The 52217-nt window shown below is 72.1% G+C and carries 51 protein-coding genes, 1 tRNA gene and 3 pseudogenes (1 of these 55 running past the window's edge); 30 read left to right on the forward strand and 25 right to left on the reverse strand.

Annotated elements, in window-relative coordinates; translation table 11 throughout:
• A protein-coding gene (locus ACZ404_RS26880; RefSeq protein ID WP_468444143.1) for an MFS transporter crosses the window boundary here: on the reverse strand, positions 1–540 show its beginning. 996 nt of this gene lie to the left of the window's left edge; 540 of the gene's 1536 nt are visible here — the first part of the coding sequence; its start codon is at positions 538–540; its stop codon lies off the left edge, out of view.
• Positions 541–602: 62 nt separating this feature from the next.
• Between ACZ404_RS26880 and ACZ404_RS26885 the strand changes: the two genes are divergently transcribed.
• The gene (locus tag ACZ404_RS26885) at positions 603–1592 is read left to right on the forward strand and encodes a helix-turn-helix transcriptional regulator (protein ID WP_468444145.1); all 990 of its coding nucleotides are present in this window, start codon (positions 603–605) and stop codon (positions 1590–1592) included.
• Here ACZ404_RS26885 and ACZ404_RS26890 read toward each other — a convergent pair whose 3' ends face one another.
• On the reverse strand, positions 1593–2051 hold the full coding sequence (locus ACZ404_RS26890; RefSeq protein ID WP_468444147.1) for a GNAT family N-acetyltransferase: 459 nt from the start codon (positions 2049–2051) through the stop codon (positions 1593–1595).
• Between the two features lie 80 nt (positions 2052–2131).
• On the opposite strand from ACZ404_RS26890, the gene ACZ404_RS26895 reads away from it, so the two are divergent.
• A complete protein-coding gene (locus tag ACZ404_RS26895; protein WP_468444149.1) occupies positions 2132–3457 on the forward strand; it encodes a lanthionine synthetase LanC family protein in 1326 nt (441 codons plus the stop codon).
• A 55-nt stretch (positions 3458–3512) separates the two neighbouring features.
• Here ACZ404_RS26895 and ACZ404_RS26900 read toward each other — a convergent pair whose 3' ends face one another.
• On the reverse strand, positions 3513–4145 hold the full coding sequence (locus ACZ404_RS26900; RefSeq protein ID WP_468444257.1) for a TetR/AcrR family transcriptional regulator: 633 nt from the start codon (positions 4143–4145) through the stop codon (positions 3513–3515).
• 544 nt (positions 4146–4689) lie between these two features.
• Positions 4690–5688 (reverse strand): sigma-70 family RNA polymerase sigma factor, encoded by a 999-nt coding sequence (locus ACZ404_RS26905; RefSeq protein ID WP_468444151.1) that lies wholly within the window; start codon positions 5686–5688, stop codon positions 4690–4692.
• 205 nt (positions 5689–5893) lie between these two features.
• Between ACZ404_RS26905 and ACZ404_RS26910 the strand changes: the two genes are divergently transcribed.
• Positions 5894–6415: a GNAT family N-acetyltransferase gene (locus ACZ404_RS26910; RefSeq protein ID WP_468444153.1), complete on the forward strand. Its 522-nt coding sequence runs from the start codon at positions 5894–5896 to the stop codon at positions 6413–6415.
• Positions 6416–6456: 41 nt separating this feature from the next.
• Here ACZ404_RS26910 and ACZ404_RS26915 read toward each other — a convergent pair whose 3' ends face one another.
• Positions 6457–7269 carry a dioxygenase family protein gene (locus ACZ404_RS26915; RefSeq protein ID WP_468444155.1) on the reverse strand — a complete coding sequence of 271 codons (813 nt, stop codon included), beginning with the start codon at positions 7267–7269 and terminating at the stop codon, positions 6457–6459.
• A gap of 118 nt (positions 7270–7387) precedes the next feature.
• Between ACZ404_RS26915 and ACZ404_RS26920 the strand changes: the two genes are divergently transcribed.
• A complete protein-coding gene (locus tag ACZ404_RS26920) occupies positions 7388–7897 on the forward strand; it encodes a MarR family winged helix-turn-helix transcriptional regulator (protein ID WP_468444157.1) in 510 nt (169 codons plus the stop codon).
• Between the two features lie 18 nt (positions 7898–7915).
• Here the strand turns inward: ACZ404_RS26920 and ACZ404_RS26925 are convergent, their stop codons facing one another.
• Both ACZ404_RS26925 and ACZ404_RS26930 read right to left on the reverse strand, forming a co-directional pair.
• Positions 7916–9454 (reverse strand): MFS transporter, encoded by a 1539-nt coding sequence (locus tag ACZ404_RS26925; protein WP_468444159.1) that lies wholly within the window; start codon positions 9452–9454, stop codon positions 7916–7918.
• A 172-nt stretch (positions 9455–9626) separates the two neighbouring features.
• Positions 9627–10268, reverse strand: coding sequence for a TetR/AcrR family transcriptional regulator (locus tag ACZ404_RS26930; RefSeq protein WP_468444161.1), 642 nt, complete (start codon positions 10266–10268; stop codon positions 9627–9629).
• Positions 10269–10553: 285 nt separating this feature from the next.
• Here ACZ404_RS26930 and ACZ404_RS26935 point away from each other — a divergent pair, with 285 nt between their 5' ends.
• The 3 genes from ACZ404_RS26935 to ACZ404_RS26945 all read left to right on the forward strand — a co-directional run bounded on the left by ACZ404_RS26935 (position 10554) and on the right by ACZ404_RS26945 (position 14501).
• Positions 10554–11861, forward strand: coding sequence for a M6 family metalloprotease domain-containing protein (locus tag ACZ404_RS26935; protein ID WP_468444163.1), 1308 nt, complete (start codon positions 10554–10556; stop codon positions 11859–11861).
• Between the two features lie 580 nt (positions 11862–12441).
• Entirely contained in the window at positions 12442–14064 is a 1623-nt protein-coding gene (locus tag ACZ404_RS26940; protein WP_468444164.1) for an IclR family transcriptional regulator domain-containing protein, read from the forward strand.
• A 68-nt stretch (positions 14065–14132) separates the two neighbouring features.
• A complete protein-coding gene (locus ACZ404_RS26945; RefSeq protein WP_468444166.1) occupies positions 14133–14501 on the forward strand; it encodes a DUF488 domain-containing protein in 369 nt (122 codons plus the stop codon).
• A 50-nt stretch (positions 14502–14551) separates the two neighbouring features.
• On the opposite strand, the gene ACZ404_RS26950 is transcribed toward ACZ404_RS26945, so the two are convergent.
• The gene (locus tag ACZ404_RS26950; RefSeq protein ID WP_468444168.1) at positions 14552–15862 is read right to left on the reverse strand and encodes a PP2C family protein-serine/threonine phosphatase; all 1311 of its coding nucleotides are present in this window, start codon (positions 15860–15862) and stop codon (positions 14552–14554) included.
• Between the two features lie 457 nt (positions 15863–16319).
• Here ACZ404_RS26950 and ACZ404_RS26955 point away from each other — a divergent pair, with 457 nt between their 5' ends.
• Positions 16320–16652, forward strand: a complete 333-nt coding sequence (locus tag ACZ404_RS26955) for a cupin domain-containing protein (protein ID WP_468444170.1) — start codon at positions 16320–16322, stop codon at positions 16650–16652.
• Positions 16653–16872: 220 nt separating this feature from the next.
• Positions 16873–16948: transfer RNA gene (locus tag ACZ404_RS26960), tRNA-Arg, on the forward strand.
• 159 nt (positions 16949–17107) lie between these two features.
• Here ACZ404_RS26960 and ACZ404_RS26965 read toward each other — a convergent pair.
• The 3 genes and pseudogenes from ACZ404_RS26965 to ACZ404_RS26975 form a co-directional block, all read right to left on the reverse strand.
• Positions 17108–17280 (reverse strand): annotated as a pseudogene (locus tag ACZ404_RS26965) (tyrosine-type recombinase/integrase); the annotation flags it as partial.
• A gap of 328 nt (positions 17281–17608) precedes the next feature.
• Positions 17609–17830 carry a hypothetical protein gene (locus tag ACZ404_RS26970; RefSeq protein WP_468444172.1) on the reverse strand — a complete coding sequence of 74 codons (222 nt, stop codon included), beginning with the start codon at positions 17828–17830 and terminating at the stop codon, positions 17609–17611.
• 270 nt (positions 17831–18100) lie between these two features.
• Positions 18101–18586: a hypothetical protein gene (locus ACZ404_RS26975; protein WP_468444174.1), complete on the reverse strand. Its 486-nt coding sequence runs from the start codon at positions 18584–18586 to the stop codon at positions 18101–18103.
• A 951-nt stretch (positions 18587–19537) separates the two neighbouring features.
• Between ACZ404_RS26975 and ACZ404_RS26980 the strand changes: the two genes are divergently transcribed.
• Complete coding sequence (locus ACZ404_RS26980; protein WP_468444175.1) at positions 19538–20002, forward strand: hypothetical protein; 465 nt, start codon at positions 19538–19540, stop codon at positions 20000–20002.
• Between the two features lie 243 nt (positions 20003–20245).
• On the opposite strand, the gene ACZ404_RS26985 is transcribed toward ACZ404_RS26980, so the two are convergent.
• On the reverse strand, positions 20246–20611 hold the full coding sequence (locus tag ACZ404_RS26985) for a hypothetical protein (RefSeq protein ID WP_468444176.1): 366 nt from the start codon (positions 20609–20611) through the stop codon (positions 20246–20248).
• Between the two features lie 443 nt (positions 20612–21054).
• Here ACZ404_RS26985 and ACZ404_RS26990 point away from each other — a divergent pair, with 443 nt between their 5' ends.
• From ACZ404_RS26990 to ACZ404_RS27005, 4 genes are all read left to right on the forward strand, one after another.
• Positions 21055–22176, forward strand: a complete 1122-nt coding sequence (locus ACZ404_RS26990; protein ID WP_468444178.1) for an ArsR/SmtB family transcription factor — start codon at positions 21055–21057, stop codon at positions 22174–22176.
• Between the two features lie 56 nt (positions 22177–22232).
• The gene (locus ACZ404_RS26995; RefSeq protein ID WP_468444180.1) at positions 22233–23501 is read left to right on the forward strand and encodes an MFS transporter; all 1269 of its coding nucleotides are present in this window, start codon (positions 22233–22235) and stop codon (positions 23499–23501) included.
• Between the two features lie 203 nt (positions 23502–23704).
• The gene (locus ACZ404_RS27000; RefSeq protein WP_468444182.1) at positions 23705–24964 is read left to right on the forward strand and encodes a PP2C family protein-serine/threonine phosphatase; all 1260 of its coding nucleotides are present in this window, start codon (positions 23705–23707) and stop codon (positions 24962–24964) included.
• Between the two features lie 140 nt (positions 24965–25104).
• On the forward strand, positions 25105–25905 hold the full coding sequence (locus ACZ404_RS27005; RefSeq protein WP_468444184.1) for a hypothetical protein: 801 nt from the start codon (positions 25105–25107) through the stop codon (positions 25903–25905).
• A 143-nt stretch (positions 25906–26048) separates the two neighbouring features.
• Here the strand turns inward: ACZ404_RS27005 and ACZ404_RS27010 are convergent, their stop codons facing one another.
• On the reverse strand, positions 26049–28574 hold the full coding sequence (locus ACZ404_RS27010; protein ID WP_468444186.1) for a GH32 C-terminal domain-containing protein: 2526 nt from the start codon (positions 28572–28574) through the stop codon (positions 26049–26051).
• Between the two features lie 177 nt (positions 28575–28751).
• On the opposite strand from ACZ404_RS27010, the gene ACZ404_RS27015 reads away from it, so the two are divergent.
• Both ACZ404_RS27015 and ACZ404_RS27020 read left to right on the forward strand, forming a co-directional pair.
• On the forward strand, positions 28752–29855 hold the full coding sequence (locus tag ACZ404_RS27015; protein ID WP_468444188.1) for a LacI family DNA-binding transcriptional regulator: 1104 nt from the start codon (positions 28752–28754) through the stop codon (positions 29853–29855).
• A gap of 131 nt (positions 29856–29986) precedes the next feature.
• Positions 29987–30391 (forward strand): DUF6234 family protein, encoded by a 405-nt coding sequence (locus ACZ404_RS27020; protein ID WP_468444190.1) that lies wholly within the window; start codon positions 29987–29989, stop codon positions 30389–30391.
• Positions 30392–30470: 79 nt separating this feature from the next.
• On the opposite strand, the gene ACZ404_RS27025 is transcribed toward ACZ404_RS27020, so the two are convergent.
• The 3 genes from ACZ404_RS27025 to ACZ404_RS27035 form a co-directional block, all read right to left on the reverse strand.
• Positions 30471–31124: a LuxR C-terminal-related transcriptional regulator gene (locus tag ACZ404_RS27025; RefSeq protein ID WP_468444192.1), complete on the reverse strand. Its 654-nt coding sequence runs from the start codon at positions 31122–31124 to the stop codon at positions 30471–30473.
• Positions 31125–31134: 10 nt separating this feature from the next.
• Positions 31135–32403 (reverse strand): sensor histidine kinase, encoded by a 1269-nt coding sequence (locus ACZ404_RS27030; RefSeq protein WP_468444194.1) that lies wholly within the window; start codon positions 32401–32403, stop codon positions 31135–31137.
• Between the two features lie 243 nt (positions 32404–32646).
• Positions 32647–33141: a hypothetical protein gene (locus ACZ404_RS27035; RefSeq protein WP_468444196.1), complete on the reverse strand. Its 495-nt coding sequence runs from the start codon at positions 33139–33141 to the stop codon at positions 32647–32649.
• A 392-nt stretch (positions 33142–33533) separates the two neighbouring features.
• On the opposite strand from ACZ404_RS27035, the gene ACZ404_RS27040 reads away from it, so the two are divergent.
• From ACZ404_RS27040 to ACZ404_RS27050, 3 genes are read left to right on the forward strand one after another with little or no spacing between them, the layout of a single operon-like run.
• Entirely contained in the window at positions 33534–34739 is a 1206-nt protein-coding gene (locus tag ACZ404_RS27040; protein WP_468444198.1) for an argininosuccinate synthase-related protein, read from the forward strand.
• Positions 34740–34796: 57 nt separating this feature from the next.
• On the forward strand, positions 34797–35528 hold the full coding sequence (locus ACZ404_RS27045) for a 2OG-Fe dioxygenase family protein (RefSeq protein ID WP_468444200.1): 732 nt from the start codon (positions 34797–34799) through the stop codon (positions 35526–35528).
• A gap of 43 nt (positions 35529–35571) precedes the next feature.
• On the forward strand, positions 35572–36540 hold the full coding sequence (locus tag ACZ404_RS27050; RefSeq protein WP_468444202.1) for a DMT family transporter: 969 nt from the start codon (positions 35572–35574) through the stop codon (positions 36538–36540).
• On the opposite strand, the gene ACZ404_RS27055 is transcribed toward ACZ404_RS27050, so the two are convergent.
• A complete protein-coding gene (locus tag ACZ404_RS27055; protein ID WP_468444204.1) occupies positions 36475–37476 on the reverse strand; it encodes a helix-turn-helix transcriptional regulator in 1002 nt (333 codons plus the stop codon). The genes ACZ404_RS27050 and ACZ404_RS27055 overlap by 66 nt on opposite strands.
• Before the next feature lie 281 nt (positions 37477–37757).
• On the opposite strand from ACZ404_RS27055, the gene ACZ404_RS27060 reads away from it, so the two are divergent.
• Positions 37758–37910 (forward strand): hypothetical protein, encoded by a 153-nt coding sequence (locus ACZ404_RS27060; RefSeq protein ID WP_468444206.1) that lies wholly within the window; start codon positions 37758–37760, stop codon positions 37908–37910.
• A 4-nt stretch (positions 37911–37914) separates the two neighbouring features.
• On the forward strand, positions 37915–38727 hold the full coding sequence (locus ACZ404_RS27065) for a hypothetical protein (protein WP_468444208.1): 813 nt from the start codon (positions 37915–37917) through the stop codon (positions 38725–38727).
• A 90-nt stretch (positions 38728–38817) separates the two neighbouring features.
• Here the strand turns inward: ACZ404_RS27065 and ACZ404_RS27070 are convergent.
• Positions 38818–39021: pseudogene (locus ACZ404_RS27070) on the reverse strand (DUF4097 family beta strand repeat-containing protein); the annotation flags it as partial.
• On the opposite strand from ACZ404_RS27070, the pseudogene ACZ404_RS27075 reads away from it, so the two are divergent.
• The 5 genes and pseudogenes from ACZ404_RS27075 to ACZ404_RS27095 all read left to right on the forward strand — a co-directional run.
• Positions 39014–39232: pseudogene (locus tag ACZ404_RS27075) on the forward strand (MarR family transcriptional regulator); the annotation flags it as partial. The pseudogenes ACZ404_RS27070 and ACZ404_RS27075 overlap by 8 nt on opposite strands.
• A 46-nt stretch (positions 39233–39278) precedes the next feature.
• Positions 39279–39803, forward strand: coding sequence for an RNA polymerase sigma factor (locus ACZ404_RS27080; protein WP_468444210.1), 525 nt, complete (start codon positions 39279–39281; stop codon positions 39801–39803).
• Positions 39800–40465 (forward strand): hypothetical protein, encoded by a 666-nt coding sequence (locus tag ACZ404_RS27085; RefSeq protein ID WP_468444212.1) that lies wholly within the window; start codon positions 39800–39802, stop codon positions 40463–40465. The genes ACZ404_RS27080 and ACZ404_RS27085 overlap by 4 nt, the downstream gene beginning before the upstream one ends.
• A gap of 117 nt (positions 40466–40582) precedes the next feature.
• Positions 40583–43000, forward strand: coding sequence for a SpoIIE family protein phosphatase (locus ACZ404_RS27090; RefSeq protein ID WP_468444259.1), 2418 nt, complete (start codon positions 40583–40585; stop codon positions 42998–43000).
• A 127-nt stretch (positions 43001–43127) separates the two neighbouring features.
• Positions 43128–43679, forward strand: a complete 552-nt coding sequence (locus ACZ404_RS27095; RefSeq protein WP_468444261.1) for a suppressor of fused domain protein — start codon at positions 43128–43130, stop codon at positions 43677–43679.
• A gap of 140 nt (positions 43680–43819) precedes the next feature.
• Here the strand turns inward: ACZ404_RS27095 and ACZ404_RS27100 are convergent, their stop codons facing one another.
• The gene (locus ACZ404_RS27100; RefSeq protein WP_468444214.1) at positions 43820–44071 is read right to left on the reverse strand and encodes a hypothetical protein; all 252 of its coding nucleotides are present in this window, start codon (positions 44069–44071) and stop codon (positions 43820–43822) included.
• Between the two features lie 270 nt (positions 44072–44341).
• Here ACZ404_RS27100 and ACZ404_RS27105 point away from each other — a divergent pair, with 270 nt between their 5' ends.
• Both ACZ404_RS27105 and ACZ404_RS27110 read left to right on the forward strand, forming a co-directional pair.
• Positions 44342–44593: a hypothetical protein gene (locus tag ACZ404_RS27105; RefSeq protein WP_468444216.1), complete on the forward strand. Its 252-nt coding sequence runs from the start codon at positions 44342–44344 to the stop codon at positions 44591–44593.
• 11 nt (positions 44594–44604) lie between these two features.
• On the forward strand, positions 44605–45789 hold the full coding sequence (locus tag ACZ404_RS27110) for a flotillin family protein (protein WP_468444218.1): 1185 nt from the start codon (positions 44605–44607) through the stop codon (positions 45787–45789).
• A gap of 13 nt (positions 45790–45802) precedes the next feature.
• On the opposite strand, the gene ACZ404_RS27115 is transcribed toward ACZ404_RS27110, so the two are convergent.
• The 4 genes from ACZ404_RS27115 to ACZ404_RS27130 form a co-directional block, all read right to left on the reverse strand.
• Complete coding sequence (locus ACZ404_RS27115) at positions 45803–46249, reverse strand: hypothetical protein (protein WP_468444220.1); 447 nt, start codon at positions 46247–46249, stop codon at positions 45803–45805.
• Between the two features lie 101 nt (positions 46250–46350).
• A complete protein-coding gene (locus ACZ404_RS27120) occupies positions 46351–46929 on the reverse strand; it encodes a DUF2231 domain-containing protein (protein ID WP_468444222.1) in 579 nt (192 codons plus the stop codon).
• Between the two features lie 81 nt (positions 46930–47010).
• On the reverse strand, positions 47011–47715 hold the full coding sequence (locus ACZ404_RS27125; RefSeq protein ID WP_468444223.1) for a helix-turn-helix transcriptional regulator: 705 nt from the start codon (positions 47713–47715) through the stop codon (positions 47011–47013).
• Between the two features lie 36 nt (positions 47716–47751).
• The gene (locus ACZ404_RS27130; RefSeq protein WP_468444225.1) at positions 47752–48936 is read right to left on the reverse strand and encodes a M23 family metallopeptidase; all 1185 of its coding nucleotides are present in this window, start codon (positions 48934–48936) and stop codon (positions 47752–47754) included.
• 210 nt (positions 48937–49146) lie between these two features.
• Between ACZ404_RS27130 and ACZ404_RS27135 the strand changes: the two genes are divergently transcribed.
• Positions 49147–50049 carry a slipin family protein gene (locus ACZ404_RS27135; protein ID WP_468444227.1) on the forward strand — a complete coding sequence of 301 codons (903 nt, stop codon included), beginning with the start codon at positions 49147–49149 and terminating at the stop codon, positions 50047–50049.
• 9 nt (positions 50050–50058) lie between these two features.
• Positions 50059–50565, forward strand: a complete 507-nt coding sequence (locus ACZ404_RS27140; RefSeq protein WP_468444229.1) for a glutathione peroxidase — start codon at positions 50059–50061, stop codon at positions 50563–50565.
• Positions 50566–50693: 128 nt separating this feature from the next.
• On the opposite strand, the gene ACZ404_RS27145 is transcribed toward ACZ404_RS27140, so the two are convergent.
• Both ACZ404_RS27145 and ACZ404_RS27150 read right to left on the reverse strand, forming a co-directional pair.
• Entirely contained in the window at positions 50694–50885 is a 192-nt protein-coding gene (locus ACZ404_RS27145; RefSeq protein WP_468444231.1) for a DUF397 domain-containing protein, read from the reverse strand.
• Between the two features lie 189 nt (positions 50886–51074).
• The gene (locus ACZ404_RS27150) at positions 51075–51932 is read right to left on the reverse strand and encodes a helix-turn-helix domain-containing protein (protein WP_468444233.1); all 858 of its coding nucleotides are present in this window, start codon (positions 51930–51932) and stop codon (positions 51075–51077) included.
• Between the last annotated feature and the right edge of the window lie 285 nt (positions 51933–52217).

The following is a 52217-nucleotide window of genomic DNA, read 5'->3' on the forward strand; positions in this document are numbered from 1 at the left end:
CCCGAACAGGTTCCACTCCGTCAGCAGCGCGCCGAGCAGCGGCCCGGAGACCGCGCCGAGGCCGACGATCGCTCCGAACAGGCCGAAGACCTTGCCGCGTTCGTGTGCCGGGAAGGTGGCGTGCACGATCGACAGGACCTGCGGAACCATCATGGCCGCCATACCGCCCTGCAGGATGCGGGCGGCGACCAGCATCTCCGGGTTCGCGGCGAAGCCGCACAGCGCGGAGGCCAGCGTGAAGCCGCCGATGCCGACGAGGAACAGCCGCCTGCGGCCGTGGATGTCGCCGAGCCGACCGCCGGTGATCAGGCCGGCGGCGAAGGCCAGCGCGTAGCCCGCGGTGATCCACTGGATCTGGCTGACGGAGGCGCCCGCGTCCCGCTGGATGGAGGGGATCGCGATGTTGACGATCGTGACGTCGACGAGGTCCATGAAGGCCGCGGTCATCACGATCGCGAGCGCGAGCCAGCGCCGGCGGTCGCCCGGCGCTGCCGGGGCCTGCTCCGGCTCGAGGGTCTGGTGCTGTTCCGTGGAGGTCATGCGTCCACGCTAGGGGCCCATTAGGTCAGATCATGTCCTAGTAGTACGGCATCCTGGGATTCATGACGACGGACACTCCGGCCCGGCTCCTTCACCTGCTCTCGCTGCTGCAGACCCCGCGCGAGTGGCCCGGCGGCGAGCTGGCCGACCGGCTCGGGGTGTCGCGCCGTACCGTGCGGCGGGACATCGACCGGCTGCGCGAGCTGGGCTATCCGGTGCAGGCCACGAAGGGCGCCGACGGCGGGTACCGGCTGGTGGCGGGCAAGGCGATGCCGCCGCTGGTGCTGGACGACGAGGAGGCGGTGGCGATCGCGGTCGGGCTGCGGGCCGGCGCCGGGCATGCGGTGGAGGGGGTGGACGAGGCGTCGGTGCGGGCGCTGGCGAAGCTGGAGCAGGTCCTTCCGGCCCGGCTGCGCCACCGGGTGTCCACCCTGCAGGCCGCGACCACCGCGCTCACCAGCGGGGACGGGCCGAGCATCGCGCCGGAGACCCTGACCGTGATGGCCTCGACGGTGGCCGGGCGCGAGCGGCTGCGGTTCGCCTACCGCGCCAAGGACGGCAGCGAGTCCCGCCGCCTGACCGAGCCGCACCGCCTGGTGTCCACGGGGCGGCGCTGGTACCTCGTCGCCTACGATCTCGACCGCGCCGACTGGCGCACCTTCCGCGTCGACCGGGTGACCAGCCCGTTCGCCACCGGAGTCCGTTTCACCCCGCGGGAGTTGCCGACCGGGGACGCCGCCGAGTACCTGCGCCGCTCGATCAAGGGCCACCAGGAGTACGCGTACGAGGTCCGCTTCGCGGCCCCGGCGGAAGCGGTGTCCCCCCATGTCCCGGCCTGGGCCGGCGTCCTCGAACCGGCCGACGACCACACCTGCGTCCTGAGCGGCACCGGCGGCGGCCCGCTGGAGTGGTTCGCGCTGCGCCTTGCGATGGTGGGCCACGACTTCACGGTCGTGTCCCCACCCGAACTGGCCGCCTGCGTCCGCCGCCTGGGCTCCCGCCTGAGCCGGGCGGCGGGGGACGAGCGGGGGAACCCGGCCGAGTCCGGCTGATCAGGTGCCGCTGACGAGCCGCATCGGCTCCCGCACCATGAACACGTCCACCGGATCCGCGCTCTCCACGGCGAACCCGTGCCGTTCGTACAGCCGCCGGGCCGCACTTCCCTGCAGTACGTTCAGCCGGACCGCAGTGCCCTCGCGGTCGCACCGCTCCAGCAACCCGCGCAGCACGGCCGTGCCGATGCCGCTGCCCTGCAGGTGCGGGGCCAGGTAGAAGTGCTCCAGCCAGTGGGCGTCCTCGGCCGGCCGCAGCGACACGCAGCCGGCGAACGCTCCACCCACCTCGATCACCCAGGTGTGGGCGGGGGCGAACCCGTTCCGCAGGCGCTGCCGCACCCGCTCCTCGTCGTACCGCCCGAGCCGCTCCAGATCCGCGCGCAGCACCACGGCCCGCAACGCGGCCACCGCCTCGACGTCCGCCACCGAGGCCGGCCGCATCTCCCAGTCCGCCATGATCGTCAGACTATCGACAGGCCCGGGCTCTGCCGACGGACACCGCACCGGGTGGTCAAGTCGGCTGTAGCGTGGGGCGGATGGTGACGAGCGAGGTGTACCGCGAGCTGGGCGAGGCCGCGTGGGCCTGGGTACTGGACCAGGTGCGGGAGGACGAGGGCCCGTGGCTGCCGGAGACGGTGTCGCCGGACGACCGGGAGCCGGTCCCCGCGAAGGACCGCGATTCGCTGTACGCCGGGATCGCGGGGTTGGCCCCGGTGCTGGCCGAGATCGCGCAGTACCGGGAACTGAGCGAGCGCGAACGGACCCTGGCCACGGGGATCGTGACCAGACTGTCGGCAGGGGCCGGGAGCAGGACGGAGCCGTCGCTGTACGACGGTCTGGCCGGCGACGCCATGGCGCTGAGGCTTCTCGCCCCGGGGGCGGAACTGACCGCGCTGCACCGGCTGGCCGATCTGGCGACCGACGAGGGCTGGAGGACCACGCTCGACGTCGAACCGGGTTCCGACGCCCCTCTGCCCGACATCATCGTCGGCGCCGCGGGCGTGGTGCTGACGGCGGTGTGGGCGCGGAGCGAGTTCTCCGAGCGGATCGCGACGACGGGCGGCGAGGCGCTGCTGCGCAGGGCGGACCGTACGCAGGCGGGCCTGGACTGGGCGATGGCGCCGAGCATGCCCGCGAGGATGCCGAACTACTCGCACGGCACGGCCGGCATCGCGGCCGCGCTGGCGGTGGCGGGTGCGGCGCTGGACCGGGAGGACTTCCTCGGGGCCGCGGTGGAGGGTGCCCGGCATCTGCTGGCGGTGGGGTCGCTGGAGAACGGGGGTTTCGTCGTCCCGCACACGATTCCTCCCTCGACCCGTGACGTGGAACCGGTGACGTACACCTGGTGTCATGGACCGACGGGCACCTCGCTGCTGTTCGCGGCACTGTCGCGCGCGGGGGTCGCGCAGGTGGGAGGCTTCGACGTCGACGACCTGCGGCACCGCTGCCTGACCTCGGTCCTCACCTCGGGCCTGCCGGAACGCCTGCGGCCCGGCTTCTGGGACAACGACGGCCGCTGCTGCGGAACGGCGGGGGTCGGGGACGTGCTGCTGGACGCGGCCCAGGACTGCCGGACGCCCGCGAGGGCCGAGACCCTGGTGCGGGCGGCGCGCCGGATGGGCGACGCCCTGGTGGAGCGGGCGATCAGGGACGCGGCAGGCGCCCGCTGGCGCTTCCTGGAACACCGCAAGGACCCTCCTGTGCTGCCCCCGGGCACGTCCTGGATGCAGGGCGCGGCAGGCATCGCGGCCTACCTCCTGCGTCTCGGCCGTTTCCTCGACACCGGCCCGGAGGCCGCGGTGGTGGACCGCCCTGACCAGTGGTGGGCGGTGCCGGGGCAGTTGCGCACCACGACGTCCTGAGCCTGTTCGCTTGGTGCCTGTCCTCAGGAGCGCCTCTCCTCAGGAACGCCTGTCCTCAGGAGCGGCCGGCGGCTCCGGGTGCCTGCCTCTCCCCCTCGCCCCACCCGAACCCCCGCAGCGCCTCCAGGTTGCGCAGGGCCAGGGCCGCCGGGCCGTCGGGACCGGTGGGTGCGGCCTCGGTGGTGGCCCAGGTCTCGACGGCCACACGGACGGCGGCGCCGGCCACGGCGGCGGCGAAACGCAGGTCCGGGCCGCCCGGCGCGGCAACGTTGTCGCCGGTGACGCCCCGCCCCAGCCGCTGCGCCAGCACCTCCGCCAGGGCGTCCTCCGTGGTCCGGCACACCTCGGCGAAGACCTTGCGCAGTGCCGGGCTCGTGCCGGAGAGGTGGAGCAGGGTGCGGACCCACTCCCAGGATGCGGAGGAGACGCCGGCGTCGGGCGTGAGCGTGTGACGGACCGCGTGGTCCAGGGCCTCCGGGACCGACAGGGTGGCCGGGGCCTCGCGGACCGCTGCGGTCCAGCGCTGGGCGCCCGCCGCGTACAGCGGGGCCACCGCCTCCTCCTTGGTGGCGAAGTAGCGGTAGAAGGTGCGCGGCGCGATGCCGGCCGCCTGGGCGATGTCCTCGGCGCGGGTGGCGCGCAGGCCCCGGCGGACGAAGAGGGCGGCCGCCGCGCGGGCGATCTCCATCCGCGTCTCGGCCTTGCGGCGTTCGGTGAGGGACACCGCGGGCGCCGGCGAGGAGGTGGCGGAAAGCGGCTGGTCGGGGTTGGTGCGGTTGGTGCCGGGGGTGCTCACCCCGGCAGGCTATGCCGGTGTGGCAGAATCTGCCATTCGGCGGGCCACCCCGGGGTTCAGGTACGGGGTGACCCGCCGTTTCCAGCGAAACGGCACGCGCGGTGCGAGAAGCCGGGCCCCGGCGCCTGGGGGGGGTAGGCGCCGGAGCCCGGCCGGGGGAAGGTCCCGGCGCCGGGGGGGGGTTGCGTCGGGACGTGGCTCACAGGTGCAGCGAACCGTGTGGGGGTGTGGGAGTGCGGTCCTTCAGGGCCCAACTCCTGGGCCCGCAGGGGTTTTTCCCTCGGGCCCCGGGGTTGAAGCGACGGTAGCGCGCCATGTTTGCGCCGTCTTTCGCCACCGGGCGTGCGCGGCACAGGGACGCCGTACGCCCGTCACGCCCGGCCGCCGTACACGCGGTACAGGCGGCACGCCCGTCGCACCGGACGCCGAACGCCCCCTACGCCGCCGCGTCGAAGCCGGTCTGGCGGGCCAGCTTCTTCAGCTCGAGCAGCGCGTGCTTCTCGATCTGCCGGATGCGTTCGCGGGTGAGACCGTGCTCCTTGCCGACCTCGGTCAGGGTGCGCTCGCGGCCGTCTTCGATGCCGTACCGCATCTTGATGATGGAGGCCGTGCGCTGGTCCAGGCGGCCGATCAGGTCGTCCAGCTCCTCGCTGCGCAGGAGGGTGAGGACCGACTGCTCGGGCGAGACCGCGGAGGTGTCCTCCAGCAGGTCGCCGAACTGGGTCTCGCCCTCGTCGTCCACCGACATGTTCAGCGAGACCGGGTCACGGGACCAGTCGAGGACGTCCGTCACGCGCTCCGGCGTCGAACCGAGCTCCGCGGCGATCTCCGCGGGCTCCGGCTCGCGTCCGTTCTCGCGGTTGAACTCGCGCTGGACGCGGCGGATGCGGCCCAGCTCCTCCACCAGGTGGACGGGGAGCCGGATCGTGCGGGACTGGTCGGCGATGGAGCGGGTGATGGCCTGGCGGATCCACCAGGTGGCGTACGTCGAGAACTTGAAGCCCTTGCGGTAGTCGAACTTCTCGACGGCACGCACCAGGCCGGCGTTGCCCTCCTGGATCAGGTCCAGCAGGGGCAGGCCGCTGCGCGGGTAGCGCCGGGCCACGGCGACGACCAGGCGGAGGTTGGAGCGGATGAAGATGTCCTTGGCCCGCTCACCGGCGGCGACCAGGGCCTCGAGCTCCTCGCGACTGGCGTCCGACGTGGACTCCTCCAGGCCGTCGAGGACCTGCCGCGCGAACACACCCGCCTCGATGGTCTGGGACAGCTCGACCTCCTTGGCGGCGTCGAGCAGCGGCGTACGCGCGATCTCGTCGAGGTACATGCCGACCAGGTCGCGGTCGGCGATCTCGCCGCCATGGGCGCGAACACTGCTTGCCGAGTCGACCGTCTCGCCGGTGGCGGACTGACGACGGGCGACGGCACGGGTTGCCATGCGTGCTCCCTTGCGATGGTGGGCTGGCGGGTGGTCCTGGTGGACGCTCGGCGCTCCGGGTCGGTATGGGACTCTCGTCTCAGGGACTCTCCTCGGGTGCCCTGCATCCGTGGGAAACAACGACTGGAATCCGGACAGAATTCCCAACCCGCCCCCCAATTTTTCTGATCATGCAGTACCCTGTTCCGCCACACGGGGAGGCGTGATGACGTCCGGACGTACAGAGGTGCAGGTCAGGCCGGGGGCCGAGGGAGATCTCGACGCCCTCACGGACATCTACAACCACTATGTACATGAGACGGCCATCACATTCGATACGGCGGTCTTCACGGCGGAAGAGCGCCGCCCTTGGCTGCTCTCCCACCCGGAAGACGGGCCGTACCGCCTGATGGTTGCCACGGACGCGGACTCACAGCGAGTTCTGGGGTACGCCACATCCAGTCCTTACCGGCCGAAGCCCGCGTACGCGACCTCCGTGGAGACCTCGGTGTACGTCGCCCCGGACGCCGGCCGGCGCGGCGTCGGCACGCTGCTCTACGAGGCCCTGTTCAAGGCCCTGGCCGAGGAGGACGTGCACCGCGCCTACGCCGGCATCGCCCAGCCCAACGAGGCCTCCGAGCGGCTGCACGCCCGCTTCGGCTTCCGGCACGTCGGCACGTACCGCGAGGTCGGCCGCAAGTTCGGCCGCTACTGGGACGTGGCCTGGTACGAGAAGGAACTCGGCTAGGGCCCGATCCGCCGGACCGGCCCCGAGCCGCGCCGGACGCCTCAGCCGAACTGCAGCGACCTCTTCGCCAGCCCCATCCAGAACCCGTCGATCACCGACTTCTCCACGTCCAGCTCGCCGCCCGCCTCGGCCGCGCCCATGGTGACGAAGAGCGGGGCGAAGTGCTCGGTGCGCGGATGGGCGTAGCGGCCGGCCGGGGCCTTGTTCAGGAAGTCCAGCAGGGTGTCCCAGTCGCGGGCCTCCAGGGTGCGCCGGCCCCAGTCGTCGAACTCGGCGGACCAGCTCGGCACGCCGCCGCCGGCGTGGCGCAGGGCGGCGAGGTTGTGGGTGAAGAACCCGGAGCCGATGATCAGCACACCCTCGTCGCGCAGCGGGGCGAGCTTGCGGCCGATGTCCATCAGGCGGACCGGGTCGAGGGTGGGCATGGAGATCTGCAGGACGGGGATGTCGGCGTCCGGGAACATCTCGACGAGCGGGACGTAGGCGCCGTGGTCGAGACCGCGGTCGGGGATGTCCTGGACCGGGATGCCCGGGGCACGCAGCAGCTTGCGCACGGACTCGGCGAGCTCCGGCGCGCCGGGGGCGGCGTACCGGACCCGGTAGTAGTGCTCGGGGAAGCCCCAGAAGTCGTAGACGAGGGGGACGGTCTCCACCGCGCCCAGCGCGAGCGGGGCCTCCTCCCAGTGGGCGGAGACCATCAGGACGGCCTTGGGGCGGGGCAGGCCGGCGGACCAGGCGGCGAGCTGGCCGGGCCAGATCGGGTCGTCGGCGAGGGGCGGGGCGCCATGGCTCAGGTACAGGGCGGGCATGCGCTCCCGCTCGACGGCGGGCGTCTCGTGCGGTGCGGCGGTCATGGTGGCGGCTCCCGGTCGTGCTCGGTCCACCCCTCAGGGTGCTTTAACTCTCAAGTTCTACTGTCAGGATACGCCCGACTTGTTCAAGTTTCAAGGACACGGCCCGTACAGTGGATGCATGAACACGGCAACGGAGTCCGCCGACCGGCACCGCTGGCTCACCGACGAAGAGCAAAGCGTCTGGCGCGCCTACCTGCACGCCACCACCCTGCTGGAGGACCACCTCGACCGGCAGCTGCAGCGCGACGCGGGCATGCCGCACATCTACTACGGCCTGCTCGTCGGCCTCGCCGAGGCCCCGCGCCGCCGACTGCGCATGACCGAGCTGGCCATGAGGTCGAAGATCACCCGCTCCCGCCTCTCGCACGCCGTCGCGCGCCTGGAGAAGAACGGCTGGGTGCGCCGCGAGGACTGCCCCTCCGACAAGCGCGGCCAGTTCGCGGTGCTCACCGACGCGGGCGCCGAGGTGCTGCGCCGCACCGCGCCCGGCCATGTGGCCGCCGTACGGCAGGCGCTGTTCGACCGGCTGACCCCGGAACAGCAGAAGACCCTCGGCGAGATCATGACGATCGTCGCCGAGGGCCTTCAGCCCGATGAAGCGGGTGCGGACCTGCCCTGGCTCCGCTGACCTCTCAGAGGCGGCCGGTCAGTGGGCCACCACCGGCACCGGCGCCTCCTCCTCGGCGCCCTCGCCGGAGGCCACCAGGGCGGACCCCGGCCGGCCGGCGTTGACGAAGGTGAAGGCGATCAGGGCGGCCAGGCCCAGGATGCCGACGGCGAACCAGATCGCCGTGCTGTAGCCGTGCACCATGCCCTGGAGCTTCACCAGCTCCTGCTGCGGCTCGGCGGCGGCACCGGCGATGTGGTCCCTGACGTACGACGTGGTCGCCGAGGCGGCGATGGTGTTCAGCAGGGCGGTGCCGATCGCGCCGCCCACCTGCTGCGAGGTGTTGACCATCGCGGAGGCCACACCGGCGTCCCGGGGCTGGACGCCCTGGGTCGCCAGGGACATGGCCGGCATGAACGCCGTACCCATGCCGAGGCCCAGCAGCACCATGGCGGGCAGCAGCAGGGTGACGTACGACGAGTCGATCTCCAGCTGGGTCAGCAGCAGCATGCCGAGGCTCGCGGCCAGGAAGCCCGGGCCCATCAGCAGCCGGGCCGGGACGCGGGTCATCAGGCGGGTGCCGATCTGGGTGGAGCCGGTGATCATGCCGGCCACCATCGGCAGGAACGCGAAGCCGGTCTTGACCGGCGAGTAGCCCTTCACGACCTGCAGGTAGTAGGTCAGGAAGAGGAACAGGCCGAACATGCCGATGATCGCGAGACCGAGCGAGAGGTAGATGCCGCCGCGGTTGCGGTCGGTCACCACGCGCAGCGGCAGCAGCGGCGCCTTGACCCGGGACTCGACGACGGCGAAGGCGGTCAGCAGCACCGCGGACGCGACGAACATCGAGACGGTGACGGCGTCGCTCCAGCCGTCGGACTCGGCGCGGGTGAAGCCGTAGACCAGGGCGACCAGGCCGAGGGTGGAGAGGAGGACGCCCGGGATGTCGAGCGGGTTGCGGTTGCGGCCGCCCTCGGGCTCACGGATGACGAAGTAGGCGCCGGCCGCGGCGATCACGGCGAACGGGATGTTCACGAAGAAGGTCCAGCGCCAGTCCATGTACTCGGTGAGGAAACCGCCGAGGATCAGGCCGACGGCACCGCCGCCACCGGCGATCGCGCCGTAGATGCCGAACGCCTTGGCGCGCTCGCCGGGGTTGGTGAACATCACGGCGAGCAGGGACAGCGCGGCCGGGGCGAGCAGCGCGCCGAACGCGCCCTGCAGCGCACGGGCGCCGAACATCATCGCGCCGCTGGTCGCCGCGCCACCGAGCGCGGAAGCGGCGGCGAAGCCGGCCAGGCCGGTGACGAAGGCCCGCTTGCGGCCCCACAGGTCGGCGATGCGGCCACCGAAGAGCAGCAGACCGCCGAAGGCGAGGGCGTAGGCGGTGACGACCCACTGCCGGTTGCCGTCGGATATGCCGAGGTCCGTCTGGGCGGACGGCAGGGCGATGTTCACGATGGTGGCGTCGAGGACGACCATCAGCTGGGCGAGCGCGATGAAGACGAGCGCTTTCCAGCGGTTGGCGTCACCGCTCGGTGCGGTGGTGCCGGGAGCCTTGCGGGCTGTTTCGGACATGGAGATACCCACTTCGGGACTTCGTGACGGAAAAATGCGAAAGAGAGGGTGCGGCTCGTCGGCGCGTCGTCGGTGACGGCCGGGAGCCTGGTGCGCGGTCATGGGGTGCGCCGCGTGGAGCGCGCCGCGTGGAGGTGGACTCGGATCGGGGGCCGAACTGATCGGTGCGGGGTCAGGGCCGGCGCAGCTCCTCGATGGTCACGGCCGTACCGGGCAGGACGGAACGGGCCGGGGCCCGCAGGCCGTCCAGGAAGAGCTGCAGATGGCGGTGGACGAAGCGGTCACCCTGCACACAGTCCGTCCCGGCCGGCGGCCGGCTGAGCTGGGCCACGACGACCAGCAGGTCGCCCACGCCCACGTCCGGACGGAGCCGGCCCGCCTCCCGGGCCCGGCGCATGACCTCCTCGACGAGCCGCTCGACGCGCTCGCGGGCGGCCACCAGGTCGGGGTGGTCCTTGTGGAAGGTGCTGGAGACCATCGGGCACAGCGCGCTGATCCGCTCGTCGGCGGCGGTGTGCACGAAGTGCTCCAGGGCGGTGAAGGCGTCCCCGCTCTCCGCCAGGGCCAGCTCGGCCGCCTCGGCCGTGCGGTCCATCACGGAGCAGACGACCTCGCGCACGAGCGCGTCGCGGTCGGGGAAGTTGCGGTACACCGTGGCATTGCCGACGCCGGCCCGGCGGGCGATCTCGTCGAGCGGCACGTCCGGGCCGTCCTCGACGAACATCTCCCGGGCGGCGGCGACGATCCGCTCCCGGTTGCGCAGGGCGTCGGCGCGCGGCCGGGTCACCTTCCGCGCGGGGGTGGCGGTCTGCACGGCGTACTCCTCGAGTGGTTCTCGGTTGCGGGGCGATCCGGGGAGGCAGTCCCCGTTTCGCTCGGACACAGGTCTAAACGGGGAGACGTTCCCCGGTTATTTCCCACCCGTCGAAGGAATTGCTGTGACCTGAACCACACCTGCCCGACGGGGGATTCACCCCCGCCCGCACCCCGATTCCCACGATCGGTCTCCTCCAGCGCGCGCCCGCCGCCCGGTCGACTCAGGGTGATCGCAAGGGTGCAGCCGGACACCGGCGGCTGCCGTGGAGCGGAAGGTCACCGCATGCAGCCGCTGTCGCCGCGCCGCCGCATACGCCCCCGCCGCCGCCGTCCCCACCGCATACGCCCGCGCCGCGTGGCCGCCCTCGGCGCCGTGACCGTCCTGACCCTCGCGGTCGGCACCTCGGCCGGGGCCGGACATCTGGCGGCGCCCACCACCGCCGGGCCGATCGGCCTGGCCCGCTCCTCGGCCCTCTCCCCCTGCATGATCCGCGGCGGCCCGGACGTGCAGATGACGGAGGGCATACCCACACCGCCCGGGTACTCCCGCTCCACCGGCACGGTGCACGCCCTCACCCTGATGGTCGACTTCCCCGACGCGCCCGGGCAGGGCAGCGCGATGGACCGCTTCCACGAGTTCTTCCCGAAGACCCAGGAGTGGTTCCGCAAGGCGTCGTACGGCCGCCTCGACTACCGCCCGGAGACCCCGGTCACCGACTGGCTGCGGATGCCGAAGCCCTTCAGGTCGTACGGCATCGAGCGCGGCGCCCCCTTCGACCCCGGCTACCGGCAGCTGGTCCAGGATCTCGTGGCCGCCGCCGATCCCGAGGTCGACTTCCGCTCGTACGACCTGCTGAACGTGCTGGTCACCCCGAACGCCGGGCCCTCCGCGCTGGACACGGTGCTGTCCGTGACGTTCGCCGGCAACCCCGACGCCCCGGTCGCCGACGGGGTCCCCGTGGCCAACGCGTCCTTCGTCTACTCCCGGCAGGACGACGGCTCCGGCTCCTACGACCGCACCGGCTACCGGGTCCTGCCGCACGAGAACGGCCACACCTTCGGGCTGCCCGACCTGTACACGCCGGAGGGCGGGGGCGCGGTGGGGCACTGGGACATCATGAGCGAGGACTGGGGGGCCAACAACGATCTGCTGGGCTGGCACAAGTGGAAGCTGGGCTGGCTGGACGCCGGCCAGGTGAGCTGCGCGGCGGCCCGGGGCAGCGTGACGTACACGCTGACACCGCTGTACCGTCCGGGCGGCGCGAAGCTGGTGCTGGTGCCCGTCAACGCCCGTACGACGTACGCGCTGGAACTGCGCGCCCCCGGCGGCAACGACGAGGCGGTGTGCGCGCCGGGCATCCTCGTCTACCGGGTCGACGCCACGGTGGACACCGGACGCGGCCCCGTCACGGTCTACGACGCCCACCGGGCCAGCGGCGGCTGCACCCGCACCCCGAACGTCCAGACAGAACTCTCCGACGCCCCGTTCACTCCCGGGGAGAGCTTCAGGGACGCGGGGCATGGCATCACGGTGCAGGTGCTGGGGGTGGACGGGGAGGGGGACTATCGGGTGCGGGTGATGCGGGGGTAGGGGCGCCCGGTGGCCCCCGGCCCGGGTGTTGGGGCGGCCGGTGTTCGCCGGCCCGGCTGTTGGGGGCTGCCGGTGGCCCCCGGCCCGGGTGTTGGGGCAGCCGGTGTCCCTGGCGCGGCTGTTGAGGGCAGCCGGTTTCCCACGGCCCGGCTGTTGGGGGCAGCCGGTGGTCCCCGGCCCGGCTGTTGGGGGCAGCCGGTGGTCGCCGGCCCGGCTGTTGAGGGCGGCCGGTTTCCCCCGGCCCGGCTGTTGGGGGCGGCCGGTGGTCGCCGGCCCGGCTGTTGAGGGCGGCCGGTTTCCCCCGGCCCGGCTGTTGGGGGCGGCCGGTGCTCGCTGGCCCGGCTGTTGGGGCAGCCGGTGTCCCCGGCGCGGCTGTTGAGGGCAGCCGGTGGTCCCCGGCCCGGCTGTTGAGGGCAGCCGGTGGTCCCCGGCCCGGCTGTTGAGGGCAGCCGGTGGTCCCCGGCCCGGCTGTTAGGGGCAGCCGGTGGTCCCCGGCCCGGGTGCCGCAGGCGGCCTGCGGGCGGCCGTGCCGACGGGCGGTTTACCTTGGGCGTGCCCGTATGCCGTACTCGGAGAGCCGATGTCCGCGATGACCGCACTGGATGACGTGGCCGGGCCGCCGGCCGAGGCGGTCGCGCCGTTGATGCGCGGGATCGCCGTACTGCGGCGGCTGACCGAGGCGGGCGGGACGCTCAGCCCGAGCGCGCTGGAACGGGCCACCGGGCTGGCGCGGTCCACGGTCGACCGGATCACCGCCACGCTGACCCGCATGGGATACGTCCGCCTCGACGGCCGGGACGTCGTCCTCACCCCCCGCGTGATGGAGCTGGGCAACGCCTATCTGGCCGCCCTGCGCCTGCCCGCGCTGCTCGACGCCCGTGCAGACGCCCTCGCCGAGGAGCTGGACGAGTCGGTGTCGCTCGCGGTCGCCGACCTGGACGGCATCCGTTTCATCCACCAGGCCACGCGCCGCCGCGCGATGTCCGTGAGCTTCCGCATCGGCGACCTCCTCCCGGCCGAACGCACCGCGCCGGGCCCGCTGTTCGCGGCCGAGTGGACCGAGGCGGAGTGGGCGCGGTGGCGCGCCCGCCGGGCCGCCGACCCCGAGGACGGCGCCTTTCCCGCCGTACCGCCGCGTCCCGCCTCGACGGCCGACGACTTCGAGCAGCGGGCGGACCGGGCCCGCCAGGACGGCTGGGCCCTGGACGACCAGCTCATCGAGCCGGGCCTGGTCGCCGTCTCCGTGCCCGTGCGGGATCCGGCCACCGGCCGGGTCGCGTGCGTGGCGAGCGTCGTCAGCCACACCAGCCGGCACCCGGCCGCCGGCCTGCGTACCGCCCTGCTGCCCCGCCTGCGTACGGCGGTGGCGGCGATGGAGGCCGACCTGCGCGAGGCCCCCCCGTCCAGTCCCGGCCCGGCGCCCTCGGGCCTGGCGACCTGGACGACGGAGTCCAAGCACGAGCTGGGCCGGGAGTTCGTCGAGTCCCTGGCGCGCGGACTGACCGTGCTCACCGCGTTCGGCGAGGCCCGTTCCGCACTGCCGCTGACCGAGGTGGCCCGGGCGACCGGCCTGGCCCGCGCCACGGCCCGCCGGGCGCTGATCACGTACGAGCACCTGGGCCTGGTCGCCCCGGGCCCCGACCCCCGTACCTTCACCCTCACCCCCCGCGTCCTGGACCTCGGCTTCCCGCCGCTGTCCCGCACGACCCTGCCCCGCCTGGCCGAGCCGCACCTGCGCGCCCTCGCCGGGCGGCTGCACGAGCCGGCCGCGCTGGCGGTGCTGACCGGTGACGGCACGGAGATCCAGTACACCGCCGGGGCGGGCGCGAGCCGGGTGCTGACCGTGGACATCGCGGTGGGCGCACGGCTCCCGGCCGCTTCGACGTCCCTGGGCCGCGTGCTTCTCGCCGACGCCGGCACCGGCACCATCGAGCGGCCTCTGCCCCCGGTGCTCGCCGAGGTCCGCGCCCGGGGCTACGCCCTGGCCGACGAGGAGCTGGAGTCGGGCCTGCGCTCCGTCGCCGTGCCCGTACGGGACCGGGCCGGCCGGGCGGTCGCCGCCGTCAACGTCGCCACCCACGCGGCCCGCCGGACCATGGAGGACTGCGTCCACGACCTCCTGCCCGCCCTGCGCGCCACCGCCGACCGCATCGAGACCGACCTGCACACGGCCTCCCGCTTCACGAGGGTCCCGCTGTCCTGAGAAGTCCGACGGCATCGCGGGTAGTCGGCAGGCAGACACGCACATCCGTCGATCTGGAGGGTCCCGTCATGGCCGTACAGGTCACCTGTCGCCGGGTCTACGAGGAGACCTCGTCCGAGGACGGCAAGCGGGTGCTCGTCGACCGGGTCTGGCCACGCGGCATGCGCAAGGAGGACGCGCACCTGGACGAGTGGCTGCGCGACGTCGCCCCGTCCAGCGAACTGCGCCGCTGGTACGGCCACGAGCCGGCCAAGTTCGACGAGTTCCGCCGCCGCTACCGCGCCGAACTGCGCGACGCCGGGCACCGCGAGGCGGCCGGGCATCTGCGCGAGCTGGCCGCCCACGACCGGGTCACGCTCCTGACCGCCACCAAGGACGTGGAGCACAGCCAGGCGGCTGTCCTGGCGGAGTGGCTGGCCGGACGCTCGCGTTCCTGAGGCCCATGACCCGCCGACCGGCCCTGAGCCGCTCACCGGCTCTGAGCTGCTCACCGGCCCGGTATGCGCAGGGCGAGCACGGCGACATCGTCGTCGAACACCCGACCGCGCCCGGCGACCAGTTCCCCGCACTGCTCCTTCAGCGGCGCCGTGGCCAGACGGGAGGCGTGCTCGGCGACGGCGCGCAGACCGGTGTCGATGTCCTGGCCGCGGCGCTCCACCAGCCCGTCGGTGAAAAGCACCAGCGTGCTCCCGGGCGGGAGCGCATGCCGGTGGTTGAACCGGGGGACGGACGGATCGATACCGACCGGGATGCCGTGCTGCACGGGGGCGAGGTAGCGCGCGCCGCCGTCCGCGCCCACGAGCAGCGGGGGCGGGTGCCCGGCGTTGCTCCACCGGAAGGTCCACGCGCCGTCTGCGGCCTGTTCGACGCGGCCGAGGACCAGCGTGGCCGTCGGTGGATCGTCGAACAGGGTCAGGGCGCGGTCCAGCTTGGAGACGATCAGACCGGGCGGCCCGCCGTGGTCGTACGCCAGGGCGCGCAGCATGTTGCGGATCTGCCCCATCAGCGGCGCCGCCTCGACGTCGTGGCCGGTGACGTCACCGATCACGACGAACGTGGCGCCGTCGGGCAACACGAAGGCGTCGTACCAGTCCCCGCCGAGTTTCGGCAGCTCGGAGGCCGGCTGGTAGTGCGCCACGGCCTCGAGGCGGCCCAGGTCGGGGAGGGTGGGCAGCATACGGCGCTGGAAGTGCTCGGCGGCGCGCTTGAGGCGCTGATAGAGGCGCGCGTTCTCGATGCTGATGCTCGCGGCGCTGGCCACGGCGGTCAGCAGCGCCTCGTCGTCCTCGGTGAAGGCCGTGCCGTCCCGCTTGTCGGCCACGTAGAGGTTGCCGTAGACGTTCCCGCGGACGGTCAGCGGGACGCCCAGCAGCGTCGTCATGACCGGATGCTCGGCCGGGAAGCCGACGGAGCGCGGGTCGGCAAGGATGTCCGCCACGCGCAGCGGCCGCCGGTCCGCGATCAGACCGCCCAGCAGCCCGTGCCGCTGCGGCAGCCCCATGGCCTGACACAGCCCCGGATCGTCCATCCCGACCGTGATCAGATCGATGAAGTCCCCACCCTCCCCCATGACCCCGAGCGCCCCGTACCGCGCCCCGATCAGCTCGGTGGCCGCCGCCACGATGTGCTGCAGCACGGCCCGGGCGTCGTAGTCGGCACTGATCGCCACGACCGCGTCCAACAGGTGCCCGATGCGCTGCGGATCGAGCACGGAGACCCGCGCTTCCGTGGCGGGGGCGGGCGTCGGCGGTTCCGTGCTCGGCTTGGCCGTCGGCGGCTCCGGGCCTGGCTCGGGCATCCCCGGTTCCGTGGCGGGGGTGGGCGTCGGCGGCTCCGTGCTCGGCTTGGGCGTCGGCGATTCCGTGCTTGGCTCGGGCGTCCCCGTTTCCGTGGCGGGGGTGGACGTCGGCGGCTCCGGGCTTGGCTCGGGCATCCGCGCTTCCGTGGCGGGATCGGGCGTCGGCCCTTCCGTGCCTGGCTTGGGCATCCCCGCTTCCGTGGCGGGCGTGCGGGACGGGGCACCGGGCAGCGGGGACCGGTGCGCGGACTCGCCGTCCGGCCACTGCCGCGGATCGCGCGCCATGCGAGCCTCCCGGCGCCGTCGGGTGGGGTGATCGGGTCACCGTTTCGGGTTCCCTGTTCTCGGGTCTCTGTTCCCAGTAGCGCTGAACACACGGCACACACCACACACCCCACACACCGCAGGTCACTGAGGCCCGGCCTCACGGGCCCCGACCAGAAAGGGCAACCGAGCCATGCAGAAACTCTCCCTGGACGCCAAGGCCCGCGAGCATCTGGAGAAGGCCGCGGCCTCCTCCACCGGCCGCAGCGCCGAGACCCTCTACGGCGGCCACGAGCACACCTTGCGCCAGACCCTCATCGCTCTGCGGGCCGACACCGAACTGGCGGAACACGAGAACCCCGGCGAGGCGACGATCCTGGTCCTGCGCGGCAGGGTGCGGCTGCGCAGCGGCGAGGACACCTGGGAGGGCATGACGGGCGACCTCCTCATCGTCCCGCCGGCGCGCCACAGCCTGTACGCGCTCGAGGACGCGGCGGCACTGCTGACGGTAGCGAAGCAGGGATAGGAGGAGACGACCCGGCCAGCCAACCGCCTCCGCCTGTCCGTGGACCTCAAAGCCCAGGCCCAGCGACCGTGCCCCCAGCCTGACGCACCAATAACCCCTCACCACCGCCCCGCACAGATCCGCTACCCTGTCAGAGACCGCCCCCGCGGCGGTCCACCCTTGCCACAGCGCGGGCACCTACTCACCGAGTAGCAACCACCCACGCCCGACGCAAGGCCCCGCCTTCGTAGCTCAGGGGATAGAGCACCGCTCTCCTAAAGCGGGTGTCGCAGGTTCGAATCCTGCCGGGGGCACCAGTCAAAAGGCCCCGGACCGATCATGGTCCGGGGCCTTTGACATCTACTTCTGACATCAACGGGGTCGGTCACTGACGAGCGCGTCGCCTCCTGAGCAGCCGGTCCATGTGGCTCATGGCCTCGCGCTGCGTGTCCTGGACGACGTGCGTACACACGTCCGTAGAGGACCCCACGGCGGCGCTGCATCTGCTGGCGGACGTAGAGCACCCGGTTGTCGAGGTCGACGTCCGACCAGCGAAGCCCGACGATCTCTCCCCGGCGCAGCCCCATGGCGATGGCGAGCACGAAGGCCGGTTGAGCGGATCGGTGCGGGCGGCGGCGAGGAAGTCGAGTTGAGGAACCGGCGCACATCAGGAGATTTACCTGCACCCCGACGACGCCGAACGAGTAGCCCAGTCACTGCTACGAGCAGCCGAGCACAGCCGGCGCATCACGGAGGCCCGAAGCTCGGGAACTGATCAAAGCTCCAGCCCGAGCGTGTCGGATCCCAACTGATGACTGACGTTCTGGTCCCAGGTGATGCGTGACGGAGGGCCTAGGGGTTATGCCGCCTCCAGCTACCCTCTGGTCATGGAGGAGGACTGCCCCCTTGTACGCGACGTCTTCCCGGATCTCGTCGCAGAGCTGATCACTCTCCTGGAGAGCGAAGGAGAACGTGAGCTAGCCATCGGTGCGTGGGATCTTCGTCTGGTTGACGAGTGCCGCTGCGGCGATGGCTTCTGCCAGAGCTTCCAAACTGCAGCTCATCCGCAGGGACAGCCATACGGCGCCGGCCATCGGTGCGTGCCGCTCTTGCCCGCGCGAGGCATGCTGTGCCTGGACGTCGTGGATGGCCGGATCATGTACGTCGAAGTACTCGATCGGCCACCCATGCACCGTCATAGTGAGCGGTCCTGAGGTCGGTCCCGCAATCGACAACCCCACCAGCGCAGCGACTGAGTTACAACTTCCTCTACTGGTTGGATGGAGGGGGCGCCGCCGCCGACTGCGGGGTCCATCGTGGCGGATGCTGGGGGGGCTCCCATCCCGCCCGCCATCGACCCAGGCAGAACCGAGCAGGGGTGGTGGGGTGTTGAGGTTGACCGAGGCGCTGACGTGCGACGGCCGGGCCTTCCAGTCTGGAGAGCCCCGCCGTCGGCGTGCAGTTCGGGATCAGGGGTCGATGTCACCGAGATCGCGCGTCAGGATGTCGGTGCCGTTTTGCTGGATGTGCAGCACCACATCGTTGTAGGTCAAGCCGATGAGGTGCACGGTCCAGTTGCCGTTGGGGCAGACCTCCCTGGCCGAGGGGGTCTCGGGCGGCTGGATGGTGACGTTCGTGAAGGTGATCTGGCCGTTGCGCGGCCGGATGGTCTGGATGGGACCGACCACGTTCTGGAACTCGGTTCCCTGGCCCGGAGCGACGTTGCCGCCGCGGTTGACGCACACGTACTCCGCCTCGACGGAGGAAGCCGTGAGGAACGCGCCGGTGGGGGCGTTGCCGAGGCCGGCAGCCTTGCCGCTGCACTGCAGCCCGGCGGTGAGGCTCTTCGTACAGGTGACGTTGCCGATGAAGTGGGGGCTCTGCGCGGTGGCTGTGGTCACGGCGGCCGTGGTGGCCGCCACCGTCAGCAGCGCAGCGCTGAAAGCACGTCGCATGGGTTCTCCGTTGTGCCGTGTGACACGGATGAGAGGGCTTCTCGCCGTCGCCGTCGAGCGTCGGCGCGTCATCCGTGTCACGCCGGAATCTGGTGCATGCACAGATTGCAACGTGTGGAGTACACAGAGATACCGCCAGGCGCTATAAGGCCTAAAATCTGCCCGCCATGGTTCTCCTGCTTCAACCTCAACGGAACTCGCTCGGGCTCCACAGCTGGAGGCGCACTGCGTCTCAGTTTCCGTCCCATTCAGCCCCGTTCACGGCCGTTCAGACCAAGTCACGGCGCATCCCTCGCATCGGCGGCCAGCCGACCATGAACGCAGGTGAACGCCCATGCATGGCACCCCACGAGCCACCAACAGACTTGGAAAGCGTGCGCCCCAAGCAACCTCCTTGGGACGCCGTGCACCGCTGCGCGGAGTCGTGCGCCTTCCACAGAGGACCTGCGCCCGGCAATCCTGCACCGGTCCGCACAACGGTCGGGACCGGGGGTGGGAGACGTGACTCGTACGCAGTCCAGGTGTGGAGCGCTCACGGAGAAGGGCACTCGGTGCCGGCGGCTGGCGATGATCGGGGCGTCGCGGTGCAACCTGCACCGTGGCGAGTGGTCGTCGTACACCATCGAGAAGCGCAAGGAAGCCGAACGCAAGGCGAAGACACGCAAGCGTCGCAAGTGACCCCAACCTGTGTGGGGTGACATCCATGGCTGACATGAACGACAGAGGACAGCCGCGGCACGGTGCGGTCTGACACGACCACGGCCGCCCCGCGCGGGACGGGTGGACAGACGGTCAGACCGAACTCACAAAGCGGCGGCGTTCGGTAGGCGGCCAGTAGTGCTTCGTTAGGCTCTGGATCTGCTGGGTGGCAGGGGGCGGCCGCAGGTGGTGCAGGTGCCGGTCCAGCACCTCAGCAGGTTCTGAAGGACGTCGAGGAGCGCGGTCTGCTCCATGGTGACCACCCTGCGCGATGCCGCGCTCGCCGCACCGGACGATCCCTTCCCGCAGGCCGCGATGGCTCTCTGCTCGCGGACGGTGTTCCGGCTGCTGCTGCGCCACGGCCCACAGCTGTCCCTACAACGCCCCGAGCCCATCGTCCCGTTGACGCTGTTCTTCCTTCAGGACTGCCGGTGGCTGCGCTCCGGGGCGGCCCTGCTGATGCAGCTCGCCTTGTGGCGCATGCCCGCGGCCGAGGGCGACACGGCCCGGGTCGCGGCCGTCTTCCGCGCCCTGGACGAGGAACTGCCGCGCCCCCGTACGCTGCGGTCGCAGGGCGGCACGGGCCTGCTGCTCTCCCTGGACGGCATATTGCACTCGGCGAGGCTGCTGGGCGTCCCCGGACCGGCGAACGAGTCCCATTCCGCGACGAGTCAAGCGAGCTCGGCAGCGCGTACGAGAGTTGCCGTCAGCACGTAGATCGTCTACCGATCTGACATCACCAACTTGGCGTACGGCGGTGGCTGCAGCCGTTCCCGGCTGTCGATCCAGCGGAACAGGAGTTCCGCGAGTGGTGCGGGAACTGGGGACGGGGGCTCGCCGAGCCGGAGGAAGGCCTGCTGGTCGGCGCGGGCGATGTCGTCCAGCGTGAGGCGGACGACGCGGCTGAGCGGACCCCGCCCCGGGCACAGCCGGGGCGGATGGGCCGGCGTGGCGGTCAGGTCAGGTCAGGTCGCCGTCCGGCCACTGGGACAGCGGGACGAGCTCGCCGGCCACGCGGGTGACGGTGGTGCCGGGCGGCATGAAGGAGTCGAAGTCGATCCGCGGGTCGCCGATGTCGACGGTGACCAGCAGCAGGTACTGGTTCAGCTGGGACCACACGTCCCCGCCGAACAGTTCCACCTTCGAGACGTTGCCGGAACGGTGGGGCGGCTGCGCCGGCAGAGCAGCGAGATGGGGCGAAACGGCGTCCAGGAAGGCCTGCCGGGCCTCCTTCTCCTGCTCCATCTCCTCGTCGGTGGGACTGCTTCCGTCGCCCGTGACCTCGATACCGGTGGGGGGCGCGATGATGCGAAACACGGTCACCATCAGTGGGAACTCCGAACGTTCAGGGATCGACCGCCACACGGGACGTGACCCGCGGGCGCTCCGGTCCGCGAGCGGACGACAGCGGACCGGGCGGCGTCGGGCACGCCGCAAGGCCTGTCCGGCAATGCTGGCGCATCCAGCCTGTACCGCCTGGTCGGCACGCCCAGCGGCCTGCCGAGTCGCCCCAAGGGACCACGGCGAGCCGCTTGGGGCTGGTCCCGGCAGCGGCTCGCGCTCCGGGGTTTCTTCCCCAGGGACGGCCCCTGCTCGGCCTCGGGCTCCTCGTCCGGGGCCGCTTGGGTGAGCGGGCGGGGAGTTGATCTCCCGGACGTCTCCCAACACGGCACGCCGTCCTGCGCGCGCTCACGACATCGGCGTACGCCGAAGGCCGAGAACGCGGCGCGGCTCCCGTCGCGGGTGTCGTGGGGCAAGGATGACGGGTCATGACGATCGTGTTCCGGGTCCCTGCCAGTGGTGCGGAGCGGGTGGGGTTCGCCTACTCGCCGACGATGGAAGCCGTACTGAGTCTTCATGTGCTGGTGGAGCCCAAGCACCACCCCGTCCAGCACGGCTGGGTGCGTGCGATGCGCAAGCTGTCCCCGGCGTTGAAGCGGGAGATCGAGGTGTTCTCCTACGCGGTGCGCTCGTACTTCCCCGAGTTTCTCTTTCCGCAGCCGACCGGCGGACTGGCGGACTTCGCAGACGAACTGGCCGGCTTGCGCGGGGCGGATCCGGAACTGGTCCGCCTCGAGTTCGCCGTCCCCCTGCTCACGCCCTGGCCGGGCGGCGGCAAGGCCAGGGATCCACACGTGCTGGACGAACCGGAGGTACGCGCCCTGTTGCGGGAGCGCCTCGTACGGGAAAGCGACGAAGCGGTGGCCGCGATGCTCCTCGACGATCCCCGCGCGCTGCTCGAACGGTTCCTGAGCATGCTGGAGCGCTACTGGCGGGAGGCGTTCGAGGAGGAATGGGCACGGCTCGAACCCGAACTCGCCGCCGGCGTCAGTGAGGCCGGACACCAGATCGAGCAGCGCGGCCTGTACGGGATGCTCCGTGGCCTGTGGCCGGAGGTGCGCAGCGACCGGCAGGCCGAGCGCTTCTGGCTGGAGCGGCCGCACGACCACGAGGTCGCCATCGGCCCGGACGACACTTTCGTGCTCGCCCCCAGCGCCTATGTGTGGCCGCACGTACGCGTCAACTGCGACGGTCCGTGGCCCCTCGGGCTCGTCTTCCCCGTCTCCTCGATCGTCCGGGAGGCCCGCCCGAGGATTCCACCGACCAGGCTCGTCGGCACACTCCGCGCGCTCGCCGACGACACCCGGCTGCGCGCCCTGCGCCTGCTCGCCGAACGCCCGCGCAGCACCCAGGAGTTGGCCCCGCTCGTCGGCGTCAGCGAGGCCGCCCTGTCCAAGCACCTGCGGGTGCTGGCGGACGCGGGCCTGCTGGAGCGCCGCCGCGAGGGCTACTACGTCCTGTACCGGCTTGCGCCCGGGCAGGTGGCGGGCCTGACCCCCAGCCTGGAAAGCTTCCTGCACGGCGACGGCGGGGGGACTGCGGACGACTGATTAGCCATCTGCCTAATAAGTCGATCAGCCCCCCGGCGGGACCCGACAGTGGCCGCATGTCACTGCTGAAGGACCGAAACTTCCTGCTTCTCTTCGCCGGCCAGGGGATCTCACGCTTCGGCGACGGCCTGTACACCGCCGCGACCGCCTGGCTGGCCTGGTCACTGACGAAGGACCCCACGGCCGTCGCCGTGGTGAGCGTCTGCGCGTTCGCGCCCGCGTTCGTGGCCACCTTCGTCGCCGCCTCGTACGCCGACCGCCGCGACCGCCGGAAGCTGATGATCGTCACTGACCTGGCCCGGGTCGCCGTGGTGGCCGTGGCTTCGGTCCTGCTCGCCCTCGATCTGCTGAACCTGCCCCTGCTGGTGGCGACCACGGCGCTGCTGGCGCTGATCGGCGCCCCGTTCGCCCCGGCCCGCAACGCCATCGTCACGCAGATCGTGCCGGACGACCGCCTCCAGCACGCCAACGGGCTGCTGCAAGTCGCCTTCCGAGCCGCCTTCTTCGTCGGCCCGCTCGTGCTCGCGCCGCTGCTGGCCTTCGGCTCGCTGCAGTCGGCGCTGGTGGTGAACGGACTCACCTTCCTGGGCTCGGCGGCCGCCGTGGCCGCCATCCGCGTGTCCCGCCCCGCCCCGACCAGCGGTCGGACGGGGTTGTGGTCCGATCTCAGCGCCGGGCTCAGGGCCGTGCGGGCCGCTCCCGACGTACTCGTGGTCATAGTGACCTTCGTGCTCGCCCTCGCCCTGACCAACGGTTTCCTGACCGTCGGACTTGTCGCGGTCGTGGGACAGGGCGGCCAGTACGGCCTGCTGCTCGGCGTCGCCGGGGTCGCCGAAGTGGTGGGCGCCCTGCTCCTGGCCGGCCTGCGCATCCGCAGGCTCGCACGGGCCGCCGTGCTGGCGTGGGCCCTGCTCGGGATCTTCCGGGCTCCGCTGGGAACGGTCACCTCCCATGCCGTGGCGGCGGTTCTCCTGACCGCGACGGGGCTGGCCTCGGCCCTCACGGACATTCCCTTGATCGCACTGGTGCAGCAGCGCATACCGAGCCCTCATCTGGCGAAGGCGCTGGGCCTGTGGGAGGCCGGGGTGGCAGGAGCCCTGGCGATCTCCCCCTTCGTGGCCTCGACCGCCATCACCCTCGCCGGAGTCGCGAACGCCTTCCTGCTCTCGGGAGCCGCCGTTGTCGTCCTGGCCGTGACCGCCACGCTCACCCTCGCAGGCGTCGGCGCACGGCAGCCCGGTCGGGAGCCCTTCGCCACGGCCGACGGCACGGCAAGCGTCGCGGCGACGGAAGAGACAGCGGTGATCACGGCCGGACCGGAGTGACGGCGCGGATCAAGGGCCCGCGACCTGGGACGGCGACGCCGGCATGCCGGGCATGAGGTGAACCGCGATCCACGATCGGAGGGAGTTGCGACAGGTGTCGACGAGGCCCGGGAGCGGTGCGGACGCTCCACGAGCGAGCTCGACGGGCGCGGGAGCTGGACCTTCCGTAGATTGAAGAGCAAGCGACTGGCTGTGGAATGCGCATGGCACCGAAGATCGACTACCCAGGGGTGTTCGCCGCCCTTCCGAGCCCGTGCCTGGTGCTCGGCACGGACCTGGTGATCGCCGACGCCAATCCGGCCTTCTGCGAGGTGACCGGACGAAGCCGCGCCGAGCTGATCGGGCAGTACCTCTTCGACACCTTCCCGAACAACCCCGCCGACCCGGAGGCCGACGGGGTGCAGACGCTGAAAGCCTCACTGCACCGCGTCCTGTCCACCGGCCACACCGATCACATGGCGCTGCAGAAGTACGACATCCCGGTCCCCGGCAACCCCGAGGTGTTCAAGGAGCGGTGGTGGACCGCGATCAACGTGCCCGTCCCCGGCCCGGACGGAAAAGTCGCCTGGATCATCCACCGGTCCGAGGACATGACCGACGTCATCCGCGCCCGCCGCACCGCGCACCAGCCCGCGGTCAGCCCCGGCCGGGAAGCGGCCATGGAAGCCGAGCTGTACGCCCGGGCGCGGCAGCTGCAGCAGCTGAACGAGGAACTGCGGCAGGCCCACGCCCGTGAACGGCGCGTCGCCGTCGCCCTCCAGGAAGCCATGCTCCACTCCCCCGACCTGGCCCGGCACCCGAACATCGCCGTGCGCTACCTGCCCGCCACCGGATCACTGAACGTGTGCGGCGACTGGTACGACACGGTCGACCTGCCCGGGGACCGCTTCACCGTCACGGTCGGCGACGTGGTCGGCCACGGCCTGACGGCCGCCACCGTCATGGGCAGGCTCCGCAGCGCACTGAGCGCCGCCACCCGCACCGTCCACGGCCCCGCCCAGGCGCTGGAGGTCCTGGGGCTGTACGCCCGCTCGGTCGAGGGAGCCCTGGCCGCCACCGCCGTACAGGTCCTCGTCGACTGCCACAGCCACCTGCTCGTCTACAGCAGCGCCGGCCACCCCCCGCCCGTCCTGCTGCACCCGGACGGCTCCTGCGAGCTGCTCTGCCAGGCCACCGACCCACCGCTGGGCGCCCGCCCCGAACACGTCCCCCGCCCCCAGGCCAACCTGACCTACGCCCCCGGCGACACCCTCCTCCTCTACACCGACGGCCTGATCGAACGCCGCGGTGAGGACATCGACGCCGGCCTGACCCGCCTGACCTCCACGCTCGCCACCTGCACCGAGTTCGGCGCGGAACACCTCGCCGACGCCCTCCTCGCCCGCCTCGGCCTCGCCAGCGGCGCCGACGACGACATCGCCATGGTCGTCGTCCGCCTGGGCCGAACGACCCGACCGCATTGATCGGCCGATGCCGGCGTCGTGTCCACGCCGGAGCCGCCGATGGGGGGTGTGGCTCGAAAGAATCTGTACGATGCGTGCGCCCAGGGGCTCTTGCCGGGAAACCTCCCGCGGGGCCCTTCTTCTCATCGTGGGGGATACACATGCGCATACGCGCTTCGGTCGCCGCTCTGTCCGGCTCCCTGGTTCTCTCTTCTGCTCTGGTGTCTCCCGCCGCCGCGCAGGCGCACGCGGGGCCTGCGGACACTGACGACACGACGATCACGAAGGTCGTCGTCAACGGGGGCAAGGACATCGTGCTCGGCACCTCCGCACAGAAGTCGTTCACCGCCACGGTGACCGCGACCGACCCGGACGGTGTCGACGGTGGCTGGGTCGCCCTGTGGCACGGCACCTCCTTCGACGAGCAGGGCAGGGACGGGGTCCTGCTGCCCGCCGAGGAGGGATCCGGGTCATGCGTGGCGGCCGATCTCCAGACGTCGACGTGCACGGTCCACTTCACCGTGACGCCGAAGACCGACATGACCACGAACTCCTATGCGGGCACCTGGCACGCGTACGCCATCGCGTACGGCCGCCAGGGCGGTTCCGTCAACGACGGATACGCCGGCTCCGTGCACATCAAGCGCAACACCACACTGACCGCGGATGCCTCGCCCGAGCCGGTGGTCCACGGCCGGACCATCACGGTGAAGGGCACGCTCACCCGCGCCAACTGGGAGACCCACGCGTACGCGGGCCTGAGCAACGTGTCGGTGAAGCTCCAGTACCGCAAGTCGGGCACCAGCACGTACACGACCATCAAGACCGTCACCAGCGGCTCCGGCGGAGCGGTCAAGGCCACCACGACCGCGACGGGCGACGGGTACTACCGCTTCTCCTACGCGGGTACGACGGCCACCGACGCCGCGACGTCTCCCAGCGACTTCGTCGACGTCCAGTAGGCACCCGGGACCCGCTCCCGGGACCCGCTCCCGGGACCGGGGACACGGGAGCGGGGAAAGGGGCAGAGGGCGGAGCCGGCGGACCGGAGGGATTCATTGGGCCCTGCTGTTCCTCAGCCCCTTTCGGCCGGAGAGGGAGCGCGTCACTTCCAGATGGACGCGAGTTTCCACGCCTGGAGGCGGGTGAGTTCGGCGGTGCCGTTGTCGGCGAAGAGGTCGACGCCGGTGGCGGCGGGGTCGGGGAAGATCTGGTCGGTGAGGACGACCTGTTCACCGCGGGCGTTCTGGGCGTAGACCTCCACGGAGGATGCGTCGAGGAGGATGTGCAGGCTGACGGGCTTGCCGTCGAGGGCGAGTGGGGCACGCTGGACGCCGGGGAAGGCCGGATCGAAGTCGACCGGGCCGGAGGCGGTGCGGTCCAGGTAGACCTCGCCGGTGGCGGTGTCGTAGCCGATGCGGGTGCGCCCGCCGGAGCCGGTGCGGACGTCGAGGCCGAAGCGGTCGGCGGTGCCCGGGCCGAGTTCGGCCTGGAGTTCCAGGGTGCTGCCCTGGACGCCGAGCGGCTTGGTGCCGGTGGTGACGGTGGTGGGCCGGACGGTGGTGCCGGCGGTGCGCAGGGACTTCAGTTCGCCGACCGGCTGCTGGATCAGCTCGGTCCTGCCGTTCACCGTCCGCAGGGACAGCTGTCGGGGGAACGTGTCCGCGCTGCGCCACGGGCTGGTGGGGATCGACTGCCCGTAGTTCCAGTTGTTCATCCAGGCGAGCATGACGCGCCGGCCGCCGGGGGCGTCGTTGTAGGTGTTGGCCGCGTAGAAGTCCTGGCCGTAGTCGAGCCAGTGGGCGCGCTGCAGGGTGCTGAGCGCGGGGGTGTCGGCCGCGGTGAAGTCGTCGGCGAGGATGTGGCCCCAGCCCTCCTTGTTGTGGTCGACGATCTGGATCTGCGCCTTCTTTCCGATCAGGTCCTTCAAATCCCAGGAGGTCCAGTCGAGTGTTTCGCTGTCGGATCCGGTGGCGGTGCGCACGACCTTGCCGTCGACGAGGAGGTTGACCGCGGTCTGGGTGTCGCGGACGGCCGCGGGCCGGTCGGAGAAGACGATGTCGCCGACGGCGATGTGGCCCCAGCCGCCGGCGCCCGTGTTCTGGTCGACCACCTGGATCCGCGCCTGCTTGCCGAGGTAGGCGCTGGTGTCCCAGGAGGTCCAGTCGAGGTCGCCGCTGTTGGAGCCGGTGGCGGAGGCGACCACCTTGCCGTCCACGACGAGGTTGACCGCGGTGGGGTTCGGCAGGTCGTTCGGGTGGTGGCCCATGGCGGTCTGCAGGTCGATGTACTTGCTGGTGACGGTGAAGGCGGGCGAGGTGATCGTGCCGGTGCCGGGGTCGCCGTCGGGGGTGTAGGTGTCGAGGACCCTGGGCCCGAGTTGGCCGGGCAGGCTCTCGGTGCTGGGACCCGAGTCGGCGAAGGAGCCGGTGGCGGTCCAGCCGTCGCCGTAGGTGTCGCCGGAGAAGTCCGCGAAGACCTCTCCGGGGGGCGCCGATCCGTCGCCGGCGCCGTCGACATGGGGGTGGTTGCCGCCGCCCACCAGGAAGTTGAGGTAGCGCCGGCCTACGGTGAAGTCCGGTGAGGTGAGGGTGCCGGTGGTGCCGTCGCCGCCGTTGAAGCTGTTGGCCAGTCCGGTGCCCCGGTAGCCGGAGACCGTCTGCTGGCCGGGCAGCGTGCCGGCGGCGGGGACGGCGCCGAACGCGTCGCCGGTCGCGGCCCACTCGCCGTAGGAGCCGGAGTCGAAGTCCTGCAGCACGGTGCCGCCCGGCGGGGTGTAGGCGGCGGGGTCGTCCGAAGTGAACTTCTTGCCGTCGAAGTCGCCGACGAAGTACTGGGCACCGGAACCGCCCGCGATGCCGCCGGGGTTGAGGTTGACCGCCAGCACCCACTTCGTCTTCCCGGTGTCGCCGTCGACCGGCAGCGGGAACAGGTCCGGGCACTCCCACGCCCCGCCGGCGGCGCCGGCCGGGCCGAAGTCGCTCTGGTGCGTCCAGTGCTTGAGGTCGGGCGAGGAGTAGAAGGACACCTTGTGCTGGTCGGAGAGGGCGACGGCCATCAGCCAGCTGTGCGTGGGGGCGTACCAGAAGACCTTCGGGTCACGGAAGTTGGTCGAGTCGATGTCCAGCACCGGGTTGCCGGAGTACTTGGTCCAGGTGGTGCCGCCGTCGGTGCTGTGGGCGAGGGCCTGCTCCTGCTTGCCGGTGGCCTTCTGCTGGCTGGTGTAGACGGCCACGAGCGGCGGGTTCTTCTTGGTGCCGAAGCCGGTGGAGTTGTTCCTGTCCAGCACGACGCTGCCGGAGAAGATCATCTCCTTGTCGTCCTGCGGGATGGCGAGGGGGAGTTGCTTCCAGTGCACCAGGTCGGTGCTGACCGCGTGGCCCCAGGACATGTTGCCCCAGGTGTTGCCCGACGGGTTGTACTGGAAGAACAGGTGGTACCGCCCCCTGTACCAGATCAGGCCGTTGGGGTCGTTCATCCAGTTCTGGGCCGGGGTGAAGTGGAACTGGGGCCGGTACGGCTCCTGGTAGAGCGTGTCGGCCGTGGCGGGAGAGGCGGCCACCAGGCCGAGCCCGGACAGGACGGCGAGTGCTGCGAGCAGTCTGCGGCGCGGACGAGTCGTTCTGGGCATGGTGCTCCTTCGCAGGCGTGCGGACTCGGCGCGGGGAGGGACGAAAGGCCGGCCGGAGAAGGGTGCGGGTGGCAGGACCTCGGCGTCGGGCGGTTCCGGCGACGGTTGGAAACGTTTCGCCGCAAGGTACGGGCACGCTGTCTCCCGCGTCCAGACTCTGTGCAGAAAAACCCGCGCATGACAGCATGGGCACGGCTGCACAAGGCCGTGGACCTGGAGGCGAAAACGTTGCCCGACCCGCAGAACGACACCGGTCGCCGGTCGGCGACGATGCGCGACGTCGCCACCGTGGCCGGTGTCGGCATCGCCACCGTCTCCCGGGTCGTCAACGGCAAGCCCGGCGTGACGCCGGACCTGGCGGAACGGGTGACGCGCGCCGCCCGGCTGCTCGGCTACCGCCATGACCTGACGGCCAGCAGCCTGCGCCGGGCCGACCGCCGCACCCACACCCTCGGCCTGGTCCTGGAGGACGCGGCCAACCCCTTCTCCGCCGCCCTGCAGCGCGCCGTGGAGGACGCCGCCGCCGACCGGGGCACGCTGGTCCTGGCCGGATCCACCGACGAGGACCCGGTCCGCGAGCGCGGCCTGGTGGAGACCTTCACCGCGCGCCGGGTCGACGGCCTCGTCGTCGTGCCCACCGGTCACACCGACACCGCCCTCGAGGCGGCCCGCCAGGGCGGGACACCGGTCGTGTGCGTGGACCGCCCGACCACCGCGCAGCAGGTGGACACCGTGACGGTGGACAACCGCGCGAGTGTGCGAGCGGCGGTGCACAGGCTGCACACGGCAGGCCACCGGCGCATCGCCTTCCTCGGTGACCTCCCCGCGATCTGGACCGCCGAAGAACGCCACGCGGGGTTCGTGGAGGGACTGGCCGAAGCGGGGTGCGTCCTGCACTCCCCCCTCGTACGGCGCGGCCTGCACGGTGCGGACGCCGCCGAGACGGCCACCCGGGAACTCCTCGCCCTCCCCCAGCCGCCCACCGCGTTCGTCTCCGCCCAGAATCTCCTCACCGTCGGTGCCCGCCGGGCCCTGCAGGAGCTCCGGCTGCAGCGCCGCGTGGCCCTGATCGGCTTCGACGACCTGCCCTTCGCCGACCTCCTCGAACCCGGCATCTCGGTGATCGCCCAGGACGCCACCGCCATCGGCCGGGAAGCCGCGGCCCTGCTCTTCGACCGCCTCGACGGCGAGCGGGGTCCCGCCCGCCACCGCGTCCTGGCCACCCGCTACCTCGCCCGCGGCTCCGGCGAGCTCCCGGCCGCCGAGGACAGCACCGCGTGAGCCGGTCCCCGGCATCGGTGGCGTGCCGGCGAAGCGGCGGCCCCGCGACGACAGCCGTGCGGACGTACCGCCGGGCCCTGCTGAGTACGGGTGCTCATGCGCAGCGCCGGCAGGCGCGGCACCCTGCACCCATGACCGACACCCTTTCGGCCTCGGCCCCGGCACGCCGGCTCCCCTGGTCGCGCAGGGCGCGCCCCGGCGTGGACCTCGCCCTCGCGATTGCGCTGTTCCTGTTGGAGAGCGCGTGGCTCGTGCTGGACTGGATCTACGGCTACGGCCTGGAGGTATGGGCCGCGCAGGGCGACCGGGCGAGGATCGACGCGGCGGGCCTCGCGCACATCGAGCGGGTGCGGATGCTGCTGATCGCCGTACTCGTCCTGGCGGTTCTCGCCGGGATCTTCCGGGCCCGCTGGATGCTGATCGCCCACCTGCTGGTGGCCCTCGTCGCAGGCGGAGCGCTGACGACCGCGCAGCGGGAGTGGGACAGCAGCCACTCCCCGGCTCCCGCCTGCGTCCGCTACAGCGCGAACTGCTGACGGGGCAGCCGCCGCCCGGTGCGGCCGTCCTGCGGCGGAGGCCCGTTGCGCCGGTTGCCGTGGCGGCCGGGACCGGGGATCAGGCCGCTCGTGCGCTTTCCAAGTACCGCAGGACCGCCAGGACGCGCCGGTGGCCCGTCTCCGACGGGGGGAGGCCGAGCTTGGTGAAGATGTTGGCGATGTGTTTTTCCACCGCGCGTTCGGAGACGGTGAACGCGCGGGCGATGGACTGGTTCGTGCGGCCCTCGGCCATCAGGGCGAGAACCTCGCGTTCGCGGGGGGTGAGGGTGTCGAGGGCAGTGGCGCGGCGGCTCGCGCCGAAGAGCTGGGCGACCACCTCGGGATCCAGCACCGTGCCGCCGGCCGCGATCCGCTCGAGCGCGGACACGAACTCGCCGATGTCGACGACGCGTTCCTTCAGCAGGTACCCGAACCCCGAGGGGTCGCTCAGCATGCGGGCCGCGTACGTCGTCTCCACGTACTGGGAGAACAGCAGCACGCCGGTGCCGGGCCGCTCCGCACGAAGCCGCAGGGCGGCCCGTACCCCTTCGTCGGTCTGGGTCGGCGGCAGCCGGATGTCGACGACGGCGACGTCGGGTGCGTGCTCGGCGACGGCGGCGAGCAGCGCTTCCGCGTCGTCGACGGCGGCAGCCACCTCGACGCCCCGCAGCCCCAGCAGTTGGACCAGGCCGTCGCGCAGCAGCGCGGAGTCCTCGGCGATGACGACGCGCATGCCCGTTCCCTCACAGTGGCAGTTCGACGGTGACCACGGTAGGCCCTCCCGGTGGACTGTCGCAGGTCAACGTGCCGTCCACGGTGCGGATGCGGGCCAGCAGGCCGGTGAGCCCGGAGCCGGCGCCGACCGTCGCACCGCCCCGGCCGTCGTCGGCGACGCTCAGCCGCAGCCGTCCGTCGGCGGCGGTGGCGGAAAGCCTCACTTCCTTCGCGGCACTGTGTTTGGTGGCGTTGGCGAGGAGTTCGGCGGCGCAGAAGTAGGTGATGGTCTCCAGGGCGGGGCTGGGGCGGACGGTGATGCCGGTGCTGAGGGTGACGGGGAGGGCGCTGTCCGCGGCGAGGGTGGCGAGGGCCGCTTCGAGTCCCTCGTCGAGGACGGGCGGATGGATTCCCTTGACCAGGTGGCGCAGGTCGGCGATGGCCTGGGTGGCGCCCGAGCGCGCCGTGTCGACGGCGGCGAGGACCCGCTCGGTGTCCGCGCCCGTGGTGACGAGCTCGCGGATCACGGTCAGGTGCATGCCCAGGCTCACCAGGCGGGCCTGCGTGCCGTCGTGCAGGTCCCGTTCGATACGGCGCAGGGTCGCGGCGGCGTCGTCGACCGCCTGGGCACGGGTCTCCTCGAGGGCGCGGATACGGCGGTCGGCGGCGTCGGGTCCGAGCAGCGAGGCGAGCAGGGCCCGGTGCGGAGCGAGGGCGTGGCGGACCAGGTGCGGGGCCGCGGCCAGGAGAAGCAGCCCCGCGGTGACGGGAATCAGCCAGCGCGGCCAGGAGTCGAGCTGGACACCGTGCACCTGCAGGGAGACATGGGTGACCGAGCCGTCCCGGTGGTGCACCGTGTGCCGGTTCACCCGCTCGACCAGCGGGTGCAGGGTGAACAGGGCGCCGTAGACGTAGCCGATGGCCGCGGCCACGTAGGCGAGGACCGCGGTGAACGGTGCGAGCAGCGCGCATCCGACGGCCTTCCAGCCCGTACGGCTCCCCAGCACGGCTCGCCGCCAGGCGAGCGCGCCACGCGCGGCGCCGGGCGGCGGGGCCTCGATCTCCAGTCCCAGCAGCCGGCGCGCCAGTGCTCGGTGCAGCGCGCCCAGCCCCAGCGCCGCGCGCACGGTGCCGGCCAGCAGCCACGCACCCAGCGGCGTCACGGACAGCAGGCAGCCGAACGCCAGCCCCGCCAGAGTGAGCCAGCTGCCCACGATCGCGAGCGGGAAGGCCAGCGCGCTGTAGAGGAGGGCGGATGGGCCGAAGGCGGCGGTGGCCAGGGAGCGGAGACGCGGCATGGGGCCAACCTAGTTCTGCGGCCGGGACGTTCACCGGGGGAAGGTTCCTGTGCGGACGGCCGGGAAGTGCCGTGTGCGGAGCTAGGGTCTTTCGTTTGGATCAGGCCGGATCAGGGAGCGGGGTCTGGTGCCGTGCATCGCAAGGCGGAGGAGGGCGACATGGCGGAGCCATGGCAACCGACGACAACGCCGCGAGGCGCGGTGCCAGGGTCCGCGAGCCCGGCAAGATCCAAACGAGAGGCCCTAGGCCAGCAGGAGGCGGGCGATGCGGAGCTGGAGCGAGGCCATCGCCTGGCCCAGCCAGGGCATGAGCAGCAGGAATCCGAGGCCGCCGAGGACCGCGTGGAAGGCGTAGGCACCGGCGAACGTCGGGCCGCCCCAGGCCTCGGAGTAGTCGGAACCGGCGCGAAGGGGCCAGCCGAGGTTCATCGGGACGATCGACCAGCCGTACACCGTGACCGCCATGACCACGAGGTTCACCGGAGTGGCGAGCAGGGCATGGCCCAGGCCCCGCCGCCTCCCGGGCAGCTCGACGCGGAGCAGGCGACGGACGAGCCCGCGCTGAACGCGCCCGGCCGGGCCACCGATCAGGGCCAGGGGGACGCACAGGACGCCGACCGGGAAGGCGAGCACGGCATAGGCGGCCCTTCGCCAGGCCGCCGCCGTGAACGGCTCGCGGATCACCCGGCGGATGCGGAGGGCCGCGGTGGGCAGGGTGCGAACGGATGTGCTGGCCATGAGATCCCCCTCGAGAAGTGAGCCGGTGGGCCCGGCCCCTCAAGGGTTCCGCCGACGCCGCCCCGCCACCATCGTGTCCGCACGGAGGTCCGGGGTTCGGTTCACCCCACCCCGGCCCGCGGCATCACCGGGCAGTGGCGGCCGGGCGGGACGCCGCCAGAGTCCTTCACCCTGCCCAGGTCCTCCCCATCGGCTCGTACGACGACGAGGCACCGGTCCTGGCCAGGCTCCACCCCGTGGAGGCGCGACCCGGTCCGGCGCACACCCCCTGGCCCGAGGCAGGGTGTTTCCGGGTCCGGTCATGGCCGGGCGTGGACGCCGGGAATCCATTGTCGGGCACTGCCCGGCACGGCAGGCTCCCACCTGTGACCAGCGCAGAGGTTGGAGAGGCCATGCTTTCCCCGCTCATACGTTCTTTCTCGCAGCTCGACTCCCTGGACCCGGACCGCCCCGTCGTGACCCTGTTCAGCGGCGGACTCGACAGCTCGTATCTGCTGCTGCGGCTGCGGCGGATGGGCATCCGCGAGGTGCACGCCGTGAGCGTCGACATCGGCGAGGACGAGTCCAGCACCTACAAGCGGCAGGTGGCCGAAGCACTGGGTGCGAGGATCCACATCCTCGACCGGCGTGCCGAGTTCGCCGGCCGGTACGTGGCTCCCGCGATCGCCGCGCAGGCCGTCTACCTCGGCATCCACCCCGTCAGCTCCACCCTCAGCCGGCCGCTGATCGCCCACAGCGCGGTCGAACTGGCCCGTTCGCTCGGCGCGCAGGCCGTCCTGCACACCGCCAACCGCTCCCAGAACACCCTGCGCCGCCTCAACGGGGCGCTGGCGCTGCTCGGTTACGAGGGCGCGTTCGGCAGCCCGTACGACCTCGACCCCGTCACCCGCGACGACAAGCTCAGCGAGTTGCGGACCGCCGGAATCGATCTGCTCGCCGGGCGGATCGTCAGCGGCGACTCCAACCTGTGGTGCCGTGAGTTCGAGTCGGGCATCCTCGACGATCCCGAGCTGCACGAGGTCCCGGAGGAGATGTACGCGTGGAGCCGGCCGACCGCCGTGCCCGGTGACACCGACACCCTGACCGTCACGTTCGAACACGGGCTGCCCGTCGCCCTCGACGGAGAACCGCTGCCGCTGACCGTGCTGATCGACCGTCTCAACCGGAGGGTCGGCGCGTACGGGCTCGGCCGCTACTCCGGCCTGGAGCACCTCGACCACGGTGAAAAGGTGCTCGAAATCCGCGAAATGCCCGCCGCCTGGCTCCTGCTCAGCAGCTACCGGCACGTCGAGAGCGCCTGTCTGGACGCCGAACTCATCCGGGAGAAGCGGCACCTCGAGCAGGTGTGGACGCGGGAGGCCCTCGAAGGCCGCTGGTTCGGCGAACTGCGCCTCGCCACCCAGGTGTTCATCGACGCCTGCGCCTCCCGCACCACCGGGTCCGTGACCTGGACGCTGCGCACCGGCGGCGCCGACACCCGCTCCATCACCGCCGGAGCACCGCTGTACCTGCGCGACCGGGAGGCGTGGGAGGAGCGGGCGATCGACGCGGAGTCGGCGCCGTTCGCCCGTGCCGGAGCCCAGCTCGTCACCGTCTGACCTCGTTCGTTTCCTTCTTTCGTCCTCTTTCTCCACCTCTTTCTCCAGGGAACCGCCATGACCACTGCCACCGCTCATCACCCCGTAGCCGTCGACGCCGTCAACGCCCTCGCCGGTCCCGGCGGTCACCTGATGCCCTCCGCGCAGCTCTCCGCACTCGCGGGTGTCGATGCCGCCGACTGGGCGCGCTTCGCCGCCCACTGGGACGACCTCACCCTCGACACGTACATGGCCGACGGAGGCACGTACCGTTTCCGGCGCTACGGCCAGTTCGGGCTCGACCCGGCCGCGGGTGAACTGACCCTGCTGCCGCACGAGCCGTACCGCCAGGAGTCGGACATCAACCCGCTCAACGGAGGCATCGAGCGGATCTTCGACCCGCTGACCGAGTCCTTCGCCGGTGACCCGCTGCTGCGCTCCCTCCTCGTCGAACTCGGCCGGATCTTCACCGCCGTCGACGGCACGGAGTCGTGGAACGTGAAGCTGCACCCCTACCGCATCAGCGCCTCCGCCAACCAGCAGGGCCAGCCGGCGCCCGAGGGCCGGCACCGGGACGGCGTCACCTTCATCACCTCCCTGCTGATCGGCCGCACGAACGTCACCGGCGGTGAGAGCGGCGTCTACACCGACGAGGGCGAGCACCTGCTCACGGTTACCCTGTCGGAGCCCGGTGACCTGCTGCTGGGTGACGACCGCCGCACGCTGCACTCGGTGACCCCGGTGCAGCCGGTGGACCCCGAACTCGCCGCCCACCGCGACGTCCTGGTGATCGCCTACACCGCGCGCTGAGCCGCCGCACCGCCCCCTCACCGTCTGCCGCCTAGGAGTCCCCATGCCCATCACTGCGGCCCGCCGCGCCTGGCTGACCGATCTGCCCGTCCTGCTGGTCGCGGTGGTGTGGGGCTCCAGTTACCTCGCCGCCAAGGACATCACCACGACACGGACCGTCCTGGCCGTGCTCGTGCTGCGGTTCGCCGTCGTGCTGCCGGTCCTGGTCGTCACCGGGTGGCGCCGGCTGCGGGCGCTCGAGCGGGCCCAGATACGGGGCGCCGGTCTCCTCGGGCTGATCCTGGCCGGGATCTTCCTCCTGGAGACGTACGGCGTCGTGCACACCTCGGCGACCAACGCCGGGCTCATCATCAGCCTCACGATGATCTTCACGCCGCTCGCGGAGAGCCGGCTCACCGGGACCCGGCCCTCGGCGTCGTTCGTCGCGGCCGCGGGGCTCTCGGTGCTGGGTGTCCTGCTCCTCACCCAGGGCGCCGGGTTCAGCGCGCCGTCGCTCGGTGATCTGCTGATGCTCGGCGCGGCCGTGGCCCGTACCGTGCACGTTCTGGCGATGTCACGCCTGCGGTCGGTGCAGGGCGCGGACGCCCTGTCGATGACCACGGTCCAACTGGGCAGCTCGGTCGTGGTGTTCGCGCTGCTGTCCCTGGCACCCGGCACCGGCAGCACTCCGTGGGCGGCCGCGGCGGACTTCGGCGCCGGGAACTGGCTCGGACTGCTCTACCTGTCGGTGTTCTGCACGCTGTTCGCCTTCTTCGTGCAGATGTGGGCCGTACGCCGCACGTCGCCCTCCCGGGTCAGTCTGCTGCTCGGCACCGAGCCGGTGTGGGCCGCCGTCGTCGGGATCGCGCTCGCGGGGGACCGGCCGGGATGGCTGGGGCTGCTGGGTGCGGTGCTGGTGCTCGCGGGCACGGCCTGGGGCCGCAGTGCGGCCGCCCCGCAGCAGGCGTCAGTCGTCGAGCCAGCCGAGCCGGACGGCGCAGACCCCGGCCTGGAAGCGGCTGGCCGCGCCTAGTCGTTCGGTCAGCTCGGAGACCAGGCGGCGGACCGTGCGCTCGGAGATCCCGAGCTTGCGGGCCATCGCCTCGTCGGTGAGTCCTCCCGCGAGCATCCGCACCAGCTCACGGTGGCGGCCGGTCGGGTGCCAGTCGCCCTCGGGGCTCTCGGTCGCGGACTCGGTCAGCACGGCGGCACTGGCCCAGCAGTGCTCGAAGATCCCCCGGAACACCCCGACCAGCGTCTCGCTGCGCAGCACGACGGCGGCGATCTCCCCGTCCTCTCCCGTGACGGGCCGGGACGCCGGCACGATCGCCAGCGAGCGGTCCACCACGATCAGCCGCAGCGGCAGGGTGTGCGCGGTGCGGACCTGGGCGCCCGCGCCGTTCAGCCGTCGCAGATAGGCCGTCATGTGCGGAACGGCGGCGGCCGAGCCCAGATGGACGGTACGGATGCGTACGCCGCGGCCCAGGACGAGCCGGTCGCGTTCGAGCCCCGCCTCGACCATCTCGGCGGGCAGCGCACGTCCGGGGTGCAGCGAGAGCACCTCCTCCGCCGCGCGCTGCGAGGCGTCCTCCAGGGTGGCCGACACATTGGCCACCCCGGTCACCACCTCCATCTGCACGGAGGACAGCTCACGGGCGTGCACCGGCAGGAAGTCGGTGACGACCTGGGCGAGCGCGGAGCGTGTCTGCCGTACCGCGGCCAGCAGGGCGTCGGTGTGCTGCTCCTCGTCGAGGAGCAGCTTGCGCAGCGCGGTGTCCGGGGCGAGCGCCGTCCAGCCGTTGTGGTTGTCGGACGACGGCACGAACAGGCCGAGCCGGCTGAGCAGCCGGAGGGCCTCGGCCAGCTCCGTCCCGGTCCAGCCACCGGTCGCGGTGAGCGTCTCCGGGCGCCAGGCGGCGTTGTCGAGAGCAAGACGGTAGAGCTCCTGCGCTCGCGGGCGTGCGTCCACCTGGAATCGTCCCCCACTGATCGAACGAGCGCCGTCCCCCTGAAGCGCTCCCTCGTGATCTTAGGAACGGGTCGTCCGGCGGAGAAGCCGCGGTCCGTGATGCGGACAGCCGGACCGTCCCCCACCTGCCCCGGCCGCCGTCCGCCCCTGGCCATGGCCGGTCCCGGAACTCCCTGCGGCGTAGCCGCGGACGGCCGCGCCGGAACATGCTGATCACACAGCGACAGCCGCTGAACACACACGCATCACCCACCGAACGACGATCTTCCAGGGGGACCCTCATGTCTGCTTCTCATCTGCTCCGCGGCCTGTTCTCCGGCCTGTTCGCGGTCGTCGCCGCGGCCCTCGTCCTCGGTGGCGCGCAGAGCACCGCGACGGCCGGCGCCGAGGCCCGGGTCGTCGCCGCGAGCAGCGACTCCCTGATCTGGGGCTGACCGGATGACCAGGCCGAGCGTCGCCTTCGTCACACCGTTGACCGGTCCGCGCACGGCCTGGGGAGCGGTCCTTCTCGGCCAGCTCGAACGGATCAGAACGGCCCGCCCGGACGCCGCCGAGTGGCAGGTGTACGACGAGACGCCCGAGGTCGCCCGTACCGTCGCCGGCGGCGGCCACGCAGCCGTCGTCGGCCACACCTGCGCGGAGGGCGCCCGCCGGGCCCTGCCGGTGTACGGGGCCGCCGGGCTTGCCTGCCTGCTCCCCTTCGTCCGGGCGGGGGCGCCCGCACTGAGCTGGGCACCGGACGGGGAGGCGCTGGCCCGGACGATCGTCGAGGCGGCGGTGGCCCTGGGCGTGCGGGCCCTCTCCGTCGTCCAGGACGACGAACCCGACTGGACGGCGCTCGGGCGCGCGGTCGCCGAGGAGGCCCGGGCCGCGGGGCTCACGCTGGGCCCCGGGGGCGCGCTTGCGGTGCTGGCGCCGCAGGACCGGTTCGCGCGCTACGCACGGGGCACGGGCCCGGTGCTCACGCCGACGGACTGCGGGCTCATGTCCTTCGCGCATCTGCGCGACGCCGCAGCAGATCGCGAGGTGTGGGCCGTCCACCCCGAGATGTGCGCGGTACGCCGGGCCCGAACCGCCGTCACGGCGCTCGCGCAGGCCCTCTCACTGGCGCCGGCGCTGCGCGGAGCGGCACTGACGGACGCCGTACGGACCCACTCGGGAGCCCTGCTGGCAACCGGGGGAGCCCCCCTGGGCGGCGGCTGGTCGGTCTCCCGGCTCCCCTGGGCGTGCCCGGCACGGAACCCGTCCTGACGTCCCCCGCTGTACGGCGAGCAGGCCGCGCAGGGTCTCGATGGCCGGCGTGAAGGGCTGGTACCGGGCGATCGGGTGCGGACTGCGGGTCTACAGGCTGCGGGCGGTGATGTCGCCGTGGGAGGTGGTCGCGCGGATGGCGAGTTCGGCGGTGCCGTCGCTCTTGAGGGAGTTGCTGACACGGCCGTATGCGGTGCCGGCGTCCATGGCGGCCGACACTCCGGCCGCGGCGCCCACCGAGATGTCGCCGGACTCGGTGCGCAGCACCAGCGTGCCGCGCATGGCCGAGGTCATGTACCAGGCGATGATGTCCAGCGCCCGGGCCACCGCCCAGGTCGCCGAGACCGCTCGGCAGGGTGTCGGCATCCTCGGCCCCGGCACGCCGGCCGGCGCCCGGCTCGAGAACACCGCCCGTTTCCTCGACTTCGTCGCCGAAAGCCTCGTTCGCGCGGCGGACCAGGCCCGCGAGGTCCTGCACACCAAACCCGCGACGAACGCGGACTGACCCTCCGCGCCCGTAAGGAAGTATTGGCTCATGACATGTACGGGACGTGGAGAACATTCAGACGGCGACCGATCGTGAGCGTGCCGCACGGTTCACGGCCCTGTACGTCCGCGACCACCCCCGGGTGTCCGCGTTCGTGTACCGGCGGGTCGGTGACCGGGGCGCGGCGGAGGAGTTGACGGCCGAGGTCTTCCGGATCGCGTGGGAACGCGTGCTGCAGGGCGCGGAGGTGGGCACCGGCTGGCTGTTCGTCACCGCGCGCAATCTGCTGAGCAACCACCGTCGCGCCGCGACCCGGCTGACCGAACTGCACCGGCGCATCGGTGACGAACTGGGCCGTGCGACGGCGTCCGAGGAGGACACCGGCGTGCTCGAGGCCCTGGAGCGGCTTCCCGGACGGCACCGGGACGTCCTGCTGCTGCGCTACTGGGACGGGCTCAGCACGGCCGAGACCGCCAAGGTGCTCGGCTGCAGTGGTCCGGCGGTGTGGGTCAGGCTGCACCGCGCCCGCGAGGCCTTCCGCTCCCTGTACGCCACACCCGCGTCCCTCCAGCCCGAGGAGTCGGCATGATCAGCACGGTTCGTGTGAAGTCCCTCGTCCGGCGCGTCAATCCGGTGCCCGACCCGACGGCCGGGGACCTGTCCCCGCGCGCCCGGGCCGAGTTGGCGGAGCTCGTCGGACCCGTCGGGACGCCGCGGCGGAACCCGGCCCGGCGTGTCTCCCGGCGCGGGCTCCTCGTGGCCGCCGTCGCCTGCGCCGCCGCCGCGGTGGCCGCGGGAGTCGCCGAGTTCTCCCCCGACGATGCCAAAGCGCCCGGCCGGAGCGGTGGTCCCCTCGTCGACGAGCCGTACTTCGCGACCACCGCCCGACTGGAGAACGCCTCCGTGCTGATCGTCCGGGCGCGGCTGGGCGCCGGGCACCAGGAGACGGCCGGCGGCCTCACCGAGACCGTGGCCACGGCCGAGGTGCTGGCCACGGCCAAAGGCTCCGCCCCCACCGGCGGCACGATCGAAGTCGCCTACACGACACCCGGGTCCGGGCCCGAGACGGCCGACCTCGCCGCCGGGAGGGAGTACGTCCTGCTCCTCGACGGACTCGACGGCAACCGCTTCACCCCGGTGAACACCACGCAGGGCGTCTACGGGGTCGAGGACGGGCACGCGCGCCCCGGCCGCGACAACGGCGTCTCCCTCAGCCCCGGCGTCCTCAAGACCCTCGGGCTCACCTCCTGAGCCATGTGCCAGGAGGAAGCCCGCGGCCGACGGGCCGACGGTCCCGTCCCGCCGGCCCGCCGCACGAGGAGCCGGAGTGGGACGCCGTGGTCCGTGGGGTACCCGGGCACGGTGACGCTGGAGGAACGCGTACCGGAGGGCTCCGCCGTCGTCGTCGACGCCGGCGGGGCCGTCCTGGTCTGGAGCGCCGGGGCCGGGCAGCTGCTCGGATACGAGCCCGCCGAGATCGTGGGCCGGTCGGCCGCCGACCTGCTCGCGGCCCCCTTGCCCGGGCCCGCGCGCCGTCACGTGGCCGGCGGGCGCCGGTGCGCCGGCGAGGTCGCGCTGCGGCACCGCAACGGCAACCGGGTCGTCGTACGGCTGCAGGGGACGCCGCTGCTGGACGCGGCGGGCGAGCGGCTGTGGCTGGTCACCGGCGCCGCACCGGCGTACGCCGCCGAGCGTGCCGGGCCGGGGGCGCAGGGCCTGTGGGACCTCGCGCTCGGGCAGCTTCCCATGCCGGTCGCGATCTACGACCGTAAGGCCCGGCTGGTGGCCGCCAACGAGGCCATGACCCGGGTGATGGGCCGCACCGTGGCGGAGGTGCGCGGGCTCACCCTGTGGGAGATGCAGCCGACGCCGCCGTTCGACGAGTTCGACCGGCTTCAGCGGCAGGTCCTGCGCACCGGGGAGACGGTGTTCCACGAGGCGCACGGCCGCGCTCCCGGAGAGGTCCGGGAGCTCTCCTGGTCGATGTTCCTCTCGCCGCTGAAGGACGAGAACGGCGCCGTGCAGGGCATGTCCGCGACCCTCTTCGACACCACCGAGCAGTACTGGGCCCGCCGCCGCCTGGCCGTCCTCAACGACGCGAGTCTGCGCATCGGCACCGCCCTCGACGTGGTCCGGACCGCCGAGGAGCTCGCCGAGGTGGCGGTGGCCGGGTTCGCGGACTTCGTCACCGTGGACCTGCTGGAGTCCGTGGCCCTCGGCGACGAGCCGGAGCCGGTCCCCCGGGACGCGCCGGTCACCGTCCGGCGCACGGCGCAGCAGTCGGTGCTGGAGGGCTGCCCGGAGTCGGTGGTCCCCACCGGCGGCACCGTGGTCTACCCGGTGGGGACGCCGCCGGCGCGGGCACTCGTCGCCGGCCGGGGCACCCGGCCGCTGCCGGGCGATCCGGGACTGCGGGAGTGGGTCCGCTCGTCACCGGCCCGTGTGGAGACCATGGTCCGGCACCGGATCCACTCGGTGATGATGGTGCCGCTGCGCGCCCGGGGGGTGACACTCGGCCTGGTGCACTTCCTCCGGCACCGGACGACGCAGTCCTTCAACGACGACGATCTGCTGCTCGCCGAGGAGATGGCCGCCCGAGCCGCGGTGAGCGTGGACAACGCCCGCCGCTTCACCCATGAACGCCGCACCGCGCTGGCCCTCCAGCGCAGCCTCCTGCCCGAGCGGCCCCCGGAGCTGTCGGCGATGCAGGTGGCCTACCGCTATCTGCCGACCGGTACCGGGGCGGACGTCGGCGGGGACTGGTTCGACGTGATCCCGCTGTCCAGCGCCCGGGTCGCGCTGGTCGTCGGTGACGTCGTGGGCCACGGCATCCACGCGTCGGCCACGATGGGCCGGCTGCGGACCGCCGTACGCACGCTCGCGGACGTCGATCTCGCCCCCGACGAACTGCTCACCCAGCTCGACGACCTCGTCCTCCGGCTCGACCGGGAGGAGGGCCCGGACGTGCGCGGGCGCGGCGAGGGGGCCTCGGGCGAGGTCGGGGCCACCTGCCTGTACGCCGTGTACGACCCCGTCTCCCGCCGCTGCGCCCTGGCCCGGGCCGGGCATCCGCCGCCCGCGCTGGTGACGCCCGACGGCACCGTACGGCTGCTGGACCTGCCGGCCGGGCCGCCGCTGGGCCTGGGCGGCCTGCCGTTCGAGGCCGCGGAGGTGGAGCTGGAGGAGGGCAGTCTGCTCGCCCTCTACACCAACGGCCTGGTCGGGGCGGCCGACCGGGACATGGAGGCCGGCCTCGACCTGCTGTGCCGGTCGCTGGGCGGCCCGCCCGGACCGCTGGAGGACACCTGCGACCAGGTGGTGCGCACCGTGCAGGCCGGCCGTCCCGCCGACGACATCGTGCTGATGCTGGCCCGGACCTCCGCGCTGGGCGCCGGCAACGTGTCCACCTGGCGACTGCCGCAGGACCCGGCGGGCGTGGCCCGGGCCCGCAAGATGGCGGTGGAGCAGCTGGCCGAGTGGGGGCTGCCGGACGCGGCGTTCGCCACCGAACTGATCGTCAGCGAGCTGGTCACGAACGCCGTCCGGTACGGCGGCGAGCCCATCGTGCTGCGGCTCATTCGCGACTCGACGCTCATCTGCGAGGTCTCCGACGGCAGCAGCACCGCCCCGCACCTGCGCCGGGCCCGCGTCTACGACGAGGGCGGCCGGGGTCTGCTGCTCGTCGCCCAGCTCGCCGAGCGCTGGGGCAGCCGGCAGACGCCCGGCGGCAAGACCATCTGGGCCGAGCAGCCGCTGCCGCCCGAGACGCCCGCCGGCTCCCCCTGAGGGCGCCGGCGTCCGGCCGTCCGTCATCATGTGGCGGTGACGCAGCACAGCGAGAACACCGAGGACACCGCGGAGGCGCCCGGCTGGGACGCCATAGACGCCGCGCTCGCCCCCCCTCTACCCGGGGATCGAGCCCTTCCACGTCGGCTACTTCCCGCCCCGGGGTTTCGAGGGCGGCGCACTCCAGGGGTGCTCGGCGTACCCGGCCGAGGGGCACTGGCACTACGTGACCTACGGGCTGAGCGAGCTGTACGTCCCGGAGGAGGACGACGACCCCGAGTGGTCGGGGTGGGGCTTCGAGCTCACGCTGCGCGTGCCGCGCGGGTCGCAGGAGCAGCCGCCGCAGTGGCCGTACGCGATGCTGCAGGAGATCGCGAAGTACGTGAACGGCAGCCAGGCCCTGCTGGAGGACGGGCACCGGGTCGACTTCCGGCAACCGGTCACGGGGCACCCGCACCTTCAGGACGGGCCCGACACCCGGCTGACGGTGTTCGCCTTCACCTCCGACCCGCAGCTCGGCACCATCGACACCCCCAACGGCAAGGTCACCTTCCTGCAGGCCGTCGGCGTCACCGCGGAGGAGAAGGCGGCCATGGTCGAGACCACGACGGCGCAGGTGCTGGAGACGCTGAGGGTCGGCAACCGGCTGCTGGTCACGGATCCGGGACGCGCCGTCTGAGGGTCGGGCGGGACCCTGCCGGGAACATGCGGTGGAGCAGCGGAAAGGCCCCGGACCGGGCAGGTCCGGGGCCTTCTGCATCCACTTCCGACATCAACGGAGAGGGTCACTGACGGCCGAGAAGGCGCATTGCCGACGGCTCACCAGCCGCCGTCGCACTCCGAACCGACGTGGCCGTATTGAGCACCTGGGTTGCCCTCACCGTTGAGCAGGTTGCCGGCCAGGCCACCGGCGATGTTGATCTGATCGAGGAGGGCGATGTTCATGTCGTGGGACTTGCACCCACCGCCGTGCATGCCTTCCTCGCCTCGGGCGGCCGCGGGGCCAACGGCTATGAAGCTGAAGCAACCGATGAACGCGGCCGCGACGGCGGCCTGGTGGAGCTTGCGCATGACTCCTCCTCGGGTCGAATGGAGCGCATCGTCAGAAGATCCATTTCGCGCTCGATTCAGACGCTAATCCGACATCTCCCCCCACGCTCACCGGGAGCGCCATCCGGGGCCCTGATACTCCGTCAGGGTCATGGCGAGGCCCGGGAGGACCGGCCCGCGCCCACCTCTCGCCGCTCCCGGCGGCACCTTGCCCGCCCCTCCCCATTGGGTGCCCGCCCGCCTGGGGCTATCGTCGGAAACCTGGGGCCAGAACGAGGAGGACGGCCGGTGATGCCGCAGGACGAGGCCGTGATCGGCTGCACGGGGAAGGTTCTCATCGGCACGCGCGGATCAGCGGGTCCCGGTGAGGTCCTGGTGCGCGTCAGGGGCGGCTCGGAGACCTTCCTCGCCTGGTCGGAGGATCCCCTGCCCAAGGGGGCGACGGTGCTCGTGATCGAATCGCGGGGATGCCGCGAGGTCGGCGTCATCGAATGGGTGGATCCATTGGACGCGCTGGACGGGGATTCCGCCGGCGCCGGCTGAGGAGTACAAGGATGTTCGGATACCGCGTTCCCGCGCCCGATGAGGCGATGCTGATCTCGGGGGGCCGGCGGGGACTGGGGGGCGCGCCGTTCCGAGTGGTGACGGGGCACGGCAAGTTCGTGCTGCCCGTCTTCCGAAAGGTTCGATTCCTCACCCTGTCGATGTGCGAGTCCGAGGTCACCGAGACGTGTGTGACCCGGCAGGGCATCGCGCTGCACGTCCGCGCGGTCATCGCCTTCAAGGTCGGCAACGACCACGAGAGCATCATCAACGCCGGCCAGCGGTTCCTCTCCGACCAGGACCAGATGTCGGTGCTCACCGGCCGCATCTTCGCCGGTCATCTGCGGGCCATCATCGGCTCGATGACGGTCGAGGAGATCGTCACCGAGCGGCAGAAGCTCGCCGCCGAGGTCCTGGACACCTCGAAGATGGAGATGGCGAAGATCGGCCTGATCGTGGACTCGCTGCAGATCCAGTCCATCGACGACGGCGACACCGGCTACATCGACGCGATGTCCGCGCCGCACAAGGCCGCGATCCAGCGGCAGGCGCAGATCGCCCAGGCGCAGGCCACCCAGGCCGCGGTCGAGGCGGAGCAGGCGGCGGCCCGCAAGCAGGCCGAGTACGCCCGGCAGACCGCCATCGTGAAGGCCGAGTACTCGGCCGAGGTGGACCGCGCCCAGGCGGAGGCCGCACAGGCCGGACCGCTGGCGCAGGCGCACGCCCAGCAGGAGGTGCTGGCCGCGCAGACGGAACTGGCCCAGCGGCAGGCGAAGCTGCGCCAGCAGCAGCTCGTGGCCGAGGTCGTGAAGCCGGCCGAGGCGGAGGCCGAGCGGGTCAGGATCCTGGCCGCCGCCGAGGCACAGCGCATGAAGATCCAGGCGGAGGCCGCGGCCTCCTACGACCGGGTCGCGCTCGACCGGATGCTGATCGACCAGCTCCCGCAGATCGTGAAGGAGGCCGCCGGCGGCCTGGCCGGCGCCAACGTCAACGTCCTGAACGGCGCGGACGGCCTCGGCGAGATCGCCGCCGGCCTGGTGTCCCAGGGCCTGACCATCCTGGACTCGGTCCGGCAGAACCTGAGCGGCCCGGAGTCCGACGGCCACCGTCGCGAGCAGCCCGAGGGCAACGGCCTGCTGCAGTTGCGCGCGGGCAAGGACCGGAAGTCGGACGACGGCCCGGTGGACGTCGAGTAGACCCGCTCGCCGGTCAGCTGCCGCCCACGCCGAGCGCCGCCAGGAGCACCAGCACCAGGGTGGCGGCGCCGAGGATGCCGTGGGCGGCCACGACCGGGACGGGCAGGTGCCGTTCCGCCGGGGTCGTGTCGTCGGCGTTCGCGGCGCCGCCCGCCGTGGCCGGGACCGGGGTCCGGTACACGGGGACCCAGCGGGCGAACATCGTGAAGCCGAGCAGGGCCACGGCCACGAGGATGCCGAAGGACGTCCAGGCCAGGGCGGAGCGGTCGGCGGCGAGGTAGACGATCCAGACGACCAGCCCGGCCGCCGCGAGCAGGAAGTGCCCGAAGACCAGCGGGGCCGGGAAGCGGGTCGTCCCCGTCTGCTGCTGCCGCAGGCCGCCGCGCGAGATCCAGCGGGCCAGCAGGACGAATCCGCCGAGTGCGGTGACCACCCAGGCGACGAGAGCGGCGATGTCCATGGCGTGCTCCAGGGTTCCGTGTCGTTCCGTGTCGTGCCGAGATATTCCCAGATGTTCCGAAACATCCCGCGACGTTCCGTGTCGTTCGGAGTCGGTGATGTTCAGGGGCGGGGGCGGGACTCCTGGGCGGGACCGGTGGCGGTGCGGTAGCCCTCGGCCTGCACGGACTCCTCGGCCACGCGCACGCCGTAGCGGTACGCGAGCTTGCCGCCGAGGTGACCGGACAGGCCGAGGAGGGCCAGCGAGACGGCGGAGAGCGCCAGCTGCCCGTATCCGACGCCCTGCCCCGCGGGGTATCCGCCGCCCTGCCGCCAGGCGTAGTTGGCCGCGTACGCGGCCGTGACCGTCAGGTTCAGCGCCATGTGCACCAGGGCCGTGCGGTGGGCCGGAGTGCCGCTGGGGATGGCGAACAGGTCGAGGAAGCCGACGCAGGCCGCCGCCAGGGCGCCCAGCACACCGATGGCGATCAGCCAGGCCGAGCCGTGGGCCAGGAAGCCGGGCCGGTGCACGATCCGCGACGCGATGTCGAAGACCAGGCCGGAGACCCAGGCGCCGATCGGCACGGTGACCAGGATGGGATGGAAGGGATGCCCGTACGGGCCCGCGAGCGCACCGCTGACCGGCTGTTTCGCCTGACGCAGACGCGGCTGCGGATCGTTGGGATCACTGTTGACGGCCATACGGCACCTCGTCCCTGAGCTGCCCGGCGTGCTGTCGCGCGCTATTTCACCAACGATTGTTGGTCTTATTCGAGGCGCGGGTCAAGAGGCCTGGTTCTCGCAACGCAGTTCGACACAGCACGCGTCCGGCTGAGGCGCCAGCACCGCGCTGGTCCGGTCGCTGCCCAGACCGTTCAGGAACCCGGCCAGGAAGGCCTGGTTGACCGCGCAGACCAGGTCCGGGGCCTTGCCGGCCAGCGGGTGGAAGGGGCAGTTGCGCAGCCGGAGCAGCGTGGGCGCGGCGCGCTCGGGTTCGAACCCGAACTCCTCGAGGGCGTCGGCGGCCAGGCTCAGCCCGCGCTCGGCGCCGAGCCGGCCGGGGCGCAGCCGCTCGCGCTCGGACCCGCCCAGGCTCTCCCCCCGCCGGTAGGCCACGCGCAGCGCGGCGTCGCGGGCGGACTCGCCCTCGCCTTCCGTCAGGACGGCTTCGGCGAGGACGTCGGCGAGCATCTCGTAGCGCCGCTCGGGTATGTGCACCGCGATGGCCTCGGGCACCGGCTCGTACACCTTGGGCCGGCGGCCGACCTTGCGGATGCCCGCCGGCGCTTCGGAGCGGGTCTGGAGCAGGCCCGCCGTCACCAGTTTGTCCAGGTGGAAGGCGGCGAGCTTGCGGGAGATGCCGAGGCTGTCGGCGACCTCCTCCCGGGTCACCGGCCGCCGTTCCCGCCGTATGAACGCGAACATACGGCGGCGCGTGTCGTCACCGAGGGCGGCGAGCGAGGTCAGCGAGGCGTGGTCCAGGCCCATCGCCCCAGCGTATCGCCCACGATTGTGGGCGAAAAGCTAGGAATCCGCCCGAATCCTGCGCCCCCGGTAGAGCCGCCCCCGTACGTCCGTGAACGTGAGGTCCAGGCCCACCCCGTCGCGCTCGGCGTGGAGGTGGAGATGGGGTTCGGTGGAGTTGCCGCTGTTGCCGACCTCGCCGAGCAGCCGGCCCGGCTCCACGACGTCGCCGGGCCGCACGGTGACCGAGCCCGGGCGCAGGTGGGCCAGTTTGATGATCTCGCGGCCCGTGTCGATGACGACGTGGTTGCCGTAGGGAGGCTGGTAGCGCAGCTCGCCGGGGCGCTGGTCGGGGAGGGTGGTGGCCGCCGAGACGACCCGGCCGTGGCAGGGGGAGCGGACGGGGCGGCCGTAGGCGGCGTACGCGGTCAGGTCGGCGCTGTCGGGGCGGGTGCGGGTGCCGTGGGGGCCGAGCCCGGTCAGGTCCACGGCACCGCGCTGTTCGGAGTGCCCGGCGTGGTGGTTGACGAGCCGGCCGCCACCCTGGAGCACGTACCAGGTCCCCTCCAGTGGAAACCGCAGGGGCTGGGAGAGGGGGCTGCGCCACCGGTGCAGACGAGCGACGGCCACGACGGCGACGGCGCCGGCGAGGAGCGCGAGGGCGGCTGCGAGCCCCGTGCCGGGCTCCCCGGAGGGCAGGCCGGGCAGCCGCCAGGCCGAGGCGAGGCCGGCCAGGGCGACGGCCGCCACCGCACGGCGCACGGCCCGGGGCTGCTGGGCGGGAGCACCGAGACCCCCGGCGAGCACGAGGACGGCGGCCAGGACGGCCATGGCCGCCCCCCAGGACGCCCGGTCGGCCGCCCTCCAGACGCTGACGGCGTTCCAGAGGACGACCAGGACCAGGTATGCCGGCCAGGCCGGGGCGGCAACGTGCAGGCGCGAGCGCCGCCGCGGGGGCTCGTAGGGCGTGCCCTCGAGCAGCAGGCCGTCGATCCGGTCCTCACCCGGCCCCAGCCGCACCCAGGCCCGCACCCTGCCCTCCGGCCCGCTCACGATCAGCCCGTCGGGACTGTCCTCGACGGTCACGGGCGTCCCGGTGCGCGCCAGCGTGCCGGTCACCACCTGCTCGAACCGCTCCTCCCCCACGGCCTCCACCACCCCGGCCGCCATCCGCGCCCGGCCGGCCGGATCCGCCGCGAAGAACCGCCCCAGCACCACAGCCTCCGGCGGCACTTGTCCGATCACCGACTCCTGCACGCGCCCCCCAAGTCCCGTCTCTCGTCCGCTCTCATCGGCGCTCCCCACAGGGGAGACGACCGGAGGGGAACCGGGGTTTCTTTACGGATTCCTGATGTGCGGGGTGCATCCGGTGGAGGGCGGGTGGGTGTCCTCCTGGGTGTCCGGACAGGGGGTCCGGGACGGATGGACGTCGCGTCGCGTCGGGATGGGAGTGCCATGGAAGGCACCGTCGTCGCAGTGGTGGTCGTGGCCGCGCTCGTGCTGCTCGTGCTGAGGAGCGGGATGCGGGTCGTCAACCAGGTGGAGCGGGGGGTCGTGTTCCGGTGGGGGAAGGCCCTGCCGTCGTACCGGCAGCCGGGGATCACCTTCCTCATCCCGTTCGCCGACCGGATGCGCAAGGTGAACGTGCAGATCGTCACCATGCCGGTGCCCACGCAGGAGGGCATCACCAAGGACAACGTGTCGGTGAAGGTCGACGCCGTCGTCTACTTCCGGGTGACCGACCCGGTGCGGGCCGCCATCGAGGTGCAGGACTACATCTTCGCCGTCGGGCAGGTCGCCCAGTCCTCGCTGCGGTCGATCATCGGCAAGAGTGATCTCGACGATCTGCTCTCCGACCGGGAGCGGTTGCACGAGGGGCTTGCCCTGATGATCGACAGCCCGGCGGCCGGCTGGGGCATCCACATCGACCGGGTCGAGATCAAGGACGTCCAGCTCCCCGAGTCGCTGAAGCGGTCCATGTCTCGGCAGGCCGAGGCCGAGCGGGAGCGGCGGGCCCGGGTCATCACCGCCGACGGCGAGTTCCAGGCCGCCCAGCAGCTCGCCAACGCGTCCCGGATCATGTCGGACACCCCCGAGGCCATGCAGCTCAGGCTGCTGCAGACCGTCGTGGAGGTGGCCGCCGAGAAGAACTCCACGCTCGTCATGCCGTTCCCGGTGGAGCTGCTGCGGTACTTCGATCGCGCGACCAAGAAGATCGACGCCGATCTCGACAAGGGCGAGGCCCCCGCCGAGGCCCCGGCCATCGCCCCGGAGATCCTGGCCGCCGCCGCGGACGCGGTGGCGTCGGCGGTTCGCCCGCCGCTGCCCGCCCCGGCCCCGGCGGAGGAGAAGGGCTAGCATCCGGGCATGACCACCAATGACCTCAACGGTTCCGTGCTCGGTGTGCAGATCGGCGCGCTCCAGGGCGGCCCGGCGGATCTGGCGCAGTACGCCGGCCGACCCGTCCTCATCGTGAACGTGGCCTCCAAGTGCGGCCTGACGCCGCAGTACTCCGGGCTCGAGAAGCTGCAGGAGCGGTACGCCGCGCAGGGCTTCACCGTGCTCGGCGTGCCGTGCAACCAGTTCCTCGGGCAGGAGCCCGGCACCGCCGAGGAGATCGCCGAGTTCTGCTCGGCGACGTACGGCGTGACCTTCCCGATGACCGAGAAGGTGGAGGTGAACGGGGAGGGGCGGCATCCGCTGTACGAGCGGCTCGTCGGCTTCGCGGACGCCGAGGGGCACAGCGGTGACATCCGCTGGAACTTCGAGAAGTTCCTGATCGGCCGCGACGGCCAGGTCGTCGCCCGCTTCTCCCCCCAGACGGAGCCGGATTCGGCGGAGGTCGTGGCGGCCATCGAGGGCCAACTGGCCTAGCCGCTGCGGCGACCCGCACGGCCGAGCCCTCTCGGCAAGGACGGCGACCGGTCGAGAGGGCCCTGCGGGTGATGCGTGTGCGGTTGTCTTCGGAGGCGTCCGCGAGGGTGGGCCGGAAGGGCCCCCCTTTACGCCTTGACCGACGCGACGAAGGCGTTCCACGCGTCCGCGGGGAAGGCCAGGATCGGCCCCTCGAGGACCTTGGAGTCGCGTACGGCGAGTTCCGCGGTGGTGGGCGACTTGACCTCGACGCAGGCGCCGTTGCCCGCGGAATAGGAAGACTTCATCCACGTCTCCGAAGCGCCCTGAATCAGTGCCATGTCCACTCCTGTTGCGAGTTGCGGTGGTGCGGTTCACGCCAACCTTGTCGTCGGATTGGCGTGATCGACGCTACCGGGCAACTGGCGCCACCGGAGGAGTCGTTCACTCAAGCGGATGGCATATTCCAGGCGAGCCTTCCGCTGGAGTGGACCAATGGTGTACGATCCGGCGCCCACTGCGGAGCAGGCTCAGTCGGCGTAGTCCTTGGCCCGTTGTGCAATGAACTGCCGGGACTGTTCCACATTGAGGGACTGTGCCCGAAGATGCTCGTACATCACGGCGTACTTCTGCACGTCCTGCGCCTTCTCCAGGTACAGGTCGCTGGTGACGCCCTCGAGGTAGACGACGCTGGAGTCGGCCGCGTCCGTGAACTCCAGGATCGCGTACTGCCCGTTGAGCCCCGGATGCGCCCCGACCTCGAACGGCAGCACCTGCACGGTCACGTGCGGCAGCTGGGACATCTCGATGAGGTGCTCGAGCTGCTCCCGCATCACCAGCCGGCTGCCCACGACCCGGCGCAGCGCCGCCTCGTCCAGCACCACCCACAGCCGCAGGGGGTTGCCCTCGGCGGTGATACGTTCCTGTCGGCGCATGCGGACCTGCACCCGCTTCTCGATCTCCGCCGTCGACGTCTCCGGCAGTGCGCCCTGCACCAGCGCCTCCGCGTACGCACGCGTCTGCAACAGTCCGGTCACCAGCTGGGGTTCGTAGACCCGGAGCGACTCGGCGTCGGTCTCCAGGCCGATGTACACGCTGTACGGGATGTCCCCGAACGTGTGCCACCAGCCCTGCTGCCGGGAGTCCCGGGCCATCTCCATCAGCGAGTCGACGATGCGCTGGTCCTCGACCTCGTACACCCCGCACAGGTCGCGCACGTCGCGCTGGCTGATGCTTCTGCGGCCGTTCTCCAGCCGGCTGATCTTCGACTGCGACACGAGCAGCCGCTCCGCCACCTCCTCGGCCGTCATGCCCTTGAGCTCGCGGAGCCTGCGCAGCTCCTGGCCCAGCCGGCGCCGCCTGACGGTGGGATTGACATTGGACGCCACGGGACGTGCACCTCCGGCTGCCTGCCTGTACATCTCATACTTTGCGTATCTGCCGTTGAGCAGACTGCCACCAAGGTGCTTTCTACCGCTGGGAAACGGTGGATATGCGGCGCGTACGCGTCAGTTCGGAATCGATCGGACTCCTTACGCGGCCGAGGGGGGGGGGGGGGGAGGGGGGGGGGAAGCCCCCCCCCCCCCCCCCCCCCCCCCCCCCCCCGACTTGTGGGGGGGTTAGTGTGGCCCCCCTGCCCCCCCCCTTCGCACCTACCCCCCCTCTATCCTCTC

It is taken from the genome of Streptomyces sp. NPDC030798, assembly GCF_055572275.1.

Coding starts and splice junctions, on each gene's coding strand:
- ACZ404_RS26885 (WP_468444145.1), top strand. CDS start 603: ATGACGACGGACACTCCGGCCCGGCTCCTTCACCTGCTCTCGCTGCTG.
- ACZ404_RS26890 (WP_468444147.1), bottom strand. CDS start 2,051: ATGGCGGACTGGGAGATGCGGCCGGCCTCGGTGGCGGACGTCGAGGCG.
- ACZ404_RS26895 (WP_468444149.1), top strand. CDS start 2,132: ATGGTGACGAGCGAGGTGTACCGCGAGCTGGGCGAGGCCGCGTGGGCC.
- ACZ404_RS26900 (WP_468444257.1), bottom strand. CDS start 4,145: ATGGAGATCGCCCGCGCGGCGGCCGCCCTCTTCGTCCGCCGGGGCCTG.
- ACZ404_RS26905 (WP_468444151.1), bottom strand. CDS start 5,688: ATGGCAACCCGTGCCGTCGCCCGTCGTCAGTCCGCCACCGGCGAGACG.
- ACZ404_RS26910 (WP_468444153.1), top strand. CDS start 5,894: ATGACGTCCGGACGTACAGAGGTGCAGGTCAGGCCGGGGGCCGAGGGA.
- ACZ404_RS26915 (WP_468444155.1), bottom strand. CDS start 7,269: ATGACCGCCGCACCGCACGAGACGCCCGCCGTCGAGCGGGAGCGCATG.
- ACZ404_RS26920 (WP_468444157.1), top strand. CDS start 7,388: ATGAACACGGCAACGGAGTCCGCCGACCGGCACCGCTGGCTCACCGAC.
- ACZ404_RS26925 (WP_468444159.1), bottom strand. CDS start 9,454: ATGTCCGAAACAGCCCGCAAGGCTCCCGGCACCACCGCACCGAGCGGT.
- ACZ404_RS26935 (WP_468444163.1), top strand. CDS start 10,554: ATGCAGCCGCTGTCGCCGCGCCGCCGCATACGCCCCCGCCGCCGCCGT.
- ACZ404_RS26940 (WP_468444164.1), top strand. CDS start 12,442: ATGTCCGCGATGACCGCACTGGATGACGTGGCCGGGCCGCCGGCCGAG.
- ACZ404_RS26945 (WP_468444166.1), top strand. CDS start 14,133: ATGGCCGTACAGGTCACCTGTCGCCGGGTCTACGAGGAGACCTCGTCC.
- ACZ404_RS26950 (WP_468444168.1), bottom strand. CDS start 15,862: ATGCCCGAGCCAGGCCCGGAGCCGCCGACGGCCAAGCCGAGCACGGAA.
- ACZ404_RS26955 (WP_468444170.1), top strand. CDS start 16,320: ATGCAGAAACTCTCCCTGGACGCCAAGGCCCGCGAGCATCTGGAGAAG.
- ACZ404_RS26970 (WP_468444172.1), bottom strand. CDS start 17,830: ATGACGGTGCATGGGTGGCCGATCGAGTACTTCGACGTACATGATCCG.
- ACZ404_RS26975 (WP_468444174.1), bottom strand. CDS start 18,586: ATGCGACGTGCTTTCAGCGCTGCGCTGCTGACGGTGGCGGCCACCACG.
- ACZ404_RS26980 (WP_468444175.1), top strand. CDS start 19,538: ATGGTGACCACCCTGCGCGATGCCGCGCTCGCCGCACCGGACGATCCC.
- ACZ404_RS26985 (WP_468444176.1), bottom strand. CDS start 20,611: ATGGTGACCGTGTTTCGCATCATCGCGCCCCCCACCGGTATCGAGGTC.
- ACZ404_RS26990 (WP_468444178.1), top strand. CDS start 21,055: ATGACGATCGTGTTCCGGGTCCCTGCCAGTGGTGCGGAGCGGGTGGGG.
- ACZ404_RS26995 (WP_468444180.1), top strand. CDS start 22,233: ATGTCACTGCTGAAGGACCGAAACTTCCTGCTTCTCTTCGCCGGCCAG.
- ACZ404_RS27000 (WP_468444182.1), top strand. CDS start 23,705: ATGGCACCGAAGATCGACTACCCAGGGGTGTTCGCCGCCCTTCCGAGC.
- ACZ404_RS27005 (WP_468444184.1), top strand. CDS start 25,105: ATGCGCATACGCGCTTCGGTCGCCGCTCTGTCCGGCTCCCTGGTTCTC.
- ACZ404_RS27010 (WP_468444186.1), bottom strand. CDS start 28,574: ATGCCCAGAACGACTCGTCCGCGCCGCAGACTGCTCGCAGCACTCGCC.
- ACZ404_RS27015 (WP_468444188.1), top strand. CDS start 28,752: ATGACAGCATGGGCACGGCTGCACAAGGCCGTGGACCTGGAGGCGAAA.
- ACZ404_RS27020 (WP_468444190.1), top strand. CDS start 29,987: ATGACCGACACCCTTTCGGCCTCGGCCCCGGCACGCCGGCTCCCCTGG.
- ACZ404_RS27025 (WP_468444192.1), bottom strand. CDS start 31,124: ATGCGCGTCGTCATCGCCGAGGACTCCGCGCTGCTGCGCGACGGCCTG.
- ACZ404_RS27030 (WP_468444194.1), bottom strand. CDS start 32,403: ATGCCGCGTCTCCGCTCCCTGGCCACCGCCGCCTTCGGCCCATCCGCC.
- ACZ404_RS27035 (WP_468444196.1), bottom strand. CDS start 33,141: ATGGCCAGCACATCCGTTCGCACCCTGCCCACCGCGGCCCTCCGCATC.
- ACZ404_RS27040 (WP_468444198.1), top strand. CDS start 33,534: ATGCTTTCCCCGCTCATACGTTCTTTCTCGCAGCTCGACTCCCTGGAC.
- ACZ404_RS27045 (WP_468444200.1), top strand. CDS start 34,797: ATGACCACTGCCACCGCTCATCACCCCGTAGCCGTCGACGCCGTCAAC.
- ACZ404_RS27050 (WP_468444202.1), top strand. CDS start 35,572: ATGCCCATCACTGCGGCCCGCCGCGCCTGGCTGACCGATCTGCCCGTC.
- ACZ404_RS27060 (WP_468444206.1), top strand. CDS start 37,758: ATGTCTGCTTCTCATCTGCTCCGCGGCCTGTTCTCCGGCCTGTTCGCG.
- ACZ404_RS27065 (WP_468444208.1), top strand. CDS start 37,915: ATGACCAGGCCGAGCGTCGCCTTCGTCACACCGTTGACCGGTCCGCGC.
- ACZ404_RS27085 (WP_468444212.1), top strand. CDS start 39,800: ATGATCAGCACGGTTCGTGTGAAGTCCCTCGTCCGGCGCGTCAATCCG.
- ACZ404_RS27100 (WP_468444214.1), bottom strand. CDS start 44,071: ATGCGCAAGCTCCACCAGGCCGCCGTCGCGGCCGCGTTCATCGGTTGC.
- ACZ404_RS27105 (WP_468444216.1), top strand. CDS start 44,342: ATGCCGCAGGACGAGGCCGTGATCGGCTGCACGGGGAAGGTTCTCATC.
- ACZ404_RS27110 (WP_468444218.1), top strand. CDS start 44,605: ATGTTCGGATACCGCGTTCCCGCGCCCGATGAGGCGATGCTGATCTCG.
- ACZ404_RS27115 (WP_468444220.1), bottom strand. CDS start 46,249: ATGGACATCGCCGCTCTCGTCGCCTGGGTGGTCACCGCACTCGGCGGA.
- ACZ404_RS27120 (WP_468444222.1), bottom strand. CDS start 46,929: ATGGCCGTCAACAGTGATCCCAACGATCCGCAGCCGCGTCTGCGTCAG.
- ACZ404_RS27125 (WP_468444223.1), bottom strand. CDS start 47,715: ATGGGCCTGGACCACGCCTCGCTGACCTCGCTCGCCGCCCTCGGTGAC.
- ACZ404_RS27135 (WP_468444227.1), top strand. CDS start 49,147: ATGGAAGGCACCGTCGTCGCAGTGGTGGTCGTGGCCGCGCTCGTGCTG.
- ACZ404_RS27140 (WP_468444229.1), top strand. CDS start 50,059: ATGACCACCAATGACCTCAACGGTTCCGTGCTCGGTGTGCAGATCGGC.
- ACZ404_RS27145 (WP_468444231.1), bottom strand. CDS start 50,885: ATGGCACTGATTCAGGGCGCTTCGGAGACGTGGATGAAGTCTTCCTAT.